Genomic DNA, 57,671 nt, shown 5'->3' with positions numbered 1-57,671 from the left:
GACGAACCGATAAATTTTCAATCATATCGGGGGCGAGCGTTGCTAACGACGACGGCTTTTTAACAGCGAATGGCACAAGTGCGGTGCGATTAACAAAGCCTTCATCCGAAAGTAGGATGAGCGTCGAATGAGCCATGCTGATCATCCAGCCTACTGCCCGCCTTCGTATCCCAGCGATCGACGATCAGCTGTACGATCAAGAATCCACCTATCTGTGTCTCTCATTACACCGGCAGGCGATTTACATGCCGCTACCCTCACGAACATATCGTCGTTGGGATTCAGGATCAGGTCCGAATATGGAGTAACTCTCGGACGCTTCCTGTCGCTGGATATACCCCAACTTACACGATATTCGGGCTGGGTTGCATGGTCTTATTCAGATGAGTTCGGCCTTGATGTGGCCAATCCCATTCCGCAAAAGGTAATCGATCACATTTTGGCGCTCGCGGCAGTCAAAGCCTAAACATAGATTTTGACTTGTCCGTAGGGTCAGGACCCATTGATCTGAGCGGCTTGATCTGATTCAGGCTCCGTGAGGAGACCGAGGATGAGCGACCTGTACTGGCTGACCGACGAGCAGATGGCGCGGCTCGAACCGTATTTTCCCAAGAGCCACGGCAAGCCACGGGTTGATGACCGGCGAGTGTTGAGCGGCATCGTTTTCGTCAACCGCAACGGGCTACGATGGTGCGATGCCCCTCGGGAGTATGGCCCACACAAGACGCTCTACAACCGGTGGAAGCGATGGGGCGAAAGGGGTGTCTTCCTCCGCATAATGGAAGGACTGGCGGCCGCGAGCGCCACGCCGAAGACGATCATGATCGACGCGACCTATCTGAAGGCGCACCGCACGGCGTCCAGCCTGCGGGTAAAAAAGGGGCCTTGGGCGGCTCATCGGTCGCACCAAAGGCGGTATGAATACGAAGCTGCACGCCGTCACCGATGCAGAAGGCAGACCGCTCAGCTTCTTCATGACCGCGGGCCAGGTCAGCGACTACACCGGCGCTGCCGCGCTGCTTGATGATCTACCCAAGGCGCAGTGGATGCTGGGCGACCGCGGCTATGACGCAGACTGGTACAGGGACGCCCTTCAGGCAAAGGGCATAACGCCCTGCATTCCGGGGCGAAAATCCCGGATCATCCCCGTCAAATATGACAAGCGCCGCTACCGAAGCCGGAGCCGTATCGAGATTATGTTCGGTCGTCTGAAGGACTGGCGCCGCGTCGCTACCCGCTACGATCGATGCCCGACCGTCTTCTTTTCCGCTATCGCGCTCGCCGCCACCGTCATCTTCTGGCTCTAATCAATGAGTCGTGACCCTAGCCAACGTCAATCGCGATGTTTCAGCTTGCGCGACCGAGCTGCTGGTCGCAGCGGTCCAAGCGACATAGGGCGCCATCTCGGGAATGGTACCGATTATCAGCATTGGTTCCTTGCCGCCGAACCGGAAGCGCCCGCGGCCGCGGGCTTCGACGTAGAGGGGGCGCTGCCGACCCCGCGTTCTTCTTACAGTGATGGTCAGCAATTTTTTACAATCCTGATACAGGTTTGCGCCGGCGTTGCGGCACGAGCTATGAAGCATTGCCATGCAGGGCATAGAGTGCATGACGGAGCGAAGCTTCGAAGCAGGACTGACCAGCAGCCGTAAGGCTGAAGGTAGCCGAGAGGACTGCCCGTACAATGAACGGCTCGCACCAAACTTGAGACGCGCGTGGTTTTACGGCTGGGTGTCCGGCAAGCAGGGTCGCCCCTTGCAGGCGAAAGCTAAGACTCAGTTGATGGTGCACGCGACGGAGAATCCCTTTGCCGCGAACAACGTCTCCCTGCCAGAACGACGTCGCAATTAAGGGTTTGTAGTCCACCGCTACCACATGGAATAGTACGGAATGACCAAAATCCAGCACTGTGCCTTTTCTACAATTTCCTTCAAGCTTAACCTATATTAACTGAGTTTGTTGGTGTTAAGCTATTGTGCCTCTCGTACGGCGACGCCTTTCAGATCAACTAATCGCTCTATGTAAGCCTGACGTTCATCGCAATTCCCGTACCTCCCATTCCTAAAGCTTGGAGTGTAACAGTATGGGCGATCTACCCAAGATGCCGAACCACGATCAATTGATGACAGTCGAACAAGAGATGATCGCATTACCCCCTCACGATGTAGTCCGGCCCGTCCATCTTGATCAAGCTAGCACTTGCGGAACAAATGTTAAGGCCTCCAGCGATCATACCCTGACGGCCAAAGGCCCCCAAAGTTCTCTACGTTCATGGGAACGGGTAGGCACTTTCGCCCATGCGAAACGCGCAGCGCTCGTATCGGCCCTCCAAGATTGCGATTACAATGTTGCAGCGACCGCGACGAGGCTGGAGATTGGCCGGAGCACTATTTACCGTTTATTTGAGGAGTACTGTATTAAGCCGTCCGTTATAAGAGCGTCGGTCGTACTCGAAGATGGCGGACCAATCTGTCGCGTTATTGTAGACCAGCCGCCCAACGTACGGTCGAGACTTTTATTCGAGGGTGGTAAGCTTAAACTCGTGGAACTTGCTGTTCGAAACTGAACTGGAAATGAGATCGCGGCGGGGGATACTTCCGACGCAAACGAGGGCTTTTGTGGTTCAGGGCAAGCCCCCCTTTAAGGTGAGTAATTCTCATGGCGGCCGTCGTCGGCTGTGGACCGGCACCGAAAGCCAGACCCCCGGCAGATTTCGGTTAAACCGTTGATACTGGCCAGCACTTTATAGGCCTGGGGCTTCCCATCGGCACTCATCGGGACCCCATCGCTATCCTCTTTTCCTCAGGTAGTTGGATCAGCAAGAGTCGGGGCTCTGTTCCTGAAGTCTACCTACATACCTCGGCGGCATCTCTCGCCATCTGCCAATCGTGTTTATCATCGTGAGGCGCTTCGTGGCGCCCTTAGGCGCAAAACCGCGAACTCAGCACCTTTGACATGCGGAACTCGCCCGATGATGTCGACAGTGGCTTGAGTGAGAAATCTTTATGAGGTGCGTAGGCACCCGCATGCATCGGCCGCGTGCCGGCCTTCGATTGCGCGCAATTCGTCGTCGACCATGCTCAAGGCTTCGACAAACCTTAACGCAATATCAGTATGGCCACCCTCGTCAGCCAGACGCATCGCTTCTTCCGCAAAGAACCTTATTGTCCGAAGTCGGCCTTCCTGTCGTGCGCGTTCCGGTATGAGCATAGGGCTACGTGCTCACGCTTCCGATCAATTACTATCCGGGAAAAACCCGGACCTGCCGATCGAACCGATCAAGATTATTTGATCATATTACAAAACTGGCGACGATGCACCGTCGGCAACTCGCCTTTGCCGTGGACGCCGACCGCGCATTCCCAAGAAAGATCCATAAAATCAGCGATGCCGATGACACTTTCGTCACCAAACCGACCTTTCGGGAAGATTTGCGAATTCAGCGGCGCACCGATGCAATGGCGGAAGAGATTTTGTTCGCAATCAAAGTCTGCTGGTTGGGATCAAAGAGCTTGTTTGCATCAGACCGGTTGGTGACATAACCGGTTTCCACAAGGATGGACGGGACACCCGGCGCCTTCAACAAAGCGAAATTTGCCGTCTTGATCGCCCTCAGGTTCCCCTCCTCTTGGCCAAGCGCAGTGCGGATTTTCGACGCCAATTCATATGCAAAGTTTATTGATCCGCGCTGACTTAGGTTTGCCAATATGTAAGCAGTGTCATCGTCGTGATCAACTGACCGGCCTGACCGGGTCAAGCGGCTAACCACGATAGCCTCGCCAGCATCGTTTAAGACATAAATCGAAGGACCACGCGCGGAACTGGGACCGCTGTCAGCATGAATGGAGATAACAAGGTCGGGTGAGCACGACGAGATAACTCGCCGACGTTGAACAAGGGAGAGGTTGCGATCTGTTGCCCTTTGTCATGATTACTGCTAACCCCCTCTGCAGGCTTAGCTGTTTCGCCAAGGCGGTTGCGATGCCAAGGGTCACATCCTTCTCATACCTTCGCGGCATGACTGCAGGCGCGCCCACGTCTCTGCCTCCGTGGCCCGCGTCCACAATCACCGTATAGCCCGGTGGCTTTCGCGCAGGCACGCACTGACCAACTGATATAGCGATCGCAGCAAGAAACAGCATTCACATTAGATACGTCAGTGTCATGCCGCAGGCTATACCAACGCCGGCTACTTGGCATTAAGTCGGACGTCGCGTCGGTACGGATACCGGTCTTTGGCACGTCGGCGGCTTCGTTGGTATTGTTGAAGCAGATCAAGGCCTTCCCCCAACTATCTTCTCAATCCGCTCCAACGTGCCCCGCGACCAAGGAAGCCTTAGCCATATTTGTGACCGAACAGAAACATCCAATTACAAATAACCGAGGCGGTATAAGCTTGTGTTAGCCGGTTATCCTCGTTTTAATCATTATACGTTGAGTTTGCGGACGCCGGATGGGTTGTCCGCCACGCGAAAAATAGGGGGGCTAGTAGAATGATGTCAGTAGCTTACCCCAGGAAGGGGCTACCGTGGACTGACGTCGACGACGACACCCTTCGACTATGGTCCGAAACTATGAATACTCGTGAGATTGCGGACTTACTGGGGCGCACGTCACATTCCGTGTACGAACGGAAAAAAGTCCTGGGCTTAAGCCAAAGTCGTTGACCTGCGACAAAGGGCTACGCGTCTCGAACGACAACCGCTACTTATTGCGAGGTAACTTAACAATGATCCCAGAGGTAAGTAACGGCGAAGGCGACACAGCCGAAGAACGTGGGGAAGTTCACTTCCTAGCCGCGATCGTCGACGAATTAATACGGCGCTTAGTGCATACCGGCGCAATGACACAGGGCGATGCGAACGCAATCGAGTCTGCAGTAGCGGACCGGTTAGGAACATCGCCTCGTGCGTGGTGATTGGTCGTTACTGGAAGCACTCCCCCTGCGGCCCAGGTGTCGCCGCAGCGCCCGGGGCCATACCTTGGTCGCCCCAATCTCGATCTACTACGAAATTCTAGCGGATCCCAAAATGCGCTTGTGCTAATATCACTCGACCTTACTATTGGTTAATTAATAAGGTTAATTGATCGAGAGCTGAAACGAAGTGGTTGCTATGAGTCGTTGGGTTGCGTCGTTGTCGGTCACAGGGCTGGGGCTACTGATCGGGTGTACGGCAAAGCCCGAGATCGCCGCGAAAGCCCCGCCGCCCGTTACGGCGCCCGTAGCAGCACCCATGATGCCAAAGGGCGCATCACGGAACATGGTCATTCCCGCGGCGCTCTCTGACGGCAGCTACCCCACCCCAAACCGAAACTTGTCATCTGCCGCCACGGTTTGGCATCTCCGCGCGGCGTTGAACGTAGCAGCGCTTGCTTGCCGTGGCCCTCAAGAACTGGTGATCGTTGCCGCCTATAATGCCTTGTTGTCGGCTCAGCAGCCAGCTTTAGCTAAGGCGCAATCAACATATGCGAGCGAATGGAAGTCAGGCGGTGGGGATTGGCAGGACCGTTATGACGACGCAATGACCCGACTGTACAATTTCTTCTCTCAGTCGCCTTCGAGAGAAGCATTTTGCACATCGGCGAACCGTGTCTTAGCCGACAGCAACGGAGTGTCTCCCGAAGGGCTGCCTGCATTCGCGGCTGAGCGTCTACCAGCTTTGGAGCAGCCGTTCACAGATTTCTATCGCGCGGTTGACGAATGGCGCGGGCGTGGGGGTGAGACCGTCTGCACCTCAACTTCGAACTTCGATGGCCGGACTGCCGTTCTCCTCGAGTCGGCCGGCGCAATCAATCACTCAATCGAGTCTTCAGCCGATCTCACAACCAGTCCCACCCGTACAGCAAATCACGTTGAAGATCGATCCGAGTGTCTTTCAATGATTATGCAGAGGGGCGGCCGCTTGCGAACCGGGATCTCCCGCTGACAATTTACACGATCTCACCCCCGATGCCGCAACTGGTTATAGGCGACCCGGCAATAGGGCCGCAGCCACTGATGCGGGACGAGTTGTATCGCGAGCTAACCGTGGATTGCGCTACCTTCGAATGCATAAGGAATGGCGCCGCGGCTGATGAGAGCAACCCTTATACCGGCGAACTTCATCCGGCCGAACACGCCTAACGCGGTCACTACTTTGGCCAAGGTTCCTTCGCAGATAACAACGGGTTCACCGCGGCGGCACGCGCCTCGACCCTTATCGAACGTCGATCGCCGCCCTGCTGCTGTGGCGCCGGCGTCCCATGCTGGTTTGCAAGCTGCTGCCAACGGACCGCACTCGCGGCGCTAACCGAACCGTACCACCGCCTGTCGACGCGACAGACCGCTCGCGATCGCCGCCACAACCCTGCCCCGAAGATCCACTGAATGCTCGCGCCATCCATGCCAGCCTCCTGCACCGGCAGGAATCCTGAATTAGAAAACCGCGGCGACGGAAATCCCTTATAATTCAGCACGGTGAGAAACCGCTCTAAAGTCACGCAGATGCCGTTGTCGTGGTGATGCTATAGAGGCGGTCGCCGAACACTGCGCGACCGTTTAGCGGGTATCGAGGAGGTCCGACAACGTCCCCCATCCGTTACTACTCTTCCGCACGTCCATAATGTGCAACAGAGCCACTGCGTTTCACGCAATAATGCGTAAGACAGTCTTTTCTGACAACGCTGGACGTACGCATGTCACGGAATGGGCTCTGACCACGCTGCATAAACCGACAAATTAATGAGAATGCTATTTGTAGAAAACAAATTGTGAACATTAGGTTATCGATGCTGGGCGGTGCCGCTGAGTTGACTCGCACTCAGGTATGCTCGTGTATCGGCGCCGAAAACGAGATGCCAGTAGATTTCATCAAGCCATTGAACTTATATTTACATAGCGACGAGCCCGGCTGGCACCCATCGCCCCCCTTATGACATGTACGTTTCAAATCATTACAGCCAGCTGTCTCCCCCAAAACGGGATTCCGCTTTCGGCGCTGATCCACATGCAAAGCGGTGCCACGCTGCAGCGGTTTCGGATATGCCGCCTAGCGATCATTCGAACGATGTAGCCGTATCTAGCTGTCCAACCGCTGCGTCTGCGACATTCCCTATGCGATACTGGCGCCAGTATCGATTCCACCTGATGGCGGCGCCGTCGGAAAGTATCGCACAGGAAAGCGACCGCCCGTCCGGCATCGTGCATTGTGCAACCACGCGCTGTAGCTCTTACCGGCTGCCTCACACTGCTGCGTTTCTGCAGTTCACTGCCCGCCTGCCACCGAGACTTATTACCGTCATCGCACCACGCTAACCGCCGCGTTAGGCAGACCAACTGGAGGGCAACATCGGATAATATCGAACCAATTTGAGCTTTCTTCAAACCATGAGGGTTGCGATAGAACTCTGCAGAACCTTAACCTGGTCTAGGTTAAATACCCAAAAAAAAGTACTTCCGAAAGCGATAATGCGAGAGTATCGTATGTATGTTCTCGATAACATCGGGAAAATCATTGAGCGTATCGATCTAGAATACCCAAATGATGCGGAGGCCGTGTCCGACGGAAAGATATACGCCCGAAAGAATGATGTAGAGATTTGGTGCGGTCAAAGAGTCGTTACCGTTCTGCATCCTCTAGCCTGATTGAGACCGACGAAGGACTTCCTTTGAAAACCCTAAAGGCGCAGAGTCATTCGCAGACGGAATGAAAGTCGTGTATGACCCTAGACTACCTTCTCGAATGACTCCATCGGGCGCTTGGTCATGCCATCGAACCAATAGGGAACCGCTTTTGCCCATCTCGAGGTCGTAGGGATGATCTCTCATTGCCCTCGAATCTACGCCTAGCTCAGCAGCGACACGAAAGCGCTGCTTTTCCATTTCGTCGTTTGTCATAATCTGTCTCAGCCCCGCCACAGGTTCAATACTGGCGCGACAAACCTTCAAAAGATGAAAATTGATCCGGTTTATTTGTTACCGACGCTAGTTCAGCGTCAAGCGTCCGGTCTTACCCCGACGAATGGAAACAACGCGGGGGGTGGTCGCCCTACAAGAAACCACGGGTTTTCAAGAGCGCTCCGCACATTCCCGAGCGCTTCGAAAACCATCGAGATTACGATATGGGCCTTGCGTATCGTAGAGTCCGCGCACTGTTCGGAACGATATTCATGTTGCAACGCCATGCGGTGCAATATTGGAACTCTGGACACGATCACGGCCACCCCACTGATTCACCGGGAGATTATTCGCCAGCCTAAGAATGGATCAAGCCCGTTACGGCGTTCCGTTCCTCGATTACGGTGTAATGCACTTAAGCGATTTTCTGATCAGTCTGCATCGTAGCCAGCAGCTGCGACGTAGTTCAAGCATTCCTGGGGCGAGTAGAGGTCGACGATGCGCCGATGGCATTCCAGAGGCCGTGAATGATCCGCTCGGCCGCCTTTCGCAGGTGTGCCGTCAGTTTTGAGAAGGCCATCTCGATAGGGTTAAAGTCCGGGCTGTAGAGCCTGCCCCGGTAAACGCCGGAGGCGGAAGGAACAGGAGCCGGCGCCTGCGGCTTCAATGGCCGCGCACTCAGCTGGCGCTTTATGGCTGGATAGGTTGTCCATGATGACGGCGTTGCGAGGTGACAGTTCAGGCACCAGCACGCGGGTCATGTAGGTGAAGGCATCACCGTTTATCGCCCGTTGAGGACCCAAGGTGCGATCCATGCCGGTGCGGCTTAGACCGGCGAAGAAGGTGATGGTTTTCCAGTGCCCGTACGGCACGCCTGCTCGCCGTCGTTCACCGTGTGGCGCGCTGCCATAGCGACGCGGCATGTTCGTCGATGCGCAGGTCACTCGATAAAGATGAGCTGTTCGGGATCGAGATCGAGCTGGCCGGCGAACCATTCCTCGTGCCGCTTCAGAATGTAGGGGGGCGATCCTGTTCGGTCGCGTGCACTGTTTTTTTGCGTGTGATCCCGCGGCGCGCGAAGAACCGCCATCTCGCGCCGAGTGCGACCTTGGTGCCGTGATCGACCAGAAGCGCCTGCAACTCGGCCAGGGTGATGTCGGGCGTTGCCTTGTAAGCGTCCAGGATCAATACGGCGTGCGCCCCCATCGTCAGCGAACGCCGATCTCCGCCCTGTCCCTGTGACGCCGGCGTCCCGTGCTGGCTTGCAAGCTGCTGCCACTGGACGGCGCTGGCCGCGCTGACACCAAACCGTACCGCGGCCTACCGACGTGACGGAACACCCGCGATCGCTGTCACAGCTCTATCCGAAGATCTACTGATAATGCTCGTGCCATCGATGCCAACCTCCTCCACTGGCAGGAATCCTAAATAAGAAAACCGCGACGACAGGAATCCCTTTATGACTCAGCCCTGTGAGAAACCGCTCTAGTGCTGTGACGAGTATTGTCACTGAAGATCGACCAGTAGCTTGGTCAGGTTCTGTTGTGCCGCCCGCCGCATGTCATGCGGTATACCGCAGAATCCAGCCTCTATACCGTAGAAGGCACCAATGCGTTCGAGTATCCCGGTTATCAGTGGCATTGCGACGAGTCATTTGAGTCTAACACCTTGCGCTGGATTTACCTCGATAGGCGACATCGGTAACACGGCTTAGATTGATGATTATCTCACCAGCAAAAATCTTGACTTGATCAATCGCCGCCCCGCTTCACCGAAGACTGCTCTAGATCGCACGAATGACCAACAGCAATTGTCCAAATATTGTCTCAATCTGCTCAACCGACGCAGTGCACAAACGGATGTGCCCAATTGCGGAATGAGGCGGTGCATCGGTAGATCGTGGCCGCAAAGAATACCGGCTTGCGGGTTCCGTAACTACCGACCCTTTTGGCTTGCCCCGGTCGCTGGTCTTTGGCATCAGATGTCCACCCCAATGGGGCGATTAGCTCAGTTGGTAGAGCGTCTCGTTTACACCGAGAATGTCGGCGGTTCGAGCCCGTCATCGCCCACCATATATGTTCGCTGTAGGCGCTGGATCGCCCACGCCTCTTTCGCTCTGTCCTGACGAGAAAACGGTGGAAAATCGGGAGCAGCGTAACGGCAACCTACTCGTCCGCGTACCCAGCCTTTTTTCCGATTCCAGTTCCTTGACCACCAGCGTCATGAGGTTGAAAGACTGGCGCGAGAAATGGACTGGAGAACGAGGAACGTTGCAGTATGGCCATTCTCGTTGCCGCTGGATGAAAGTCGGAGTTCTCCGCACGCAATCAGGTTAGGCCACGAGTTGCCCGCCTCACAACGGCGCGAGACCGGACTTCTGCTAGGCGTAATAGAACGACTGCCGGGCAGGTTTGCGGTCCTGTCACCAAAAAACCCAAAATAAAATGGTTGTCTGATAAAACAGCATTTATAGTTAATATTGTTGGAACTCAAACACCTCGCGCGCGTCCCTTACAAAAGCGGTCGAAGGCCACGAGGAGGATATTATGTCGAAAGATTGCAACCCAGGGCCTGATGCGCAAAATGACCTTAGTTCGCCTGACGCGATCCGCGCTTTGATACTTGGCGCAATTGCGGGTGGTATAGTTTGGGCGCTGCTTGGCTATACAGTAAAAGCCTTTATATAGGGCATTGCTAGATAGGATTAAATCTAGGCTGGAGAGAGATTATCTAAGCTAAGCTTTTGTTCTACATATTAACCGATTTTAACTGATAGGGCGGGCGCTGATCGCTGTACAAGTTAGCTGGCTTACCGGCGGTATCTTTCTCTAATATAACTAATATATTGTACTACGTAATACCCTTGTAAAAACTCTTACAACTCGGCAGTTAGGGGTTGAGCATCGCCATAGATTCCCTAGTAGAGCGCCAACTCGTAGACGAGATAATTATCCAAGCGCTCCTGAGGTTGAATGCACCTGATTGTCTATACAAGTTATGCTGTACATTCGTTTGGACAGGAGGAACTCGTAAAACTGCGGGCGTTCTCTGCGTCGGTGAACCGATTTAACGACATTACCGGTTTGCTCGTGTTCGATGGAAAACGGTTTATTCAAGCCCCTCGAGGGAGAGGCAAACACCGTGATCGCTACAATGAATCGAATATATAATGATCGTCGGCATACGAAGATCGTGATGATGGAAGATCGAAATATCGTATCCCGTCAGTTCGGTTCCTGGTCTACCGAGTACAGGGAGACATCCGGAACCTCGAATGACGCAGCCTTCGTAGACCGAGTAAAATCAAAGGTTGTCAATGTTGAGGATGATTCGACAAAAGCGGCGTTTATAGGCTTTTCAGCCTTGTCGATACGCCGATGGGCACGATCATCGATCTAGCCGTGCCATCCGTGTTTACCACACGACGGCAACAACAATAGATCCTTAAACATGCGGTCTTTTCTGACACGATGCTTGTAGTAGAAGCCGAAGCACCACTTCACTAAAGTGGGATACCCGAACGGGCTTTTCTAAAAATATATCAGCTCCGGCGTCTGCGGATCGCGTTTTGAACTCATATTCAGTTGCTGCAGTGATCGCAATTATAGGTACCAGAATGTTTTCCGGCGAGGCTCGCAGTGCGGAGATGATCTCGTATCCAGGCCTATCTGGCAATCGAATATCGACAATAATAAGGTCCGGCTTCGTTGCATTCGCGATAGCCAGACCGTCATTTCCAGTTAGCGCTGTCACGGAAGAAAGCCCTACTGCTCGGATGACTTCTGAGAAAAGCTTTGCATGAAGAGGTTGATCTTCGATAATTAAAACGAACGTCATCGCCCCCCCTCGCTTTTCGCGAGCTTCACTCAAGCCGTAGCGCATAACACCAAAAACAAAACGGTTTTGTTTATCTTCTAATGCTACTTTGTAAAAAAAGTAACGGTAATATTTTTAATGTCGGAAACAGAAAAGTCCTCCGCTATGATGACAGTACGTATGCACCACGTAGTATAAGTGAGCATTTATCAATATTATCCGCGGAATAAGACGCCATCCAAATTGCGCAGCTGGTAAACGCCGGGGGTTTAAAAATCGCTCGCCCGTTACGCACCTCTGAGCCAGAACGACGAGGTCGCGGGCGGTGCGCCGCGGCGTTAGCATAGCCCACATTGGAGAATCGTGCGGCGAACAGACTGCTATGCCTGATAGGTTCTAAGAGTCTGACTCGATTGATCACCGGTTTTTAGTCTTAAGCCCGATGGGCGGTATTTGATTACTCAGCAAGTATCAGCGCGACGTACCCGCAGATTTCAATCAATCTGAATAGTTTTCGTTAAAAAAGTACGCATACGCTATACGCATTGTCATAACTTAGCTAGTCGATCTATCTATTTGAACAATTGCTACAGCGGAAGGGAGATTGTCACTTAGCCACTCGTTTACTAATGGCCTCGCCAATAAAAGCGCTAATTCACCAAACGTACCATTTTCAAACAAAGGATTAGCTCTGTTATGACGAAGAAGCCTTCTTATTGACGATCGACACGCATTAATGGTTTCGCGCGATGCCATCGAACAGCAGCAGCTCGTGTTTATAGCATTAAAATAGTTTTCCTGCTTGCTATTTACCCCTTCATTATCACTTAGGCACAGATCATGCACTGCAACCGAGTTCTCTTTTATATCAGACTCATATTGGCAAGGCGTTGACGAAGGGACATCTAACACCGTTAGTATTTCCACATGTTTATCAGTCTCATTTATACTACTATCTGATAGTAATAGTTCCTGGACTTGAACGAGAATCTTACCAAGCTTGGTACCAATATTTTCGTGGCTCGCTACATTTCGCATCTGGTCCTCAAGTTTAAATCATGGTCGGTCAATATGATACCTCATACGATTTGATCCCAGGCACCTCGCATAGCCGACATCGACCGAAGTTTTTTACAAACATCGCATATGGAACGAACTTATCGATTGATAACTAATCTCAAATGTGGGTGTTTGACCTCCCTCTGTTTCTGCAAACGTTGCCAAAAAGTAGCAGGAAGGCAGCTTGTGTCACTAATATAATCCGCCAGTTCCTCGGCGATTAGAGCGGTTGCGAGATAACGCCGGCGACGTACTGGATCCTGGCATTTTTCCGCATGGGCTCGTTGGCTTGATGCTTTGCATCGTAGCGCTTGCGCGTGATCGTCCAAAACGTGTCCTTTATCCGTTTTAAATGACGGTTAACCATAATGAGTAGATAATGTGAATAAGATTTCAGCGCCTGACTCAAAACGTGGTTTTGCGAACATGCGGAGGCTGTGATTGTTGCGGTCGTGTTCGATACGTCCGGTCATGCGATGCATGACCGTATCGTAGTACCAGTCTGCAAGATAGGGAACTGAGCCGTTCACTCCCGTACTGTAGACGACAGCGACCCTTGCCGCTGCAGATTTAGTTTTCACTATTATGAATAAATTGATAGTGACAACGTATAGTCATTGCTTTTTAGTATAGGAAATATACTCTATACAATAAGCTATCTAATCAAACTATTCAATATCTTAGAGCCCGACGATGACGTGTGTCATCTAAATCTGATAATGGTCCGATATTTATTGTATTGCATTTATTTTATCTAACTTAGCCCGTAGAAAGCTTTGCTTTTGCTGTGCTTTTTGCAAGTCGGCCGCGTACGCGCCAAGTAATTCACGAGAAAGCTCATCGTTTAGTCCTTCGACGATTCGGCGTACTCGATTGCATTCCGTCTCTAGGCTCACATCAGTCGGCACGTTTCTCTCCGTTTCGGCGCGAGGGGGCGTCAAACCTGACAACAGCCTAAGAATGGTTAACGAGACGTTAAGATATTTAAGGCCGCGGATGGGCCGATTGGCTGGCGCGATGAGCGGATGCATTCGCGTTGAATTTACCTCCGATTTGGCACGTATCCGTAATGCGCGTCCGAACTAATGAATCCACCGCAGTCGCTGCTAGAGAGTGTGGCTAACTAATACGGGCCCGTCGCTCACAGTGCCAGCGCACGGATTAGCGCCGCTGCGCGCCAAAGCGGTAGGTTGACGATGGCGAATGATTTATGCCCATGCCATCGACAAAACCGGTCTGTTGCCGAGCGGAAGGCAATGACCGTGGTTACACGTTGTTGCCGGTCGCTTGAGCGCAGCAACCTGGCATCAGCCGTGACATTTTACGATTGATTGCATCCTGCACCTCCTGCGGATTTCGCAGTCATTCGCTAGGGCAAATACTCTGCCTGTCTTCAATGGTTTGCCGGCAGCTGGATGCAGCACAAGTTGCTCCGGCAAGCAGCATAAGTTTGAGCCTTCACGTAGATCGCGACGCTGACGATTGGACAAAAATAAACTCCCCTACTGCTGGATTAGCTCGTCAACGCCGAACCCAAGGTGAGCTGCTGCCGATTTCGTGGACACCAAGATAGGGTGTTTTCGGAGCCGGAAGGTGACAACGCAACGACGAAAGCTCAGCCGAGAGTTCAAGCTGGAGGCGGTGAGGTTGGTCCGCGACCGGGGCGGAACGGTTGCGCAAGCCGCGCGCGGTCTGGACCTGCACGAGAACGTGCTGCGCAAATGGGTCCGCGAAGCGGAAGCTGATCCGCCGTCGGCCTTTCCGGGCACCGGCCAGAGAGGCCTGAGCAGCAGGAGATTGAATGGCTGCGCCGCGCGTTGGCCCGGATGACGGCTGAACGTGACATCCTAAAGAAGCCACGGCATACTTTGCCAGGGCCTCCGGATTAAGTTCGGGTTCATCGCAAAGCATCGAGCAATTTGGCCGGTGTCGTGGCTTTGCGGGCGCTCGATGTCTCGCGCAGTGGTTTTTAAGCCTGGCTCGTGCGCGCGCTGAGCGCCCGGTCGCGCAGTGGCGAAGAGTATGCGGGGAAGATCCGTGCCAGCTTCATCTCCAGCTACCGAACCTGTGGCGCGCGTCGCGTCTGGCACGGTCTCTTGGCCAAAGGCCTTTCATGCGGCCTGCATCGTGTCGAGCGGCTGATGCGGTTGCACGGTCTGATGGCGCGGCCGGGGCGCCGCGGTCTGCCCAAGGATCATGGCGAACGCTCGGTCATCGCCGGCAACGTGCTCGATCGTCAGTTCAGCGCCGAGGCGCCGAACCAGAAGTGGGTGGCCGACTTCACTTACATCTGAACTGCCGAAGGATGGCTATACGCGGCCACGATGATCGACCTGTCCTCACGTCGGGTGGTGGGTTGGTCGATGAGTAACACGACGACGGCGCAACCCGTCACCGATGCGCTAGTCATGGCGATCTGGCGGCGCGGCACGTCCGATGCACTGCTGCATCACTCCGACTCGGGCAGCCAATATACCGGCGAGCAGTTCCAACGGCTGATGGCCAACAACGGCGTCACCTGCTCGATGAGCTGGTCCAGCAACGTCTGAGACAATACTGCGATGGAAAGCTTCTTCTCCTTGCTGAAAACCAAGCGGATCGCGCGCGAAACCTATCGCACGCGCACTCAGGCAAGGCAGGACGTGTTCGATTACATCGAACGCTTCTACAATCCCACGCGCAGGTACTCGACCTTGGGCTATCGGTCCATAGGCTTCGAGAAGCAGGCTCATGTAGCCTAACTTGGTGTCCATGGGGCCGGCAGCAGCTCACACGGGAGCCGTTGACCGTGCTCCCTCTTATTTATCTAACCGCTGATTATAGCCGCGCTATCGGAGCTTGGCCGACTGGTATCGGACGCGCTTCCGAGGTACTGACCTCATAACAAATTCATACCTATATTTTCGGTAGCGCTCAGCGCATAACATTCCGGGGCAACGATTAATGAACCAAGACGATCTGCGCCAAGCGATGCAGCGCCGATTCGAAGCTATAAGTTTGCGTGAGTGGTGCCGACTTACAGGTTGTAGGGCCAGCCACGTTACCGAGTTTATGTTAGGTAAACGTGGACCACCCTCTGACCTCTTGAACGCACTTAACCTTGAGATACGATATGTTCGCCGCTATCGTGCTAAAGGTACGACGCCTTAATAGATACTGCTGATCCTTTACCGGTCGTGTAAGGAATTAGTATGTTTTAGATCTAGAATATTTCGTCGATTAATCGAGATAGAGGCTGCCTGAAACCGAGCTATTTGTGTGCTTATTCTGACTTATGTAAATAGGTTTGCGGAACCTAGGCTATCTAGTCATTCTCCGGTATGAAATGCTGGTTGAGTTTAACCAAGATGACCTACAGCACCCATTCATGTGCCACCTCTATTTACACCCTTCAAGCTATCTTTCTTATCAAACGAATTAGGTGCTTGATGGTAAGTTCCTTCTTTTAAATGGAAGGAACCGTATGGAACAGGTACGTCATGGGCGCGCCTCAACCGGTCGCGCCGCCAGAAAAGCAACATAAGGCATCGCAGGCTTCGCGGTCGACGCCTGGTCACGAGAGGGGGATCAACACGAAGACGACGGCGAGATGGCACAAGCGGCAAACGGTTGAGGATCTCAATTCTTGGCCGAAGGCCCCTCAACCTGCAACCCTGAACAAAACCGTAACTGTAGCGGTCGTCGCATTCCGCCGTCACATATTGCTGCCGCTCGGTAATTATTTTTTTGCGTTGTACGAGCAGCTACGAATGCCTCTGGCTGACTTGAATGCGCACTATAGTCTTACCCGTCGACGCAAGTCGGTCATTGGGTTTAGATCTTTACGAATTTATCGCTGAAATATAGGCGTAGCTAGTTTGCATCAGACCATCGCTACCGAAGCATTTGCGCCCGTTTTGGTTTATTTACCTGTCGTTAGCTGCGATCTCCGATCAGTGGTTCACGTGCGACGATGCGCGGCATCCAAGGGGCGAGGGTTTGGATCAACTCGACTATCGGGCGTTCGGGGCCAGTGACGACATGCCTAGGCAACTTGTTGATGCAGCGTACCCTGATCAAGATGAACCAACGACTGTTATTGTTCGTCGGTCGCCGTCAAATGGTAGCCTAGACGAGTGTGATGAGGACGCTCGTTATGCCGTTGCTCTCAGTCCCCAGATCAGCTGGACCGCTGGGCCTGACGGTCGGGTCGAACGTGTAAGCCCCCGATGGCGTGAGATGACGGGGGGCGGATCCATCAGCAGCATTAGGGGATCGGTGGATCAGTAGGCTTCATGCCGACGATGCGACGAATGCAGCGAATGCCTGGAGAATGTCGATCGAAACAAAATTGCCGATCGACATTGAGTATCGCTTGCAGACGTGGACTGCAGGGTATCGGTGGGTACGTTCGCGTGCGGTGGCTCGGCTCGATAGTTCAGGTCAGGTCGTACGCTGGTACGGGACGCTCGAGGACGTGCATGATCGCAAGTTAGCGGAACATGCACTACGGGACAGCGAAGAGCGCTTCCGGCTGGCAGCGCAGGCGGCTGGCCTCGGCATATGGGACTACAATGCGTCCGACGACCGTCGCGAGTGGTCCGAAGAATTCAAGGCTATGTTGGGCCTGCCAATCGATGCCGCACCATCGATCGACACCGCGCTGTCCTGCGTCGTATCTGACGACCGGTCCAAGTTACTGGCTTTGATCGGCGCAGTTCGCGCGGGCCACAGCGGGCATCGGTTCGAAACAATGGTAAGAATCCAACGCGCCGACACAGGCGCTGAGCGGTGGATGAAGACCGCCGGGTGGCGGATTGAAGCACCACTGGGCAGGTTACACCGCGTTCTAGTAACAGTTCGCGACGTGACCGAAGAGCGGAACGTTGAAGACCGGATCAGATGGACGGCGGATCACGACGGAATGACGCGCATACCCAATCGCACGGCATTCGTGGGTCGGTTAGAGAGCGCCATTGCCACCGCTTCCAGGGAGCATACGTACGTTGCGTTGGTCTTGTTCGACGTAGACCATCTAAAAGAGACCAACGATACAATCGGTCACGACGCCGGGGACCTACTTCTGCAGACCTTGGCTAGCCGGCTTACAAAATTCTTCGGTGAGCATTGCACAATTGGTAGGCTTGGTGGTGACGAGTTCGCCGCCATCCTCGAACGGACGGACGATCACTCCCTCGTCGTCGAGGTCCAAGCTGCACTGGATGCACTACGCGAGCCCTTCACCTATGAAGGTCGGATCGTCGATTGCCAGGCGACAGCCGGCGGATCGGTATACCCGCAGCATGGTTCGAGCGCCGCAGAAATGCTGAAGGCTGCCGATATTGCGCTGTACGCTGGAAAGGAGCGCAACCGTGGTGGGTTTCTCCCCTTCCGGGCGACGATGCGCGCCGACCTTCAGCGACGGTCCTCGATGATCAGCGTTGCCCGCGATGCGGCGCGCGATAACCGTATCGTGCCATACTATCAGCCAAAAGTCTCTCTGCAGAATGGCGCAGTCTGTGGTTTTGAGGCGTTGCTGCGCTGGCGTCACCCGACGCTAGGTGTGCAAGCGCCTGGGACGATTGCTGCCGCATTCGAGGATCTGGATCTAGCTACGGGTATAAGCGAACGCATGCTCGCCCAGATCGTTGACGACATGAAGCGCTGGCTCGACAATGGCGTTGAGTTTGGGCGCATCGCGGTCAATCTTTCGCCTGCCGAGTTCCGCCATGAGTCCCTCGTATCTCGGATCTTAGAACGTCTGCACCGCTCTGGAATAGCAACCTCTCGTATCGAACTCGAGGTTACCGAAACCGTATTCCTTGGTCGCGGCGCGGACTCCGTCGCAGAGGCGCTAAACGTCTTCAGTCGCGAAGGTGTGAAAATCGCACTGGATGATTTCGGCACCGGGTACGCGTCGCTAACGCACCTGAAGGCCTTTCCGGTCGACGTTATCAAGATCGACCGTAGCTTCGTCAGTAATCTGGATACAGATCCCGACGATGCCGCGATCATCGATGCAGTGGTTGGGCTTGGTCATAGGCTAGGTATGGAGGTCGTGGCCGAGGGGATCGAGACCGGCGTTCAGGCTCGGTACCTGCTCGACCGCGGTTGTGACTACGGTCAGGGGTATTTGTTCGGTAGGGCCGGCCCAGCTGAAACGGTGCCTTCCATCATGGCCGGCAAACGTATCCGTGTCGGACGCAGTCCATCAATTGGCGCTAAACCTCTCGGCTAATCACCGGCTGATCGCATGAGGTTTCAGTCCGGTCAGCTACCACATGTGGGTCACATGCGTACATGCCTCCCCCTGCAGCTTGCACTCCGTCCGGGTCGGCACGGGGGATTAGGCATGTCGAGAACGTTCTACGTAGAGACTGATCGTTCAATTTGAAGGGCAGCGGACTTTCCCCATTTAGAGAAGTATTTTCCCCCTGCCCCCCATACTCTTTTTTAGTTTTTCCAGTGTCTTGGTCCTAATGTTAAATTATTTGGCATCATCGCGCCACATATGTTGGTCTGCCTCTTTCATTGTGAACCCTAACTCAATCGGTATCAGCGCCAGTTTCAAACTAAGATCCTTCGGCAGCAAGATTGCTGCGCTTGACGAAGGACGTCACATGACTTTCGGAAATTTCACCAACTCAGTTACCGTAGACGATACCGCAGAACCGTGCCGTTCCCGCGGGGGCCAGCCAACGGTTTCCAGCCGACGACCGTTCGAGTTCGACGATCTAGAGACACAGTTCGATCCCGAACAAAATACCCTGTGGACCTACATGCGACAGAGGAGCCGACCGAGCTTTAACCCTGAGCTGCTGGCGGAATTCGGGCAATGGCAGGATGACGTGGTGGACGCACGAGAGTCTGGCAAGATGCCGATACGGTACCTGGTTCTGGGCTCAAGGTTTCCGGGTATTTTCTCGCTGGGCGGCGACCTCGACTTGTTCGCAGCACACATCCGCGATGGGGATCGGGCCGCTCTTGTCCGCTACGGCCGCGCGTGCGTCCGAATCCTTCACCGCAACATGCGTAGCCTGGATCAGCCGATCGTCACGATCGGGTTGGTCGAGGGCGATGCGCTGGGGGGCGGCTTCGAGGCGTTGCTGTCGTTCAACGTTGTGGTCGCCGAACGGGGCACAAGCTTCGGGCTGCCGGAAACCAACTTCGGCCTATTCCCCGGAATGGGAGCGCACTGCTTCCTTTCCCGTCGCCTCGGAACCGCCCGCGCCGAACAGATGATCCTGAGCGGCCGAACTTACACCGCGGAGGAACTGTACGATCTCGGTATTGTCCACGCACTGGCTGCGCCGGGAAGAGGCCGAGCCGAGGTCGAGGGTTACATACGGCAGAACCGTCGCCGTCACAGCGGCCACTGCGCGATCTATGAAGCGTCGCGTTCCGTTAATCCGCTTCCCCTTACCGAACTGGAAACCGTCGTCGACCTTTGGGCGGATGCGGCATTGCGGCTGAGCGAAGCAGACCTGAAGCTGATGCGTCGTCTTGTCGGTGCCCAGACGCGCCTACTCGACAAAGCGGCGTAAAGACCTCCGCTTAGCGCAGTTTCACTGCTGACGGGGCAGCGTCGGCGAGCATGGTTGCGACCATGCTCGCCGACATGGGCCGTGCAAGAAGAAACCCCTGCACGGCATCGCATCTGGTTCGACGCAGTTGATCAAGCTGCGCCTGTGTTTCTATCCCTTCGGCGATAGTCCTCATGCCGAGCTTGGCCGCCATCTCAATCACGGTTTGCACGATCGCCACCGAGGCCGGGTTCAACTCCGAGTCCTGCACAAAAAGAGCGATCGATCTTAAGTTTCTGGAACGGAAACTTCGTCAGATAGCTCAGCGACGAATAGCCCGTTCCGAAGTCGTCGAGCGTTGTGCAAACCTGCAGGCGATTGATGGCCTCTAGCGCGGCGAGTGATGCCGTGATGTCCTCCAGCAGCACCGATTCCGTAACTTCGAGCTCGAGGCGTTCGGCGGCCAGCCCATTGGTAGCAAGGGCGCTTACGATCGTCATCGGTAGATCGGCCGAGCGCAACTGGATCGGCGAAAGGTTGACAGCGACCGTTACATTGCTCGGCCAAGTGCTGGCAACGCGACAAGCCTCGCGGATCACCCATCTGCCTATCTCAACGATCAGTCCGCTGTCCTCCGCTATAGGGATGAACTCGGCGGGCGAGATCGAGCCATGGCGGCGACTGGTCCAGCGTAAGAGGGCCTCGCACGATAAGACGTGCCCGCCGGCCAGATCGAAAATAGGTTGAAACATCAGACTGAATTCGTTCCGTGCAAGAGCACCTTCCATTTCCGCTGCCAGTTCCCGACTGCGTTCGACCTTCTGGTCCATCAGTCGTTCGTAGAAGCACATCATCCCGCGACCGCTGTCCTTCGCCCGGTACAACGCCAGATCCGCATTTTTCAAGAGAGTGTCCGCATCTCTGCCGTCGGCAGGCGCGATAGCAATGCCGAGCGAAGCTTTCACGCGCAGTACATACCCGTCAAAATGTAGCGGCCGTTCAACCAAGTCCAATATCGTCTCACCGATCGTGACCGCGTCGGTTCGGCTCTCAATTTCGCAGATTACAGCAAATTCGTCTCCGCCCAGTCGAGCGACGATGCCGTGAAGCCCAAAAACTTCGTTCAATCGGTGAGCCACGCCGGCCAGCACCGCATTGCCTGCTAGATGACCGAACGAGTCGTTTATCTCCTTGAAGCGATCCAGATCGAACCAATGAATAGCAAGGCAGCGGCCGCTAGCGTCCAAGGCATTCAGCCGTTCCTCAAACTGCTCGCGGAAAGCCGTTCGGTTGGCTACTCCCGTCAGATCATCCCGGCGGGCCACGGCAGCGTGGTAGTCCGCAAGCGCGATTTTCTCTCGAGAAACCGTCGTTGCTTTCAATATGACGCCGTATGTTTGCAACGTGATGTCCATCATTGCGACGACGAACAGGACGATAACGGCTGCAAGCGCCATTCTGAGTGGCTCCAGCGACGCTGCCAGTCCTGCAGCTAGCGGCAGCGAGGCCAGGGAGAGCTGTGAAAGCGCGATCCACGGACGACCGGCGTTGCGACCGGCAATCCCCGCGGCGTATCCGATCGTAGTCGTCACCGCGAGCATCTGCAGCGTGCCGCTATCGCTCTGAAGCAGAGTAAGTAGGCCGAACGTTCCAAGCAGCGCCGAATAGCAAAGTGCCCCGGACCGATAGAGAGCTTCCTGTCGTCTCGGCCGCTTTGCTAGCGACAGTTCGTCGGCGTTCGCGCGATGTGACGGAAGGAACGCATCGACGATACGGCCACCGGCAACGAGGGCAATCGCGAACCCACAAGCCAGTATTGCCGTGCTACCAATGGCCAGTGTGACGATCACCACGATTCCGGTGGTCGATAACGCTCCGATTACCAGGGACTGCGGGGACGCGTAGAGTGACTCCACCAACGTCTCGCGGACCGAGGCCGCGATTGCCTGGTCGGAATGTCGCAGCTGCCTTAATCGGGATATTAGACCGGTCATCCGCCCGGTAATGACGTGTAGAGGTGTAGAATACACGAAGAAACGTCCGTCAGGTAGGCGAACCGGGGCAGACCGAGTTGTCTCCCGTAAGGGGCAAGAGATCTGCTTTGGGAAATCATTGACCCAAAATGATTAACCAATGCCCTCCCCCTACTCGCGAAGTCGCGCGTTGAATCGGTCGGGAGTTTGAAACTATACATCACGACATGATGGCTATTATTAATGCTGACGGACGCGATCGAGTTGAGGATCTCCTGTTCGCTTAGATGCCGTCGACCTTAGTTTCATGCCCGGGTCACATAGCGACACACTTTACGGTCGATCCGCCACCTGGACTAACAGGTGTATCATGCCCTTCAGATGTAGGTAATGAGCTGCCTGACATGCTCGTCTTAATAACGACGATACGATTTATAGATGCGCAAAACGGCGATGTGCGAACCGAACGGCAATGCGCCAAACGTCATGTATAGACCAACGGATCAGCGATGAAAGCCTGACCGAAAATTGAGTTGAGCGATTTCAGTACCTTGTGATTCACTGGGATTGCGAAGACCACGAGGATCACATGGGCTGGACTGGAAACCGCTCGGCGCGAGCATGACAGAAGCGGGCTGCGCTATGCAAGCGACTGCACCGATGAGGAATGGGCTGTCATCCGGCCGCTATTGAGGCGAACCTCCAGGGTTGGACGCCCACGCAAACACAAGGCGCGGACCCTGTGGGATGCGATCCAGTATATCGCATCGACGGGGTGCCAATGGACGCAACTGCCCAAGGACTTCCCGCCCTTCACGACGGTGCAGTACCATTTCTACCGTATGCGCGACAACGGCCTGCTCGTTGTCATCAACGCGGTGTTGGTAGGATGGGTGCGAGTTTCGGAGGGTCGCACGCCGGCGCCGACCGCAGGCATCATCGATAGCCAGTCGGTGAAGACCACCGAGGCCGGTGAGTCTCGCGGATATGACGCCGGCAAGAAGATAAAGGGGCGCAAGCGGCACATCATGACGGACACGCTCGGCAATATGCTCGAAGGTGTGGTGCACGGCGCCGACATTCAGGACCTCGACGGGGCGCCCGGCCTGATCGAGCGATCGACGCGTATCCCACGCTCACCAGACTATTAGCCGATGGCGGCTATGCCGGGCAGAAGCTTGAAGCAGCGGTCGCGCACATTGATCGGCTGACGGTCGAAATCATCAGACGATCCGACCTGACGGGCTTTGTCGTTCTGCCCCGGCGCCGGGTCGTGGAACGCACCCTGGCGTGGCTCAGTCGATGCCGGCGTCTCGCCAAGGATTTGGAAGCCTCCATCGCATCGTCCGAAGCCTGGATGCTCGTTTCGTCCATAAGACGAATGACCCGCCGTATCGCTAAACTCGAATTATGAGTCGGGGTCTGAGGTGTCTTGTGGAATTTTTTCAGCATTACCGCGTTAATATGTGATGGGTCACTGCCATCATGGAGAACGCAAACTTCACCAGCGATAAACGGCGATGCCATCCGTGCCAGGACTGGGTTTGGCTGTAATCGGAGTCGAGTTCGGTCGTTTCGAAGATGCCGAGATTCCCAGCGGTGATCTAACAACGGCACTAGGCCTTGCATGTCCGGACCACACGATCGCTGGATAGCCGCGGATCGGGATGCTTCAGGGTTTTCCGTGTAATAGCACGAAGCCTCCCTCTTGCGCCGTATGGTGCACGACAGGCCGCAGCGTTTTCCTCGTAAAAGCACGAGGAACGCTGCCGGGCGACGTCGTTCTGCTAGAATCATCGTGCCTTTCCACAGGCCGCCAGTCTGTGTGCGCGAAGCAGCGATCCAGCCCTGATAATGTTCGTGCTATTACACGGAAAACCTCCTTTCCATTGGACAAGCATCCCCTGGAGACACAGGTTAAGGACTGGACAAGGCGAGTTTGGGATGATGGGCGATGTTTCGGTGTTCCAGGGCGATCTGTTTTCGCTCCACAGCCCGCTGTACGGCGATGTGCAGGGAGAACGCACGGTAGCTGAATTTCCGTTTTTCGCATTGTCGAAAAAAGCTCACATGACGCCGATGGTTTTTGAATCAGGTGAGGCCCGGATTGAAATCAATCCGAGCAAGACCGGGGTGGCCACAATTTATGACAAAGAAATATTGCTCTATATCGCTAGTCTGATGGCTGAGCGTGCCGAGAAAGGCGAAAAAGCCGACCGGATCATGACATTCACTGCCAATGATCTCTTCCGCGTAACCGGAACTAACTCATCCGCGCGGTCCTACACGTCACTCAAGGCCTCGTTAAATCGGCTGCAGGGTACGCAGATCGTTACTAACATTGAAACTGGCGGCGAGGGATCTGACAGTTCATTTTCTTGGTTGCTCAAAGCCGATATCAAATACATCAAGACCTTAGCCGGGGAACGCCGTGTCAAGTGGGTCGAAGTAATGGTATGTGATTGGCTGTATCGTGCAATCCTAACGGATCAGCGGATAGCAGCATATCACCATGACTTCTTTAAGCTTGGTCCAATTGAGCGACGTTTGTACGAGCTCGCGAAGTTCAACTGTAAGGACGATGATGGCTTCAAGCTTGACATTGGCGAGCTTGCTGCGCGTGTCGGGTGCGCTTCGGATCGGCGCGGCCTTGAATACTTCAAAAAACAACTCCGCGATGTGTCGGAACAAGATAGTCTACCTGAATATACACTCGACGTGGTTGAGACAAAAATTCCGTCGGGACGGGGCGGTCGGCCGCGGTTGCACACGATGATAGGCTTTCGGTCGAAAATCGATCCTACGATCCTCGCCAATGCCGTAGATGCATAACCTGTACGCGGGCTGCGAGGGGTTTTCCGTGTGATAGCACGAACATTTCCTGGGTTTTCCGTGCGAAAGCACGAGCCTTGCTGCTTTGTCTTGAACGCATAAACCGCAAGGATGGGTAACGGCATCCTTTGTTCGCCAGATTCGGTTCTTCGCTGATCTGTTGGATGAAGGATCGCCGTGACGATCATCGGCAGAGAAGACAGGTGTCGGCAATTCTGAGCGGCATCATACGCAGCGTCCACGCCAGCGCATGATACATGAACACTCAGATTGGCCCCTGCCCTATCTGCCAGTTGCAGCAGTAACGAAGGAATGGACGTGAGCAGATAGAAGGAAACCCGGCGCAGAGGCCGGGCATCCCGTAAGCACATACTAGGTTCGTGCCGGCAAGCACAAACGATCGTCTCAACAACGAAGCCTAGATATGCGCTTTTCAGATTAAATTCAAGGATGCGCGTTTCGTGCCACGGATAACTTTTGCCTGTTTCCGCCACCCTCACAAGGGAACGGACGATGGGGACTATTACGATAGGTGACGCCGCGCTGAAGGCGTTCGGCCTGCTGACGCGGCAGCGTTCGCCGGCGCTCTTGGGTGCGCCGCACCGGACAGGCGCACCTGTCCTGCGCGACAGCCTAGAAGCTGGCACTTTTGAGGAGGTGTTCTGGACGGCGCCTGCTAAAGGTGAGACCGACCGTTTGCTGCACGTAGCGCGCAGAACCCTTGATGCTGCACGACGGTTGCGTCGCGACGAGCGCTCGGGAGAACGGAAATTGACGGTAACCGAGCGAGGTATCGCTCAGCTTACTTCTAGCGCTGTGAGGGTCTTCGAAGAGATTCTCACGCTCGCGCGATTGAACCGGGGCCGTGTCTACCCCTCCTATGACTATCTTGCAGAGGCCACCGGTCTTGGCCGTGCAACGGTAGGGCGTGCGCTTAGTATTCTAGAAGCAATCGGGTTTCTTGTCCGCCAGCGACGCTTCAGACGTGTAAATGGCGGTGGCCCCGGGCCTCGATACGTCCAAACATCCAACGCCTACCGACCTCTGCTGCCTGACAGCGTGCAATCCTATCTCCCGCGCTGGATGCGTCCTGTACCATTACCCGATGACACTGTGCAGCATTACGCCGATCGTGCTGCAGAAACCGATGCGATGCTGAAGACGCTGTCATGCCGGGAGCTAGCGCAGATTACGATAAGTGGTTCGCTTGGTAAGATTCTTGCTAAGCTGGGCGAGGCAATTGATCGCACTGAGCGCGAAGCTCAAAACGATCCAGAAACACTAAATGATTCTATCATATATAGGATGAAGCGTTTTACTGAATGATGGGCCGAACCTCTAACACCCTGACTAGGGCCTAAACCTCCGGCCCGAACGAGTGAATAACACGCGGAAAACGGTGAACGCAGCGACACAGTCACTGCGAAGGATTCCTAGTGGCGCCAAGGGCTTCTAAAACTTTTGATCATTGAACTCCGATTGTACCGAAACGTTGAAGATCGAAAACGGTAGATACTGCTGCCTTATCAGTATGTTAGCTAGTTTTATAAAACGCCTTTATCCGTAACAAAAAGCTAATGGGGATCACCGGTCCGGTAATTTGAGATCAAAAACTAAGACGATTTACCGTCTTCGCGACATGAAGCTTGCGTATTGAAGCTGGTATGCCTAACCGAAGCGCCGTCGGGGAGTGGCGCAGGCTGGTAGCGCACCTGGTTTGGGACCAGGGGGTCGCAGGTTCGAATCCTGTCTCCCCGACCATGGAGGATAACGATTTTGTCGCGCTCGTTGTCGCGAATTCGCGCCATGAACTAGCGGGCTAATGGACAGGCCAAAGCCGGGTAAAGCCAACTGAGCACAATAAGCAAACCAGCCGGGAAGTTAGTCGATATCGCTCGGCACAATCGGCGTTGGGTTCGCGCGGACATAATTTCTATTGAAGGTACTGAGTAGCCCCCCACCGGGTAGTCCGGGTAGATAGTTAGTGCATTGTCGCCTCCGCCGCCATTGCCGGGCGTAGGTGGAGCGAACCGGAGCCGGAGGCCGGCAATGGCGGTGTCGCCGCGGCTGGCGCCGGAGGTTGATAGCCCAGACTGCTGTGTGGTCGGACGGTGTTGTAGTGACGCCGCCACGCCTCGATCATCAGCCTCGCCTCGGCGAGGCTGTAGAAGATCTCGCCGTTGAGCAGCTCGCCGCGAAGCGAACCGTTGAAGCTTTCGTTATAGCCGTTCTCCCATGGCGAGCCCGGTGCGATGTACCGCGTCTTCACGCCGACCTGGCCGAGCCATTTCTGGACCGCGGTAGCGATGAACTCGCTGCCATTGTCCGACCTGATATACGCTGGCGGACCCCGCGCGATGAACAACTCGGCAAGCGCCGCCAGCAGGTCTTCGTGTTTCAACTGACGTGCGACGGTCAGCGCAAGGCACTCCCTGCTGGCCTCGTCGATGATCGTGAGGATCCGGAACTTGCGCCCGTCGTGCGTTCGCGCTTCGACAAAATCGTACGCCCAGACATGCCCCGGATACTCCGGCCGCAGCGGGATGCACGAGCCGTCGTTTAACCACAGCCAGCCACGCTTGGGTTGCTTCTGTGGCACCTTCAGCCCCTCACGCCGCCAGATGCGTTCGACACGCTCATGATTCAGCGACCACCCCGCGGCATGCAGCAGTGCGGTCACCCGACGATAACCGTAGCGTCCATACTGCCCGGCCAGCGCAACGAGGTCCTCAGTCAGCGCATGTTCGTCATCTGCCCCACACGGCACCTTGCGCTGCGTCGACCGATGCTTCCCGAGCACGCGACACACCCGTCGCTCGGATACGTCCAGCACCTCTTTCACTTGGTCGATGCAGCGTCGACGCCGCGCGGGGCTCAGAAGTTTCCCCGTGCCGCCTCCTGCAGGATCAGCTTGTCCAGTGTCAGGTCGGAGATCGCACGCCGCAGCCGCAGGTTCTCCTTCTCCAGATCCTTCATCCGCCGCGCCTGATCCGTCTTCAGGCCACCATATTCCTTGCGCCAACGGTAGTAGGTTTGCTCGCTGACCGCGATCCGCCGACACGCCTCGGCGGTCGTTCCGCCTTGGCCCAGGACGATCTCAACTTCACGCAGCTTCCCGATGATCTCTTCGGGCTTGTGCTTTTTCGCAGGCATTCGTCGTCCCTTCCTTGATCCAGACTCTCATAGTCGATGGACCGCTCAGAACGGGGCAGCTCAGTTCGGACCAATATCGTTCTCAAAGTCGATCCGATGTGTCAGATGAACAACCGCGGGTTGCAAGCGACGTAACTGATACCCTTCGGCTCACTAGGGACAAGATTATTGGCGAACCGGTCGATTGATTCAGGCAATTAATTCACGACTCCGTCGCGACGCTCCACCGCGATGGCCATTGAGTCTAGGACGTCTACAACAGCGATGCCGCCCATCATCGCAAGTATTTCATCGCCTCGCCCACGCAGCAGTCGAGCGCGAAAGCGACACGCTCTTTTTCCCGCATTGTCGCCAAGTGGTCCCAATCCGTAGGAGCACCAACGGATATTACGCGGGTCTACAGCAACACGACCATCGTGACGCCGCTCTTGGCAACGTTCGCCGTCTCGCTGTAGCAGCCCCCATACCTTAATGACACTGTAGACGGGATTTAAAACACGCTTCGCCCGCCAAATCTTTATCTGAAACTCTCACAGAGCAGAACATAAATGCGCCGGTAGCCATACAGCATAAGGTCTACCACGGCCAAGACCGGGATCGCAGATCGGCGACAAGCCGCCGTTGTTGGCAACCAACTTGCTATCCGGCAAGCGATGGTCAACCGTGCGATCGGGACGTTGGGCAATAGTGTATTGCAGACAGGTATGGATAAGTAATGCCGATCGCCGCTGCGACTGCGCTCACCGTCCACTCCACGGCACCGAGTAGAGAGCAATGGCACTTTTAAACGTGCGGCTCGGAACTCAGCCTCGCGATGTAGCTCGTTCTCCATGGCATTCTTGCCGAGCAGCCCATGCGATCGAGGCATCTGCGCCAAGAGGGCACGTTGATCGGACGTCAGGACCGTTTCCTCGGTAGCTATCGAGGCGGGAAGTGGCCCAGACACGATCAACCCGAATCAGGCGAAATCTGATACCCACCGATGCCGTACCGGCGGACGGAAAGTGACACGCGAAACGCTGATCCCCGGTAGATGCGTCTCTTTGAGGAACCGGACTTTTCCACTGGTGCCCATCCTCGGTCGTTGAACACCGGAAAGAACCTCGCCATCGATGTGACGCCGGACCGTACCGTAACTCATATGCCCCACTCCCGTCCGAGAGCGGGTATCGTCGGATGATTATGGGTCAAGTCATTAGGGCTGACCTTAACGGATAGTTTCTACCGGTTTGATCGTGATCAGCCGCACTTGGCACCGCCAGCGTGATTAGACAGATCATACTCCGGTGTTTGTCAGTCCCCAATTGGACTTTCGCCGTGCTTGCGTAAGACATCGTTGAACGCTTCGGCCATCAGCGCCTGAAGGCTCCTTCCCTGGCGGCGGGCTAGCATATGCATAGCGAATGACATCTCGGGCGAGAAAAAACCTGCTATCTGCTTGCGACCCTGCCGGCTTGCGGGGCCCAACGTAGCCCCCTGCCCGCCCGTATGGTTTACCGTTTGTCCAGCAGGTGATGATCCCGTAGGCGGTACGACGGGTTCCGCCGAGCTACGATCACGCAAGTTAACGAAGGACGGCTTGCGGCTCATGCTATGACTTTCCCAGTATGTATGAGATGTCTGACGGAAGGATTCTTCGGTCTCTTGGTAGATATACCGAGTTGTAGACATGTCCACTTGTAGAATTTCCGGATGTCGTCGGCTGCCTTACCGTTGGCTTCAAATTCCATGACGGTGCGCCCTTCCGCGCTCGCATGGCGAAAAGCCGCACGATCAGCAATCTGTATCGGGCAAGCTGGTGTACCAAAGCCTTCGACGAGCTCGATCGCCTCCTGGTACATTCGTGGAGCATTGGGCGATCCGGCAGTAAACACTACGAAGGCAGGCTTACGCAGCAATTGGACGAGCTTAGCCGTCGTCTGGATCGCTGCCAGATCGAACGCGCTAGGACGGCATGGGATCAGGACGAGATCGGCTACCTCGACTGCAGCACGCGCCGCACTGTCAGCGTGCGGCGGAGTATCTATTACAATAAAATCAGCCCCCTGCCGTCTCGCTTGTTCTATCTTGGCAGAGAGTCGTGGTGGTGGGCTGTCGATCACCTCGGGGGGCGCGTCCTGACGCCATGCAGCCCATTGGCTCGCAGTGGCCTGGGGATCAGTATCGATGACGAGCGCTATGCGCCCAATTTCATGGGCGGCAGCAGCGAGGTGAAGCGCCAGCGTCGTCTTGCCGGCACCTCCCTTCTGGCTAATGATTGCTATAGTCGACATAACATTATCATACATGTCGACACTGCAACAATGCAACACCCCTACTTGAGCCGATCAAGTTTCTTTTCCATAGACGCAAGAGATTTCTATATATTTCAATCACTTATTAATCACCAGATTGGTTCGCTTAGAGGTTTGCATTTCTAGGATAACAATTGTGCAGCATGTCGACGTTTAAGTGCGTTTCAGCATCCACAGGCACAGATCTCTACATCACTAACTGTCGTCATGTCGTCATGTCGTCATGTCGACATGTACTGATGTTGTTGAACTAGTGTGTAAATGATGTGGTAGCACAGGTGTCGTATCTGACAGGCTCATTACGTGATCTGCGGGCCGGGATGCCCTGGATACCCTTGGCGTCCAAGGCATTCATGACCAGTCAGCATCATACCCGTCGTCGCCGGGCTACCACTGCGCCTTCGGCAGGTAATCGAGCAGGCTGCGGCGGTGCTCGTATCGTTACTTATCTGTCCAGCGGTAATCAAAAGATCAAGGAACGGTCGTTTGGGTCGCTGACGGCTGGCAGCGTGATATTAATGTCGTTTTGGGTAAGGCCGATAAGCCGACCAAGACCCCCCTTTATGGATGGCTCGCCCCTTAATTGAAACGTTGTCATATTACGACAGCAGGTCGTTTCAGGAAGGAGCGAGGGTCATGGACGGATCGGTTCTGGGAATTGATCTAGGCAAAAACAGCTGCAGCGTGGTTGGGCTGGATGCAACCGACAAGGTCGTCGTCCGCCGACGGATGCGCCGCGACACGGTCATCACATACGCCGCAGGTCTGCCGGCTTGCGGCGTGGCGATGGAGGCCTGCTGCGGAGCTCATCACATGGGACGGGCGCTGGCACGACAAGGCTATGCCGTTCGACTGATGTCGCCGGAATATGTCCGTCCATACGTCAAGGCGCAGAGGAACGACGACCGTGATGCTGAGGCAATCGCGGAACCGGCAACCCGATCGACTATGCGGTTCGTCGAGTTGAAGACTAAGGAACAACTCGACATGCAGACGCTGCATCGCATCTGCGACCGACTTGTGGGTGATCGCACCTCGCTAATGAACCAGATCAGGAGTCTACTCTTGGAGCGCGGTTACATCGTTCCGCAAGGGCGCGCAAAGCTTGCCGGCCGGCTGGGTGAGATGCTCGATGGTGACGAGCCAGTGCTGGGCTCCCGTATCCACCGGCTCGTCGGCGATATGCGTCTGCGCTGAATTGCCCTTGATGACCGGATCGCAGATCTCAATGCCGAGTTTACCGAGGCTGCCCGCTCGGATGAGCGAACGCAGCGCCTCCTGACTATTCCTGATATTGGCGCGCTGAACGTGACGGCGCTGGTAGCTGCAGTTGGCGACGCTCGGACATTCGGACGGGGCAGGGATTTTGCCGCCTGGCTTGGGCTTGTGCCGCGTCAAGCAACGACCGGGGGTAAACCGCGATTGCTCGGCATCACCAAGCGCGGAAGCCGCTATCTGCGGAAAAACCTGATCCAGGGTGCCTGGGCATCACTACCGACGATGAGCAAGAGCGACACACGACTTGGCGCCTGGCTGCGCGGCCTTTTGTCGCGTTCCCATCACAACACCGTCGTGGTTGCGCTAGCGGCCAAGATGGCGCGCATCGTCTGGGCGCTGCTGCGTCATGAGCGTACTTACGATCCAGCCGCACAAGCGGCGTGAATGAGATCTGCCGATGCACCTTGCACCGGCTGGATGATGTCTGCGGGAGGTAAGTAAAAGATGGCCTGACAGTCGACCGGTGACCTGGAACCCTATGGCTTAAAATGGCACTCGATGCCGACCCTTTATGAGGACCAAGACGCGCGGATCTCCATCTTGGCCAACGACCTCGCGTCGAAAGGCCGGATACGTTTTCGCAGACTGCTCAGAACATCAGACCCGCAGGCTGGACGCCGTGCGTTGCGCCTTCAGATAGGTCGCGTTGATCATGATCGTCTTCGGCGTGGCGCTCGCGGCCGCCAGTCCTTCCATTATGCGGAGGAAGACACCCCTTTAGCCCCATCGCTTCCACCGATTGTAGAGTCTTGTGTGGGCCATACCCCCGAGGGGCATCGCACCATCTCGTAGCCCGTTGCGGTTGACGAATACGATGCCGCTCAACACTCGCCGGTCATCAACCCGTAGCTTGCCGTTGCTCTTGGGAAAATACAGTTCGAGCCGCGCCATCTGCTCGTCGGTCAGCCAGTACAGGTCGCTCATCCTCGGTCTCGTCACAGAGCCTGAATCAGATCGAGCCGCTCAGATCAATGGTTTCTGACCTTACTACATTCACACTTGTTTCCATGTCGACATGTCGAACGAAAAGTCAGTATTGGTCATACGCTTTAGACATATCCATAACGCATGTTTCCAACGTCCGGAGGAGCCAATCGGCTGAATGACGAGGCGATATCCCCGGTATAACCGTGCAGAAACAGGTCCGCACGTAGACAAGCATACATGAAGACAAGTCCCGCCAACGACGTGTCTTCAATCCGACTTTGCCATTCAGTATTTTTGGCCGCTAAAGGAAAAATGCCAATCTACCCTACGACGCGTCATTCGCTGTTGGACGAGATAACCAATTACGCTTCGGATGACGCGATGGAGACTTCCCAGTCCTTGGCTAGGCGCCGGCATCGGTTGAGCCACGCCAGGGTACGTTCGACGACCCAGCGCCGTGGCAGAATAATGAAGCCCGTCAGGTTGGATCGTCTGATGATTTCGACCGTCAGCCGATCAATGTGCGCGACCCCATCCTACCAACACCGCGTTGATGACAACGAGCAGGCCGTTGTCGCGCATACGGTAGAAATGGTACTGCACCGTCGTGAAGGCACCGTCGTGAAGGGCGGGAAGTCCTTGGGCAGTTGCGCCCATTGGCACCCCGTCGATGCGATATACTGGATCGCATCCCACAGGGTCCGCGCCTTGTGTTTGCGTGGGCGTCCAACCCTGGAGGTTCGCCTCAATAGCGGCCGGATGACAGCCCATTCCTCATCGGTGCAGTCGCTTGCATAGCGCAGCCCGCTTCTGTCATGCTCGCGCCGGGCGGTTTCAGTCCAGCCCATGTGATCCTCGTGGTCTTCGCAACCCCAGTGAATCACAAGGTACTGAATTCGCTCAACTCAATTTTCGATCGGGCCCTTAGCCCCGAAGCCACGATACGATCAGTCTTTTTTTGCGCAATATCGGTTAATCGCGACCAGTGCGACGGCAGAAAAGATTAATTTGCACAGAATAGTTGCAATCCAGTGGTCTGTTGGGATCGGTGAAAGTAGCTAAGGTGGGCAACAAATCGGGAGAGTGATGTGCAGACGATCGGCGTGATTGGTGCAGGGCAGATGGGCGCGGGTATCGCGCAGGTATCGGCGCAGGCGGGGTATCGCGTCCTGTTGACAGACGTGTCACTAGAAGCTGCCGAGAAGGGTAAGGCCGGGATCGCCAAAGCGTTAGCGCGGTTGGTAGAGAAGGAAAAGATTGGCTCGCGCGAGCGCGATGAGACGCTTGCGGCGGTCGAGCCAGTCGCAAGCCTGTCAAACATGGGCGACTGTACAATCGTAGTTGAGGCAGCCACCGAGCGTGAGGGCGTCAAGCGCGCTATTTTTGCAGAGGTCGGTAAGGTACTGGGGCGCTACGCAATCCTAGCGTCGAACACGTCGTCAATACCAATAACCCGGCTGGCGCAGGCGGCTCCTGACCCGGCACGGTTCATGGGCGTGCATTTTTTTAACCCGGTCCCTGTGATGCGGCCGGTCGAGCTGATCCGGGGCCTCGCGACGTCAGATGCCACGGTTGAGGCGGTCGAGGCGTTTGCCGAAAAGCTTGGCAAACAGGTCGTACATGCGAACGACGCGCCGGGTTTCATTGTCAACCGCGTGCTAATGCCGATGATCAACGAAGCGTGTTTCGCGCTGGGTGAAGGTGTTGCGAGCGTGCGTGACATTGATTTGGCGTGCCAGTTGGGGTTGAACCACCCGATGGGGCCACTGACGCTGGCAGACTTTATTGGGCTCGATACTTGCCTCGAGATCACGCGCGTACTGTTCGACGGAACGGGCGATCCAAAATTTCGGCCTGCGCCAGTACTGGTGAAATATGTCGAGGCTGGATGGTTCGGGAGGAAGACCAAGCGCGGCTTCTACGATTATTCGGGCGCGGAACCAGTGCCGACCCGATAATCCGAAGGCATCTGTGTCAGCGCGGGAAGTCAGGCGATCTGACGCTGCATCCAAACCGTGATGCGGCTTGGACGTGTGACCGACGATCGACTTCGGTACGACTGACGTTCCCTCTGTTATGGATGACTCGCCCCTTGTCCGAAACGTTGTTGTGTCACAACTGCGGATCGTTTGGGGAAGAATGGCGGTCATGAACGTATCAGTTCGTGGGGATCGAGCTCGACAGGAAAAGCTGCGGTGTGGTCGGCCTAGATAGGATCGGTAAGGTCGTTGTGCGTCGGCTGAACCGGCGTGAGACCGTCATCGCTTATGCCTCCATGCTACTGGGCTCCGCCCATGGGACGGACATTGGCAGACAGGGGCACTCCATACGGTTGATATTACCGACCTATGTTCGTTCCTATTTCGAGGCGCAGAAGAACGACGACCGCAACGCCGCAGGGATTGCGGAAGCCGCGACCCGTCCAACTTTGCTGTTCGTTGAGTTGAAGACTGAGGAGCAACTCAAAAGGCAGACCCTGCACCGCATTCGCAACCAGCTCTTCGGAAGTTGGACCCTTTTGACGAGCCAGATTAGCATCGCCTTCCTCAATTGCGACTATCTCGTGCCGCTAAGCTGAACAAACGTAGCGGTCGGACTGTATGAATTGCTCTGCGGAGACGAGCTAGTGCTCGGCGCTCGCTTTCATGGGCTCGACAGCGATATTCAACGGACCCGACGCCATACGTCACAGACGCTCGGGTAGTCGGCAACTCGGCGAATGAAAGTCCCGTACAGATAAAGCGGGTCGCTGCCGTCCGGCAAAGTATGAGTGGCATCAGCAGCTAATATCCTCGTCGTTTTATTGAACGTCGCATCGTTGCTACTGAGCGTGATTGTTGTTGTGAACGGAATAGCTCGGTGCAGCCTGATGATTACGTAGTCATCGTCAAGAGTGTACACTCCAACTGCTTCAGGCGATGTACCGAGCCTTACCTCTCCTTGATCGAGAACATAAAATTCTCGGCTTGTCCGATCGAAAGACTGGTCTTCAACGAGGTAAAACCACTCGCCCTGGAGTGCCGCTTCGGTGATAGCCGCCATCTCGAATCCTCCCGGGGCGATCTATGAACTTTTAGCTGGAAACGGAAGGGGGTAGGTTACTGAACTGCCCCGGGTCTGCCGGAGGCCTTGGGTTGTGAGTCATGCTGCCATATCGATGTACTTGATAGACACGTATTGCGACCCACGGTCGCTATGATGGATCAGGCCACCCCGATGGGTCGGACGGCGATCATGGAGCGCCTGTTCGAGTGGATCCAGGACGAAGCTGGCATGCGCCGTCCTGCTGGCGCGCCAGCCTACGATCCGTCTGGCGTAGGTATCTATGACGAAGCCTGTCCTGAGCCTGTCGAAGGGGGCCGCGTAGACGAGCCCTACCCAAGTCGCGACATAGGTGAAGTCTGACACCCAAAGCCTGTTTGGCGCTGGCGCAAAAAACTGTCAATCGGCGTCCAAAAGAGACCCCCCTTCGTCGGGCAGCGTGACGGTAACGGACGCGCCGCGAAGCGTTCCTCTGTCGGGTTCCCGAGGGCTAGCTGCGGTGCTTGAAGCGCCAGCTGTCGTTGCCGGTTTCGACGATATCGCAGTGGTGCGTAATGCGGTCGAGCAGCGCGGTGGTCATCTTGGGGTCGCCGAAGAGAGTCGGCCATTCGCCAAAGGCAAGGTTCGTCGTGACGATGACCGAGGTTCGCTCGTAGAGCTTGCTGACCAGGTGGAAGAGCAGCTGGCCGCCCGAGCGGGCGAACGGCAGATAACCAAGCTCGTCGAGCACTACGACCTTGAGGCGTGACAGCTGGGCTGCAAGCGTGCCGGCCTTGCCGAGGCGGGTTTCCTCCTCGAGCCGGTTCACGAGGTCGACCGTATTGAAGTAGCGGCCGCGGGCGCCGTTTCGCACGACGTTGGCGGTGATGGCACTGGCGAGGTGCGTCTTGCCGGTGCCCGTACCACCGACGAGCACAATGTTGCGCTGGCCGGCCAGGAACGAGCCGTTGTGCAGCGAGCGCACCAGGCCTTCGTTGATGGGCGTACCGTCAAATACGAAGGCGTCGAGGTCCTTTGCCGCCGGCAGTTTGGCGGCTGACATCCGGTAGCGGACCGACGCCGCATGGCGATGGGTCGTCTCCGCACGCAACAGGTCCGTCAGGATTTCCATCATCGTACGTTTGCGCTGCAGGCCGGTGGTGACCGCCTCGTCGAAGGCGCCGGCCATGCCCTTGAGCCCCAACTCGGCCATGGCAGCCATCATCTCATGCCGCTGCATGGAAACCTCGCAGGCTGTCGTAGCGGCCGCAGTCGGCACGAGGCGGATGGCGCAGCGCCAGGTCCTCGGGTGTGACGATGGCCAACGGTCGTGGCAGCTCGCGCCGACGGGCGAGAATGAGAATGACGTCGTCGCTGGTGATAGGCGAGCATCGGAGCATCACGAACGATCAAGGGGCGTATGATCGTCGAAAATACCGGCTTCCTGATCGAGGTCCGCCATCCGTTGAAGGGCATTATGGCGAGCCATATCGGTAGACCCAGCTTGGATCAGCGTTGCCCAATCATCAGGAGGATTTCCCTTGTCGAGCATCCCCTTGAACACGGCATAGGCATCTGTTTTGGAGCCGTACGTTCGCAGCGTGGTGTCGTCATTCACCCAGGCGAAAATGATGACCTTGGAGCGGCTGTCATAGCGAAAGAACAGGCGGAAGCGCCCGTTGCCGAACTTTACCCGAAACCAGTGCTTTCGGGCGGCGCCCAGTGTGCCACCCTGCCGATACTCGGGTCGAGTAGGATCGCTGGGAACTGTCTCGAACATCAAGGATCGCACAGCCGCCAATACCTTGGCGTTAGCGGTCCGAGCCCAGCCATGCGAGTCTTTTGCCCTAGCCTTCTCGACGACTCTGGTCAGCTTTTCCAGCTGATCGAGCAGCAGCGGGTGCGCGTAAATGGTCCAACCGTTGACGACGATCATGAGTCAGAGCGCAACCGGTCCGTCGATTTCCTTATCTAGGTCGACCCGGACATGCTCGGCTAGCGTTGCCATGCGTTCGGCCAGAATGGGCGGGAAGGCGACGACGTTCTGTGGAGTGCGCAGCATGTCCTGTTCCAAGAAACCTAGGAACGCTCCGATCACCGGATCGGCTTCCTCGACCTCGACGCGCCGAACGCTGACGCCATGCTCATCAACTACAAAGGCGATCTCACCGCCATAGCTGACCCCAAGCGCCTGGCGCACAGCCTTCGGCACGGTTGTCTGTCCCTTGGCAGTGATCCTGCTGCGCTCTTGAACAATGGTAGCCATGACATCCTCCAAATAGGGAATGTAAGGAATAATCCTTACTTTTACAACAAGAGGTTTTAGCTTGTAGCTGAGGCCGTCGCGCCGTCGCGCCGTCACTCTGGATGCCTGGCAGCACTCATCGCATGTAGGGATATAACGATCGGCTGTCGTCGAGCATGCTGATCGGGGTGGGGGGTGATCCAGTCGCCTCCCAGCATGGGGTAGGGACCGTAAAACAGGTCGCCGAGCGCGCGCCTGTAATGCGCATTCATCCAGCGCCGGCGTCGATGTTCGGGACCGTCATGGATCATGTGGCATCGCTGGTAGAGCGCTGCCAGCTGGTGAAGCGCGCTGTTGCTGGAATCATGGTTGAGGTGAGCACAGGCCAGTACCACTGGCGTCCATCGTCCATGTAGTAGAATGTTCTCTATAGGTCGTCGTACGCGCCGGCCTCGGCCGTTGCGCCAGCATTGCCGGCTCCGATTCCACCACCGTCCGTCGCCGAGGTGGAAGACCTTCTGCATATGGGGACGCCCACAATGCTCGCAGCGCCCCCCTGCCCGCACGAAGCGTATCTGGTGCGAGAGCTGGACCCAGTCGAACGGGTACAAGAACACGTGCTCAGGGGGATAGGCATTAGGCGCCCTCTTCCGAAGCGTCAGGTTGCGGAGTGCTCGGCATTATGGGGTCAGCGCGCGGTAGAGCGTCGCATGGTGGCATTTGAGGAGCTTGGCAGCCTTTCGCACGAATGTGCCTTCAGTCACCAATCGTTCGCCTAGCGCAATCTGATCGGGAGTGAGCTTGGGCGGGCGCCCGAAGCGTACTCCCCTCGCCTTGGCCGCCACCCGCCCGCTGCTGGTGCGTTGGTGGATCAGCTCGCGCTCGAACTCGGCGATGGTGATCGATTTCCTTGGCGATGGTGAGCGATTTCCTCGGCTTTGCACTCATGGTGGGCAAGCCGCAGGCAATTCCGCTCCATCGGCGTCAGCGAGTTGTACAGCATCTGGTCCATCGCTTGCTCGCCATGCTCCATCAACATCTCTGCCGCCAGTCTCAGCGAAACGTACCTGTCGGGTGTATTAAGCTAGGTCTGCTGACGACAGGCCTACGACTTGGCCCCCTGGAGGTCCATATGAAGGGAGCGCATCATGGATTGGCACGGTAAGCGCCTGCCATGCTGAGTGAACTGGCGGTTGCGGGATTTTGCCTCGCATAGACGATTTTAGGCACGACCAACGCTATCTGGCTTACCGCTGACGATTGCCGACTCGCGTCGCCAAGATCGCTCGCCCCGATCACCGCACAAAAACAGCGATATTTCGGCTCTGAGAACGCTCGGACAGCGGTTTGTAATAAATGGCACGAATCAATTCGTAAATAGATGCAATGCCTAGAAAATATTATGGTATAACCCGATTCGGTTCAGTTATCGGCTTACCAGCTATCGCTCCCGGGGGAGTTTTTAGTCATGCCCTCTTTTGAAGACTCTGCACGACGAGAGCGCGAGTATATCGCAGCTCAACTCCATATTACCGTCTCCGAGTTAGTTCAATATCCCTATTACGCAGGGGTTGAAACCGTACGCGGCAAGATTGCACTAATGATACATTGGTTAGACGATACCCCCGATGGGGTTATACGCGACGGGAATATGCGAGGGTCTTTCATAACCGATATTGAAATGCCAACGTGATAGTAAAACCTCCACTGGGTCTTGAGTATAATGATTAGTTAATTGTTGCCACGCAGCCCGGGGAATTTCCATGCGCCTGAGCTACTATTGCCCAAGTGTATCGCTCCAGAACTTGGTATCGTTCTTTTATGTATTTGGAGCCGGGCCACTTGGCGCGACTAAGCGACTGGGCGCGTTGTTTGGGCAATTGCAGTTCCGGTTAACCGGCGACCTTCGGCTCACCACGGCCATTGGGGGAACAGAGCAAGCGTGCGCCGCGCCGACTATCCGCCCTTCTGGATCGTCTGCTGCCGGAACACGGACAAGCTTACGATAATGCCGCCTCGGCCATCACAATGCGAAAAATCAAAAGTTTTGCATCGTACAGCGGCTAATCGTCTGACGCTAAGATGCCTTACAACAACAACTGTTGTAGCGGTGCGTGCACATGTAGGCTATCGTCCGAAATTATTCAGTCCGTCGTTTGGGGAATCATCGATGCTTATGTTGTTATATCTGTCATTAGCATTGGTCCAACCGACTACGGAGAAATAAATGCTTCCTGACGGAGTAATAAGAGCCGATCTAGACGGGGACGGTTAAGTAGATAAGGCATCGGTAATTATAAATGAGACCTCGAAAAAAAGGTACTGTCATGCTCGAACTAGCTACAGGCCATTCTGTGGCACTTTATGCAGTTCCGGCCGAGGCCGGCGTTAAACTTTCTTTAAAGATACGCTATGGCGGTGATCCTCGCTGCCCCGATTGGAAGCCGCGTTCAGATCAGGAATGCGGCTACACATTCGATCTTTCTCGCGGACCCAGCCTTGTCGTTCGCGAACCCGGCCAGCGTGACCTGATCTTTACCTCGACCGGGGGGTAGACCTGCCGAGTTCATCTTAGAAAGCGGCTTCGATCGCGCTGACGTACGCCATCGTTCTAGACGATAAGAACGGTAGCGCTTAATCTGGGCACCCAGTCAGCGCCTTGTTTCGCGGGGTGCGCGCGCAAACCGGAACGTCCGCTAACCTCTCCATCTCAGACATTTCCCGAAACTCGATCCCTCGCGAGAATGCCGGCTGGGGCAAGAACGCCCAAAACCGCATATTCGAAAAGCCCGACCTGCTTCTCAGCTTTAGTCGTTAGTTCATTTTAATAAAAAACCGTGTTCGGTAAGCGCAACGACGTCGGTCTCGTGTCGCTTATCGAATTTTGAACGCAGACCCATACACTGTAAGGGCCGAAGCCAGCGGGCTGGGATCGGTCTTCCCACACACAATGTTCTCTCCGACAACGTTCCCGCGCTTCAGGCAATGACCTGGTTTTCAACGGCTCAGTATATGTATTAACTGACGCAGATCTCGGTTCGCCTGCCCATCAATCCGAAACCAGAAACACGTAAAGGGCCCGCAGCTGGCGAGCCCTTAATTGCGTCGGGCTTTAGAACCGAATAGTAGCGCCAACCGCGATGTTGCGACCGAGCGAGTCGTAGCGCGCGGGGATCGTGTTGCTCCGTGCGAGGCTGATGTCGTACGAATTCGCGAGGATCGGCGGGGTCTTGTCGAGCAGGTTGTTGGCAATAAACCGCAACGAAAAGTCCTTGGCGATCGCAAACGACAGCGCCAGATCGAAATAACTTGCTGGTGCGATGTGGTAGAAGGTCGTGCGTGCCCGATCCGGCGTGCCACCGATCGCTTCGTCGCCCGAATTGTCCGCGCTGGTCAACGAACCGACATAGCGCCAGTTGAACGACGTACTGAAGATGCCGTCGCCGGTAGTGTAGGTCGTACGCAGGCCGTGCGACCATTTCGGCAGCAACTGGCTACAGCCATTGCCGTAATAGCCGACGCAGTTGCGCTTGGGCTGAAGCGGTGAATCCTGGCTGCCGGCAAAGGTTGTCAGTGAGCCATTGAAGCTCCAGTCGACCTTGCCCGCACCGCCAAGGGGAGCGTATATTGTGCCTGAAAATCGATGCCGCGAGCGATCGACTTGTAATAGTTAGTCGTGCCCTGACGAATGAAGCCGCTGGTTGGGTTGCTGCTGGCCGGTGCGTAGAGGATGCCGGTACCGGGCTGGCGGACGATACCCGAGCAGAAGAAGGGATCGCCGTTCGAGCGCTGACAGCCATCAGTGTAGTAGGTATAATCGTTATACCCCAGCGAGTTGTCGATCTTGATCTGATACCGGTCGACCGAGAAGACCAGTCCGCGAATGAAGCTTGGCTTCACCACCAGGCCGTAGGTCAACGTGTAGGCGGTCTCCGGGTCCGCGGTGTATCCACCCGACTGGACGGTGCACTGGTTGCCGTCGCCCTGGTTACACAGTAGCGTGGGGCTACCGTACAGCGCGTCGGAAAGCCCGGTCGCACGGCAGACGTCGCGCGACGCAACGGGCGTGCCGTAGCTGATGGCGCCGGTGGTCGGATTGGTCGTGACGGTCGGTGCGCAGAAATCGTTCTGAGACCCGCCTTGCAGGCCATAGCTGATGTTCCGCGCCTGGCCGATCTCGATCACCGTCGGCGCGCGCTGCGCCTTGTTGTACGAGCCGCGGAATGTAAGGTCGCTGACCGGTGCGTAGATGCCTTCGATCTTCCAGGTATTGAAGGTCTTGGGATTGCTGCTGTATTTTGACACGCGGTAGCCGCCATTCGCCTGCAATAGATGCGCGAACGGGCGATCCTCAATCAACGGCGCCTGCACTTCGATGTTCGATTCCCAAACGCTCTGCGAAATATCCAGATCGGCACCACCGTTGAGATCGCGGTAGAAAGAATCCGCTGTCGATGTGTAGTTGTCGTGACGATATTCGGCACCCAGCGCGATCGCGACGCCCTGGTTGGCTAGTGGCGAGGTAACACCGTATTTGCCGAGATCGCCGGTCACAGAGAGCAGGCCGTCCCAGAGCGTACCCACGCCCTTGGTGCGGCCGCCTGGAGCTGTGAACAACCAGTCCGCGACTGGTTGGCCGGGCGTGTTGGCGGTGAAGGCGTTGAACGGCACGCAACCCGCGACGCCGCTGGCGCAGGTCGGCACGCCGTTGACGTTGACGACGTCAAGCGACTGGTTGACGCGGTCGTAGTCAGGCAGGTTGCCGTAGTTCACAACCTGCTGGTTGCGCGCGTAGACGCCGCCGACATCCCAAGTCCACGTATCGTCGACCTTGCCGCGGAAGCCGCCGGTGGCGCGGATGCCGCTGTTGATATAGGTATCGGGGATGTCAGCGAGATCGTTGAAACGATAGCGGAGTTCGATCGGTGCCTTGGTGTTGGTACCGGCTGCACCGCCGCAGATCGCGCTTGCCTGCGAACCCGATAGATACGGGTTGTTGCAGTTCACCTGGTACGGCTGATCGCCATAGACGGTGTAGCTGTAGATCCGCGCCGGATAGACGTTCACGGACTTGTCGCGGAACCAGATTCCCGATCCGTAAACTTCGATATCGGAGGTGAGATCGGCGCTGACGAAGCCGCCCGCGTTCCACCGCTCCGACCCGCGCTGATAGGAATAGCCGTCATACGGGTTCGCCGCATTGCCCGCGCCGACGCCGTAGGGGACGAAGGTGCGCGTGCCGTTCGGGTCGTTGACGTAAGTGGCGCCGTTGTTCGCACCCGAGCGTGGCGAGATGTAGCCGCTGCGCGAATAAGTCGACAGCGAGCATGAGAGCGGGCCATCCTTGCCGGTCTGGACAAGTTGGCATGCCGAGCTGGAGCGCGCGTCGTAATCGACCGCGTCGGTGTGGCGGTAGTTGACGAAGCCCGACAGGCGCAGCTTGCCGTCGAACAGCTTCTTGCCCGCGGTCACGGTAATGTCGGCCCGGCCGCCGTCGTTGGTCATGCCGCGCGGGCTGCCGAAACTGTTCGCGCGCGCCAGCGGTGATACGATCGTGTCGTTGTTGTCGTGATTGTAGAAATTGTAGTTGCCGTCGATCTGCAACCCCTCAAAATCCTTTTTCAGGATGAAGTTGACCACGCCAGCTACCGCGTCCGAACCATAGACCGACGAGGCACCGCCGGTCAGCACGTCGACACGCTCAAGCATTGACGGCGGGATGATGCCGACGTCCGCGCCGTTCTGTGTGCCGATACGCTTGCCGTCGATCAGCGTCAGCGTACGCTCGAAGCCGAGGCTGCGCAGCTTGATGCGCTGGCGGCCGTCCGAATCCTGGTAGTTCTGCTGCGCGTCCGGCGCGATCTGCGGGAGACGGTTCAGCACGTCCTCGATGTTGGTCGGCGCTTGCGCGCGAATGTCCTGCGCGGTGACCGAGGTGATCGGTGCGGCCGACGTCATGTTCGGACGCTGAATGCGGGATCCGGTCACAACGACCGTGTCATCCGATGAGGACGCAGGATTGGGTGCGGCAAGCGCGGTCGCGGCATCCGCCTCAACCTTAGCCTGTGCCGGTGTCTGAGCGGGACCCGTTGCAACATCCTGATTTTGCGCCATTGCCGGGACAGCGCAGAACAAAAGCGACCCTGCAAGAGCGATACGCGACACAGTTTGGTCGAAGATCATATACTTACCCCTTATCCAGCTGCGCCCTGACGCTTTGACCGGTTCGAACGACAGATTTCGTTAATTTGTCATATTCGTCAATACCCAAACAATACCTATTAAATACTTTTATGCTGAATTGTTGCGTAATAGCATCCTCCATTCGTATGGCGGACACGCACGATGCTCGCTGATCGATACGGTAGAGGCGGAAGTCCAGTTATGTTCTCTCAACGCCAAAACGGACAGGCGGGTGACCACAAGGGGCTGGCCAATCAGCCTCTTGCTGCCCCTCGCTGAAGGAACGGCAGCTTACCCGCTGATCGTCACCCGTAGCCGGACAGGCCGCGATCCTCCCCAACTCGGACATTCCCGAAAATTGACCCCTGCAACACTAGGGCGGCGGTTGAACGCTAAATTGCAGATATCCGCATTTTCAGGGACAGTGCCGAGATGCAACCTCGCGCCCTACATACTCTTCGAGCGATAGCGACTGCCCTTTGCCAGCGTGGCTTTAGCCGCATGCAATCCTAGGCAAAACAAGTGTGAGAACAAAGACCAGAACTGGACGCATCGTCTTGAGCAGTCAGTATCCGTGTCACATGTGCTCCTCGTAACGCAAGCAGGCATTTTGCTGTGGAATGGTAGTGCTATCAGTCCCCAAGACCTATCAAGTCGGCTTGCACTGAAGAGCGAAATGAATGTTATGCCGAAAACTCTTCTCCGGCATGAACGGGGTGTAGACTGTGCCGAACTTTTAGCTATAAAAAATCAGATTGAGAAATCGATGGACTGTGCCTCCGGCAAGTGTGCGGAGGGACGCGAATGGAAATCAATCCCCTGATAACGGCTTCGACGGCTTCAGTGGAGGACAATAAGAACGCTCGATTAAGCAAAATCGTGTGGACGAGAAAAAGCTAGACGCCTCAAGCGCTCCTTCATTTCGGCCACCAAGGCATCGCGCCACGGATCGCCCGCTTTGGCTTTGGTCGCTAAAAAGGCAGTTCGAACCGCTCTGTCGGACATCGCACTAATACGTTCTCGATACTCCAAAACGTGCTGGTCCTGCCCGCGTTTTTGTTCTTCCATCACAGCCTGTTCCGAATTCGTCGCCCGCCTGAGACTTAGACTTATTACCGTCATCGCGCCGCGCTAATCGCCGAATTCGTCCGACGAAATCGCGAGTAACATTAGATAACATCGGACCAGTAAGAGGCTTCTTCGACCCATAGCGGTTGCGATAGAACTTTACGAAGCTCTAACATCGTTTAAAGTTAATACCCCAGTATGAGTCCGGGATCGCCATGATGCTAGAGTATCGTATGTATGTTCTCGATAAAGTCGGAAAGATTGTCGAACGTATCGATCTAGAATGTCAAAATGATGCGGACGCAGTGTCGGGCGGAAAGACTTACGCACGAAAAAACGATGTAGAGATTTGGTGTGGCCAGCGGGTTGTTACCGTTCTTCACACGTTAACCTGATTGAGACCGTAGAGCCTCATTTTCGATGGACTCTTCCGGCGCGGTGGCATTCGCAGGGCGAATACGCGTCGTGTACGAGCCTGGCTTACCTTCTCGAATTATGCCATCGGGCGCTTGGTCATGCCAGCGAACCAATAGCGAACCATTTTCTTCGAATTCGAGATCGTATGGATGGTTTCTCATTGCCTTCCAATCAATGCCTAACTCTTTGGCGACAAAAGTACGCTGCTTTTCCAATTCGCTTTTCAGCATAAAATATCTCGGCATCCTGACTAAGGATCGATACTGGCGCGACAAACCCTCCAAGGACAGTGATTGATCCTGTTTAATTTTTACTGTGGTTACATTAGCGTCGAATGGTTGGGCTTACTCGACCGAACGAGGACGACGCGAGTGCTGTCGTCCTTCCAGCATCCTCAAGGTTTCAGGATCGCTGGGATTCATCGTGCCATACGGCAGCTTTAAACCAAGCTACTTGGATCGGGTCCCACCGGCTGCGGCAGTGCGTTGCCGAAAATGGGGTATCGATGGGGTACAACGTAATATATTTGGCCCAAGAACGGCCTATTTTATGCGTGGCGTGGACCGTTGCGGCGGAGGGGTTATCTGCCGCACCTTCAAGAGGCGTAGGATTATGTCGGTTGCTTACCTAACAAGGGGCTGCCGTGGACTGACGTCGGAGACGAAAACCTTCGCCTCTGGTCGGAAACTAAGGGTACTCGCGAGATTGTGGACTTGCTTGGGCGTACGCCAAACTCCGTTTACGAACGGCAAAAAGCCCTTGGCTTGAGGCAAAGCCATTGACCCTGCGACGGAGGGGATATCCACCGCACCATCGTAAAACATGACCCATTCGGGCAACAGGATGACTCCAAATGACGCGCCTTGTCGTCGAAAAGAACCAGTATTTTGTCCCATGGGCGGAACTTGCGACTTTGTGGCGTCGAAAAGGTAGGAAGATCGGTCCAGGTAGCGAGGAAATGCTCGCAGTCGCGACGCTGCGCGAAATCGTTTGTATCGCGGCTTCATTGGGTTTGCCGGCGCGAAACCGGCTTCGAATCGTTCTCCCGAACCGAAACTGCTGGCCCTATGGGTATTACGGCAAGCAGCAGCTCGCACGACTAATCAAGCTTTCAACTCTCTAGTGCCTGGGGCGTTAAGGGAGCGGCGCTGGAAAGAAGTGCGGCGGTGAGGTCTCCGCCGTATGAGGAGGAATAAGCGTGGATGAGATGGATGTAACGGCCGTCGCAAAGGGCATGGAGGCGCACTTTAAAGCTGCGCTCGCTCCGTTCGATGCAAACTCCGTGTCGCTATCGCGGGAGGGAGGCGGTGCTTACCCTCGGGCTAATATCGGCGCTGGTCGACCTCTTGGAACGTCACGATCCGGCCAAATCATAAAATGCTGCGGCGGATAAGGTATCCACCGCATTGTGCGAGGTGAGGACGGGAATGGCTACTTCTACGAACCCAGCTGACGACCTTGCACAGCGCAAGAATGCGGTGAACAGTAGGCAGGCTTGGACGAACGATGACGACACCAGGCTTCTTTTGATGGCTGGCTCGAAAAGCCAACGCGAAATCGATGTTGAGTTAGGCCGCTCGGTATCGGCCGTTGAAACTCGCATTCGAAGTTTGAGGATGAAGTAGAGTCAAACCGCACGAAGTCGACCAGTGTTGTAATGCACAACCGTGATGCATTTTGGGGGGCAATGGGCGTTCCTGACGTTGCCAAAGGGATCCCTTTGTGGCTCGGCCCGTGCGAGCTTTGATTCTCGAAATAGGATCGTTTTTTGAGAAGCCGGATCCCGTTATCTGTGGCGATCAGTTTTCCGGAAAAGGTGAATGGCAGGCCTCGTTTGGACAGGTTAAGGGCTGCGATATGATCCGCGCCACACTCTTGAAGCTTAAAGCTTGGTTATCCCCCCGAAGTTGCGAGCAGCGGTGCGAAGGCCAAAGGGCACAGTAGTGTGGCTAGCGCCCAACTTGCAGAGTCCGCGAAGAAGACCAAGCGGCGGGCGCAGAGGCAAGCGAGAGCGCGAAACCGTTAAAGCCGGTGGATACCGAAACGGTCCTCCTGGTAGATCGGCCGTGTTATTGCTTTGCCATGACAATCATCGAACGAGCATTCGAGATCGCGCGGAGCGGCAAAGCGCGCTCGATAACGGACATCCGCACTCAGTTGAGGCGGGAGGGTTTTGATCACGTGCAATCGCATTTGGGCAGCGCGGCGCTGCAAAAGCAGCTGAAAGGGCTGATCAAACCTCCAAGTTAAGGGATGCGACCACACTAGCGTTCTTCCTTTGTTCCGCTATGATCTGGGTATGGAACACGCACCCGAGTCGATGCGCGACGGCGCACAGCCCCTCAGTCAGACCCACACTCTAATTGCCGAAATCCTGCCAGAGCTTCGGCCTTGCGAGATGCAGAACATCTTTTTCCAATGCTTCGAAGACGGTCCTGAAACCCTCCTGGCGCCGATTGAGGCAGAGTTCGCGCGGCGTGGGCTGTCACCCTACGGCAAGTTCTCGACCGATTGCTTCTGATGGCTAGCGTGATTTCCCCGGAGCGGATTGCGGCCATTATCGAAGACGCGCCTGCATGGGCTTTGATCGGGCTTACAGCGCCGCGCGAGGGATTGAGAGCAGACGCACGCTTGGAGGTGGCAAGGCATGTCTACAGGACTCTATATCAGCCTGTAGACGCTGAAACGGCGCAGATGGCTTTGCCCTGGTGATCCTGTGGGCAACACGCGGTTTAGGACGCTGGGCGATTTCACGAAGCACGAAGCTAATGTGGGCTGCGTATGCTCCAAATGCGGGCGCAAGGGTGTCGTGCACCGCCTGGTTTTAGTGAGGTGGTGTTACCTCAAACGCAAGAACATGTCGGTCGAATGCCTCCTCGGATATCTGCGGTGTTCGGCTTGCGGCAGTAGGCCAAACAGGATCGCACCGACGCCGCTACCGCCGTCCTTTCCCAGTTACGGTCGGGACGAACGCCAATGGAAGCGCTTCGAGCAGAAGCTGAGAGTGTAAGGTGGCGTTCTTGTAAAGGCGGACGTCATCACCGACTATGTCGTTGATAATGCCGTCGATGCCGGGTCGACCGTCCAGATAGGCTAGCATCACAGACGAGCGCCGGGAACACACTACAAGCTAGGCAGTTTCTAAATACGCTAGAAGCGTCCTGCCCTTTCGGGGGAACGGCGGTGAAAGCTCGCAATGCCCTGTCGGTCTTCAGATCGGCAGGGCATTTTCGTAACTATGTGCGGAACCGACGCCGGCCTGTACTGTTGATATCATAACCGGTCGGGCACTTCCCCCCCTTGGTCCCGCTGGTTCTAAAGCGCCCCGCTGCCCCCCGCAGCGGGGCATTTTATTGTCTGGGTCCTTTTGGACAACGGGCCAATCGAGATTCTACATCCGCAATGATTGCTTGAGATGTCAAAGCTAGGGATACAACGGAGCCGTTTTCGCACGTGGCTGGTTAGTGCGGCATATCCCTATCGACAGTTCCCTATGCGCTTGCCGTTAACGATGACCCGTTCATCCTCATGGATGTCACAGCCATTCTCGAAGATGCGGGTTCCGCATCTATGAAGCGGATCACAGCGATGCTGCGATCGCGATGCTCCCTGAATACGTGCACACAATCACCCTGCTCTTCTCAGACGTCGATATACCGGGCGATACTAACGGGTTCGCGCTCGCCCACCACCTCGCGGAGAATTACCCCTGGATCGAGATCGTTATCGGCAGCGGCCACCTCCGGCCGAAGGCGGATGACTTGCCCGAAAAGGCCACATTCGTATCCAAGCCGTTCAATGCGCAGATGATCTATGGTGATCGCGCGGTCATGGCGCTGCTTTATCGCTGATGGTCGTGCGCACCGGCTTGCCGCGGATTACCCCCGCCAAGCCCATCTCGCGCATCAGCCGTTCCACGGTACAGCGCGCGACCGCAAAGCCCTCCCGCATCATCTGCCGCCATACCTTCCGCACGCCGTAGACCGCAAAGTTCGCCGCGAAGACACGAGCGATTTCGGGCTTGAGGATCAGATCCTCACGCGCCCGTGCCGACAGACGCGATGGATCCTGTCGTTGCACGACGTGCTCGTAGTAGGTGGATGGGGCTATCGGCAGGACACGGCAGATCGGCTCGACCCCATAGGCATCACGGTAATCGTCAATGAAAGCGATCATCTCCGGAACGGGCGGTCGAGCTCCGCCTGCGCAAAATATGCCGACGCCCCCTTCGGCAGGCTCAGGACAGGCTTGCGCAGGATCTCGTTGGCTTGCCGCAGTTCGCGGACCTCGCGCTCCAGCGCCTTCACCTTGTCGGCCACATCGGTCGGGACACCGCCACGTTTGCCGCTGTCGACTTCGGCCTTCTTCACCCGTTCATGCAGCGTCTGCGGAACGCAGCCGATCTTCTCGGCAATCGATACCACGGTCGCCCATCTGGACGGGTAATCCCGCTCGTGATCGAAAACCATCCGTACCGCCCGCTCGCGGACTTCGGGCGCAAACTTGTTCGCCGTCTTGCTCGTCATGGCTCCACCGTCTCAGGAGTTGAAGCCTCCAACAAACCCGGGGCGGTTCATTTAATCCGCTTTTCGAAAATATAGAATTCGCTGGTTAAAGGGGTTTATACCTAATGTTAATGAGTTAATCGCCTTTCTAATGCGCTTGAATGCCCTGTCTTCCTTGAGTTAGCTCGATAACGCGGTTCCAGATGTGTCTTCGTTCTGTTCCTAGAGTGTCGAGGAAAAAGTTCCCGAAAGGTCGACTTTGCGTTCCTAAAGGAGCGAACCTTGTTCCTAGAGTGTCGAAGGCTGGCTCGATTGCGTAATTTTCTCGAGTAATTGCATCAGATTGCTAAGGTTCGTCCTAAGGGATGTTCAATTGCGACAGATACCCAAGCGTAAAGAAGGAGGGGCGTTTACAAACACGACACTTCGGGAACGGTTGAACTAGGCTATAGGGATTTTGGAGTACGCGGCCCCTATGCCCCTCTCAAGGCGAAGGCGGTTCGTAAGGCCAAGCAGTGCTAACGCCCAAGTTCGTGACGGTGCTTTTCATGGTAGCGCCGTACAAAGCCGATGAACGCCGCCTGATAACTCACCGGCGTGTGCGTACTGTCCGCCTCAACCCAGGCGCGAAACTGATCGTGTAATGTCTGGTAATCCCATCCCGGGCATTCCCTGCACAGCGTTGCCATTGTCGCGTCGGTGATTTCGCCGGCGGTGGCGCGTGTCGCCAGACTGGTCCGCGACCGTCGCAGCAGCGCTGTTACGTCAATCGTCTCATCCGCATCGTTGGCTGTGGCAGTGGGGTTGGTTGACGTTGACCTTGCTGGGGCTTTAGCGCCCCCCTGCCCCATGTGCCACCACGGTTTTCATCGGGCGCTCGACGTCGCTGCGACGTTGCATCCGCAGCAGTGGTTCGCGCTTTCCAGCTGGCGTCTCCAAGGCTAGCGCATAGCCCGGCAGCCCGTTGCGCTCGACGATCTTCGCGATCTCGAACTTGAAGCGGCGATATTGCCCTTTGGCGCCCGACTTCTCGAACAGCGTCGGCATGGCGATCGCGAAGCCGACTTCCCCTGCCCCTCCAGCATGTTTGCGCGCGACGCGGTATAGCCAGCGCTCACGCCCGCCCGTCAGGTCAAAATAGGCAGGGTCGATCGACAGCACCCCGCCCTGCATCATTACGCCTTCCCAGAACCAGTTCGACACCTCGATCGTCATCCCACGCGACCGCTCGGTCTTTTCGTCGACCAGCTGTGTCCACCCATCGAGTCAACTGAACGTGGCCTCTCGGCGATTCTCGGCGAAAGTTGGTCTTGATCGTGCTTGACACCAGCCGGTCGAGCGCTTGGCCGAGCAGTTCATACGCTCGACCGGTCGTGGGCCGCCCAATTGCGCGGACTAGGTCATAGGGCATAAGGTAGAGCTTGCACGGAACGTCGTTGATCCCGCGCCGGGCCATATCCGCAAGCACGCTCGCGCAATAGATTAATATGTCCGCATCCCAAATCGTCGCCATCCCGTAATCAGGGTTGCCTGAGACGTGCACCCACAGCTTGCCGTCGGGGCTGCGATAATCGATCGGCTTGACTCGCTTGGGCTTGGCGAGGCTGAAGAACGGACGCTCCATCATCTCGCGCTGGTCGCGCAGCGGCAGGTCGGCGAGATAGGGGAGGAGCAGGTCGAACGCTCAGACACCCTCTGACGATCGGCGCGTGTCATGCCGTCACGACCTGAGTGTTTCCCAAAGGAAAACATCATCGGGGCGGTAGCGGCAATCGTCCGCGTTGGTATGGAACGGAGCATGTTTCCCCGGGGAAACACACTCACCGCTGCAGTCCGCGGCCTTCGGCCTCCAAATGCACGAGCGCCTGCCGCAGCGCGTTGACCAGCTCGTCGTTCCCGGCGCCCGACCCGGCATGGAGTCGGATTGTTACGCCCTGTCGGTTGCTCGACTGGATGCTGAGCCCAGGGCGTCCAGACGGCGTGGTCCATGTGAACGGGGGCGCAGCGTCGGTGGGATCGTTCGACGCCTCGAGCAACCGCCGCAGCACGTCGCCAGCAGGGTAGGGGGGGCGCACCCCGATCGCGCCGCGCAGCCTGCTCACGCGCAAGATCTCGAGCAGCACCTTGAATAGCCTTAGCGGCAACTTTGTCGTTGAGCGCCTGCGCCAATGCATAAGCAGGCTTGAGTTGGACGTCGGAGGGGGAGGCGAACGCGGTAATCACCGCGTCTGGGATCTGTGCGACCTTGACCATCTTTGACAGCCAACCCTTTGACACTTTGAGCCGGTCCGCCATCCGCGTCAGGTGGTTGCCGTAATGGGCCTTGAGCGCCTCGGCATAATTACGGGCACGCTCGAGATCTGACACATCTTTCCGCGCGCGGTTCTCTAGATCGGCAAGCCGGAATGCGGCTTCGTCGTCGAGGTTGGCAACCTGCGCTACGAACTGCATCTCAGGATAGGAATGCGCACGTAGCCAGCTGATCGACCAGTGGCGTCGAGTACCCGCAATCACCTCGAAGTCATGTGTAGGATCGCCGTTGACACGGCGTACCACGGCAGGAACCTTTTGTCCGCCCTCGGCGATTATGGAATCGATTAGCTCGCGGCAGCCTTCTTCGGTCAGATGCTGGTAGCTGCGCGCATTACCCGGCCAGATCCGCACGCGCACTGGATCGAGTAGCAGCTGCGTCACTTGTCGCACTTCCCCGCTAGTCACTCGCGCTAGTGCAGTCTCGCGGTTGAGCAGTGTCGTCCCACGCGTCCGTTCGGACGTGGGCGGGGCAGGGGGCGCGTCGGTGTCGATTTCCGCTGATTCGTCGGCCAGCAAGGCTGCGAGATAGTCAGATTGCTTACGCGCCATGCTGCACCTCCCGCACTGGACTTATTGGGAACGCTGCCGCGCAGGACAGTACCAATTCGGGTTCACGCGACACGGAGTAGATCCTCCTCGCGTGCGGGCTCGACACGGCCCCAGCCTTGTCGGACGAGTTGCTCGATCTGCCCCATCGCCTCGTCAAGATTGGCACGGCAGCGCTTGTGCGTCTTGGGAGTACCGATTGGGCGTTCAAGTTCGTAGATCGTCATCATCCGCATCGCGGCATGGCTGATCTCGGCGGATTCGAGGATTGGCACCGGGAGTAAGGCTGGACCGAAGCTCTGTTCCATAATCGTGCGAACCATTGCGTGGCTGGGATCGTTACTGTCAAACTTCGAACATATAAGCCGAAGGAAGCTATATTCGACCTCGATTCCGGCATGCGCGAGCTGCTGCAGGACCTGGTTCATCATCGACAGAAACTGGACGGTCGAGCAAAAATCGGGCGTCGTAGCGGCGAGCGGGACGAGCAGCGCATTTGCCGCCTGCATCACCGCGAGGCTGATCGTCCCGAGAGCAGGTGGAGGATCGAGCAGTACCACGTCGTAATTGCGCGCAAGATCGGCCAGCCCCTGTTTGAGCTTGCGGAAGCGCGCGGCGAGCACCGACTGCCCGTCCGATCCCGCAGCGGCAAGTTCATATTCGACGTCGAACAATTCGAGGTTCGATGGGATAAGGTCGACATTGGGCCACGGTGTCGATTTGACCGCATAGAGCAGGTCGGCCTGGGTCGGATCGATCGACAGATAGGGGTAGAGCGTCTCTTCTCGCGCGATATTGAAATGGGGGTTAAACCCGAACAGCGTCGTCGTCGTCGCCTGGCTATCGCAGTCGACAACCAGCACACGGTACCCCTGCACCGCGAAATAATGCGCGAGGTGGCACGTGACCGTCGACTTGCCCACCCCGCCTTTGAAATTCTGCACTGCGATGATCGCGGGGATATCAAACAGTGCGCGTGCAGGAGAGGCGCCAAGTACCTCGCGCATCTGCAGTAGTTCCTCGACCGAATAACCAAGTCTCCGCCCATTTTCACCCGCCGGGGCAGGGGGAGGCGACCGTCATCCTCCGCCATGCGGATCCGGTTGGTCGAACAGTCGAGTAATTGCGCTGCCTCGGCAATCCCGAAGCGGACATTGAGACCCTTGCGGCTTTCGGGCAGGAATGCCTTGCGCCGTAAGCGTTCAATCATCCGCTCGCCCGCGTCCGCCAGTTCTCCGATATGATTGACAATGGCATTCATGCACTGGTCCGATCGCTCGTCTGAAGCTTCTGGGCAATTTTATACGCGTATTAAACTCAATGCGTAAGGGTATGGTATAAAAAAGGTCTACGGTGAGGCGATCTTCGCTATTAGTGTACTGGGTGTTTAATCCCACGGTTTGATGGTGTGATCCGTCGTTAGAATGGAAGAAGCCGTATGGGACAGGTACGTCATGGGAGCGCCACGACCACGCACGCCGTCAGAGCAGCAATACAGCGATCGCAAGCTTCGCTCTCGACGCTGATGCGACGCATGGCGGTATCAGCGATGGTCTCGAGCTGGTTGCCCAGTTGGACAGCCTGGGCGACAGCGAGGTCGCGCAGACGAACATGCTCGGTAAGCCTGATGGCTTCGGGGTTGTGGACATGGGGCGTGAGCTTGGCATGCAGCGCAGCAAGGCAGCGTGCGATCACCGCAGCATCGAGTGAATCGGTCTTGGCCAGCTGTGCTCGGCACGGGCGAAGCTGCGCACCCGTGCCGGATCTATAAAATAGGCGGCAAGTGCCAGCCGATCGAGCAGGATGATAAGCTTGCGCTCGTAACCGCCCGACGCCTCGAAGCCGATCCGCAAACGGGCCGTGCCGGCAAGCCGGGTCAGCTTGCGGCCGAGCATGGCAAGTTCGGTCTTGCTGTTGGCGACGCGACACAGCATGCCGGTCGGATGAAAGTGAATAGCGAGTTCGTCGTTGGCAACATCGATGCCGACAAAGGTCGGGCTATGACATGATCCGGTCTCCCAGGCTCGTCGTGCGGGTCCGTTAACGGTCCCAAGCAACTGTTCGGGGTTTGGGAAAGACGGATGCGGCCCTGCTCAGGAACGGTCTTTGACGACCAGCCTGTCGAACGGCCTCACATCCACCGCCTGAGCGGGGTGGCCATCCCGCTCAGGAACCTCGTGAATACACCATTTTCCACAGACAAGCTCGTCGAAGGGCTCTGCCTGTTCGTCGGCATCGACCGCACTAGCAAGTTTGCGGTCACCCAGCTCGTCGATAAGGCTGACAGGCGGACGGCTTGGGAGTTCCTCGAACATCTGTTGAAAGCCGTGCCCTACCGCATTCACACGATCCTGACCGACAATGGCATCCAGTTCGCCGAGCAACCGCGCAACCGCAACACCGCCTCGTCGCGCCAAATGCGCTTTGACATGATCTGCGAAGCCAATGACATTGAGCATCGGCTTACCAAGCTTAACCACCCTTGGACCAACGGGCAGGTCGAGCGGCGGATGAACCGCACGATTAAGGAAGCGACCGTCAAACGCTTTCACTACGAGAGCCACGAGCAGTTGTAGTTGCACTTCGCCGACTTCATGACGGCCTACAATTTCACCCGCCGGCTCAAGACGCTCAGTGGCCTCACGCCTTACGAATACATCGCCAAATCTGGACGTCAGAGCCGGACAGGTTCATCGTCGATCCGATCCACCAGATGCCGGGATTAAACACCTAGCACTCAATTCGTGGGAATGCGGCAATATCTGTTTATCTGAGCCGCTGTAGTTGACTGGTTGCCACTGCTAGCCGTAGGCTGAACCCGTAATCGAAACGCGCGACGTTTAATGACGCCTTGAACGTTCCATCAACCGATCGATATCAGCCATGCTTGCATCAAGGTCGGCCGTGGCAAGGGCCAGCGGCCCGTCGTCCAGGATAGCGGGTTGCTCGACCAAAAGCTCACGTTGCGTCGGATGAATACGACCGCCTGCTGCGAGGGTAACGAGACCGGCACGGGCGAGCGCATGCGCCTGGATATCGGCCCCGGCTCGAGACAGACCTAGCGCCCGTGCAAGCTGGGTCCGCCGCAGCGGGCCGACCGCAACGATGAGCGCCCACGCGTCGCGCGTGCGTGCGTTGCGGGAGAGGCCGGTAAGCGCTTCAATACCGCGAACGCAGCGGCGGTTGCTCTGTTCAAGGCGGTCAAAGCAACCGCGAGCGATATGTTCACAATGCTGGACAAGTGCCTCGGCGCGCTCCTGAGTCGTCAAATTAAGACGAAAGACGGTCCGCGGAAGCTGCCCCGCAAGTCCAGGCCTGACGCCCGTGTTGTGGCCCAACAACGCTAGGTTGAGCGCCCAACACCCTGAAGGTGGTGCTGCGACATAGCGATGCAGCGGTCCATCCGGCAGTTCCAGCATGGCGTCATGGCTGTCCTGCTGGGCGAAATCGGGATCGTCGAGCAGCACATCGATAGCGCCAACGGCCGGCGCGATCTGCTGCAAAGGGTGATCGGCAGCAAGCCCAGCGAGTCCGAGAGCTATAGCAAGCGAGCCGGTTGTCTGCACTGCGAGCAAAGCGGCTTGTGCTGCGTCGAGGAGCGCTAACTGATCAGGCCCAAAATGCCGGGACGCATCGACCGTGCGTGCCAGCATGGCGGCGGGCGCTGCGATCGCGGGCACAGCATGATTAGCAAGCCATAAGAGTACAGCGTCACGACGGAGGTCGTCGGTGAGGAGAAGCGTGTCGGCGTCGATGCTCTCCTGATGGGCAAGACCGACATCGCCGACGCCGGCATCGCGCCGGTACGCGCGCCATGCCTCAGCAACAGTCGCAAGACCGCTGATCCGGTTGCATTCGGCAGTGGCAAACCGTGTTGCGCCGGTCAGGCACCCCAATGCGTGAGCCAACGGGGCAAAATCATTACGCACCATAAATTTAGAGATAACCTAGCGGATCAAAGATTACTAGGCAGCGCTATTTTTCTTTCTTTTTTTAACTTACCATAATCGGACATTATGGTAACTACAGCGATGTGATATGACGGCGAAATGCAGGGTAAAACGGACCAGCGGGCAGGTGCGGTATGAGCGAGATCGTTGTGCATTGCACCGACGGGGAGGGGTTGCCGGTCCGCGCGCGGCGTGGGTTGGTCGAGCCGATCGATGCTCGCGTGACGCGGTTGCTGGGCCTCGCGCTGCCCGCTGACATTGGCCCTGTCAGCGAGATCGGCTTCGCCGCGCAGCTTGGCGCTATGGCCGCGGCGAGCAAGGCGGCACTGGCTTCAGATCTCGCCTGCTATCTGCGCTGGTGTGAGGACACTCGTATCGTGCCGCTGCCCGCCGAGCCCGAGAATCTGGTCCGCTACATCTCCATGCTAGAAACGCGGGGCGCCAAGCCCGCAACGGTGGCCCGGCGGGTTGCCAGTCTCGCCACCGCACACGCCCTGTCAGGCCTGCAGGAGAGGGGGCATGCACCGACGAGCCACGTCATGGTCCGTGCGGCACTCAAAGGCCTGCGCCGGCGTCGTGGCGCTGCTCAACGCCAAGCGGCGCCGTTGCGCTTCGGGGCCTCGCTAGATCCCCATACCAAGGGGTTCACGCTGACCGCGCTGCTCGGCGCCTGTGGCGGCGATCTGCAGGGGCTGCGTGATGCCGCGCTGCTA

General features: G+C 56.5%; 35 protein-coding genes, 2 tRNA genes, 17 pseudogenes and 1 other annotated feature (1 of these 55 only partly in view). Of the genes and pseudogenes, 24 read left to right on the top strand and 30 right to left on the bottom strand.

The genetic code is table 11. The features are described from left to right. Positions 1-127 precede the first annotated feature (127 nt). From NHF48_RS26330 to NHF48_RS22860, 4 genes are all read left to right on the top strand, one after another. The gene (locus NHF48_RS26330; RefSeq protein ID WP_082452912.1) at positions 128-466 is read left to right on the top strand and encodes a PilZ domain-containing protein; all 339 of its coding nucleotides are present in this window, start codon (positions 128-130) and stop codon (positions 464-466) included. Positions 467-550: 84 nt separating this feature from the next. After that, positions 551-1,307 (top strand): IS5 family transposase gene (locus NHF48_RS22865; protein WP_253070063.1). Its coding sequence is split into 2 segments (ribosomal slippage): positions 551-882 and positions 881-1,307, totalling 759 coding nucleotides; the frame shifts between segments, so codons are not numbered across the junction. Positions 1,308-2,083: 776 nt separating this feature from the next. Then, positions 2,084-2,566, top strand: a complete 483-nt coding sequence (locus NHF48_RS26325; protein WP_446741233.1) for a helix-turn-helix domain-containing protein — start codon at positions 2,084-2,086, stop codon at positions 2,564-2,566. Between the two features lie 652 nt (positions 2,567-3,218). Continuing rightward, positions 3,219-3,542 (top strand): hypothetical protein, encoded by a 324-nt coding sequence (locus NHF48_RS22860; RefSeq protein ID WP_253072560.1) that lies wholly within the window; start codon positions 3,219-3,221, stop codon positions 3,540-3,542. On the opposite strand, the pseudogene NHF48_RS26320 reads toward NHF48_RS22860, so the two are convergent. From NHF48_RS26320 to NHF48_RS22850, 3 pseudogenes are all read right to left on the bottom strand, one after another. Continuing rightward, positions 3,440-4,019: pseudogene (locus tag NHF48_RS26320) on the bottom strand (N-acetylmuramoyl-L-alanine amidase family protein). The gene NHF48_RS22860 and the pseudogene NHF48_RS26320 overlap by 103 nt on opposite strands. A gap of 2,152 nt (positions 4,020-6,171) precedes the next feature. Further along, positions 6,172-6,409 (bottom strand): annotated as a pseudogene (locus NHF48_RS25575) (hypothetical protein); the annotation flags it as partial. A gap of 1,898 nt (positions 6,410-8,307) precedes the next feature. After that, positions 8,308-9,270, bottom strand: a pseudogene (locus NHF48_RS22850) (IS630 family transposase). Positions 9,271-9,872: 602 nt separating this feature from the next. Here NHF48_RS22850 and NHF48_RS22845 point away from each other — a divergent pair. The 3 genes from NHF48_RS22845 (at position 9,873) to NHF48_RS26310 (ending at position 11,275) form a co-directional block, all read left to right on the top strand. Then, positions 9,873-9,948 (top strand) — tRNA-Val (locus NHF48_RS22845). Positions 9,949-10,848: 900 nt separating this feature from the next. Further along, positions 10,849-11,046: a BLUF domain-containing protein gene (locus NHF48_RS26315; protein ID WP_446741232.1), complete on the top strand. Its 198-nt coding sequence runs from the start codon at positions 10,849-10,851 to the stop codon at positions 11,044-11,046. After that, complete coding sequence (locus tag NHF48_RS26310) at positions 10,973-11,275, top strand: BLUF domain-containing protein (RefSeq protein ID WP_446741231.1); 303 nt, start codon at positions 10,973-10,975, stop codon at positions 11,273-11,275. The genes NHF48_RS26315 and NHF48_RS26310 overlap by 74 nt, the downstream gene beginning before the upstream one ends. Before the next feature lie 45 nt (positions 11,276-11,320). Here NHF48_RS26310 and NHF48_RS22840 read toward each other — a convergent pair whose 3' ends face one another. Beyond that, a complete protein-coding gene (locus tag NHF48_RS22840) occupies positions 11,321-11,758 on the bottom strand; it encodes a response regulator (protein ID WP_263817091.1) in 438 nt (145 codons plus the stop codon). A 2,586-nt stretch (positions 11,759-14,344) separates the two neighbouring features. Between NHF48_RS22840 and NHF48_RS22835 the strand changes: the two are divergent. The 4 genes and pseudogenes from NHF48_RS22835 (at position 14,345) to NHF48_RS22820 (ending at position 20,274) form a co-directional block, all read left to right on the top strand. Continuing rightward, positions 14,345-15,492 (top strand): annotated as a pseudogene (locus NHF48_RS22835) (IS3 family transposase). 1,502 nt (positions 15,493-16,994) lie between these two features. Further along, a pseudogene (locus tag NHF48_RS22830) lies at positions 16,995-18,095 on the top strand (diguanylate cyclase domain-containing protein); the annotation flags it as partial. A 36-nt stretch (positions 18,096-18,131) separates the two neighbouring features. After that, complete coding sequence (locus NHF48_RS22825; protein ID WP_342454785.1) at positions 18,132-18,968, top strand: putative bifunctional diguanylate cyclase/phosphodiesterase; 837 nt, start codon at positions 18,132-18,134, stop codon at positions 18,966-18,968. 382 nt (positions 18,969-19,350) lie between these two features. Further along, positions 19,351-20,274 (top strand): crotonase/enoyl-CoA hydratase family protein, encoded by a 924-nt coding sequence (locus NHF48_RS22820; RefSeq protein ID WP_263817090.1) that lies wholly within the window; start codon positions 19,351-19,353, stop codon positions 20,272-20,274. Between the two features lie 10 nt (positions 20,275-20,284). Here NHF48_RS22820 and NHF48_RS22815 read toward each other — a convergent pair whose 3' ends face one another. Both NHF48_RS22815 and NHF48_RS22810 read right to left on the bottom strand, forming a co-directional pair. Beyond that, positions 20,285-20,467 carry an EAL domain-containing protein gene (locus tag NHF48_RS22815; RefSeq protein WP_263817089.1) on the bottom strand — a complete coding sequence of 61 codons (183 nt, stop codon included), beginning with the start codon at positions 20,465-20,467 and terminating at the stop codon, positions 20,285-20,287. A 1-nt stretch (position 20,468) separates the two neighbouring features. Next, complete coding sequence (locus NHF48_RS22810; RefSeq protein ID WP_253072556.1) at positions 20,469-22,103, bottom strand: putative bifunctional diguanylate cyclase/phosphodiesterase; 1,635 nt, start codon at positions 22,101-22,103, stop codon at positions 20,469-20,471. A 707-nt stretch (positions 22,104-22,810) separates the two neighbouring features. Between NHF48_RS22810 and NHF48_RS22805 the strand changes: the two are divergent. The 4 genes and pseudogenes from NHF48_RS22805 (at position 22,811) to NHF48_RS22790 (ending at position 26,819) form a co-directional block, all read left to right on the top strand. Continuing rightward, positions 22,811-23,640, top strand: a pseudogene (locus tag NHF48_RS22805) (IS5 family transposase). A gap of 530 nt (positions 23,641-24,170) precedes the next feature. Beyond that, positions 24,171-25,058 carry a replication initiator protein A gene (locus tag NHF48_RS22800; protein WP_253072555.1) on the top strand — a complete coding sequence of 296 codons (888 nt, stop codon included), beginning with the start codon at positions 24,171-24,173 and terminating at the stop codon, positions 25,056-25,058. 513 nt (positions 25,059-25,571) lie between these two features. Further along, positions 25,572-26,384, top strand: a complete 813-nt coding sequence (locus NHF48_RS22795; protein WP_253072554.1) for a helix-turn-helix domain-containing protein — start codon at positions 25,572-25,574, stop codon at positions 26,382-26,384. A 358-nt stretch (positions 26,385-26,742) separates the two neighbouring features. Continuing rightward, positions 26,743-26,819: transfer RNA gene (locus tag NHF48_RS22790), tRNA-Pro, on the top strand. Positions 26,820-27,039: 220 nt separating this feature from the next. Here NHF48_RS22790 and NHF48_RS22785 read toward each other — a convergent pair. From NHF48_RS22785 to parA, 3 genes are all read right to left on the bottom strand, one after another. Further along, positions 27,040-28,211 (bottom strand): IS3 family transposase gene (locus tag NHF48_RS22785; RefSeq protein WP_253072553.1). Its coding sequence is split into 2 segments (ribosomal slippage): positions 27,040-27,947 and positions 27,947-28,211, totalling 1,173 coding nucleotides; the frame shifts between segments, so codons are not numbered across the junction. 1,293 nt (positions 28,212-29,504) lie between these two features. After that, entirely contained in the window at positions 29,505-29,801 is a 297-nt protein-coding gene (locus NHF48_RS22780) for a ribbon-helix-helix domain-containing protein (RefSeq protein WP_253072552.1), read from the bottom strand. Continuing rightward, positions 29,798-30,484 (bottom strand): ParA family partition ATPase, encoded by a 687-nt coding sequence (gene parA / locus NHF48_RS22775; RefSeq protein WP_253072709.1) that lies wholly within the window; start codon positions 30,482-30,484, stop codon positions 29,798-29,800. Before parA ends, NHF48_RS22780 begins: the two co-directional genes overlap by 4 nt. A 657-nt stretch (positions 30,485-31,141) precedes the next feature. Here parA and NHF48_RS22770 point away from each other — a divergent pair. After that, positions 31,142-32,167 (top strand): annotated as a pseudogene (locus NHF48_RS22770) (IS110 family transposase). Positions 32,168-32,500: 333 nt separating this feature from the next. Here NHF48_RS22770 and NHF48_RS25570 read toward each other — a convergent pair. From NHF48_RS25570 to NHF48_RS26295, 4 genes and pseudogenes are all read right to left on the bottom strand, one after another. Continuing rightward, positions 32,501-32,707, bottom strand: a complete 207-nt coding sequence (locus NHF48_RS25570; RefSeq protein WP_342454781.1) for a transposase — start codon at positions 32,705-32,707, stop codon at positions 32,501-32,503. Positions 32,708-33,072: 365 nt separating this feature from the next. Beyond that, a pseudogene (locus tag NHF48_RS26305) lies at positions 33,073-33,219 on the bottom strand (transposase); the annotation flags it as partial. A 7-nt stretch (positions 33,220-33,226) separates the two neighbouring features. Then, on the bottom strand, positions 33,227-33,367 hold the full coding sequence (locus NHF48_RS26300; RefSeq protein ID WP_446741241.1) for a hypothetical protein: 141 nt from the start codon (positions 33,365-33,367) through the stop codon (positions 33,227-33,229). An 8-nt stretch (positions 33,368-33,375) separates the two neighbouring features. After that, a pseudogene (locus tag NHF48_RS26295) lies at positions 33,376-33,558 on the bottom strand (transposase); the annotation flags it as partial. A gap of 240 nt (positions 33,559-33,798) precedes the next feature. Between NHF48_RS26295 and NHF48_RS22755 the strand changes: the two are divergent. Beyond that, positions 33,799-34,668: a 3-hydroxyacyl-CoA dehydrogenase NAD-binding domain-containing protein gene (locus tag NHF48_RS22755; protein WP_253072551.1), complete on the top strand. Its 870-nt coding sequence runs from the start codon at positions 33,799-33,801 to the stop codon at positions 34,666-34,668. Positions 34,669-34,874: 206 nt separating this feature from the next. Then, positions 34,875-35,288, top strand: a complete 414-nt coding sequence (locus NHF48_RS22750) for a hypothetical protein (protein ID WP_253072550.1) — start codon at positions 34,875-34,877, stop codon at positions 35,286-35,288. An 86-nt stretch (positions 35,289-35,374) separates the two neighbouring features. Here NHF48_RS22750 and NHF48_RS22745 read toward each other — a convergent pair whose 3' ends face one another. The 10 genes and pseudogenes from NHF48_RS22745 to NHF48_RS22700 all read right to left on the bottom strand — a co-directional run bounded on the left by NHF48_RS22745 (position 35,375) and on the right by NHF48_RS22700 (position 45,874). After that, positions 35,375-35,752 carry a hypothetical protein gene (locus NHF48_RS22745; RefSeq protein ID WP_253072549.1) on the bottom strand — a complete coding sequence of 126 codons (378 nt, stop codon included), beginning with the start codon at positions 35,750-35,752 and terminating at the stop codon, positions 35,375-35,377. 102 nt (positions 35,753-35,854) lie between these two features. Then, a pseudogene (locus NHF48_RS22740) lies at positions 35,855-36,151 on the bottom strand (DDE-type integrase/transposase/recombinase); the annotation flags it as partial. A gap of 91 nt (positions 36,152-36,242) precedes the next feature. Then, positions 36,243-36,971, bottom strand: coding sequence for an IS21-like element helper ATPase IstB (gene istB / locus NHF48_RS22735; protein ID WP_253072548.1), 729 nt, complete (start codon positions 36,969-36,971; stop codon positions 36,243-36,245). A 159-nt stretch (positions 36,972-37,130) separates the two neighbouring features. Next, positions 37,131-37,667: a type II toxin-antitoxin system YhaV family toxin gene (locus NHF48_RS22730; protein WP_253072547.1), complete on the bottom strand. Its 537-nt coding sequence runs from the start codon at positions 37,665-37,667 to the stop codon at positions 37,131-37,133. A gap of 3 nt (positions 37,668-37,670) precedes the next feature. Beyond that, a complete protein-coding gene (locus NHF48_RS22725) occupies positions 37,671-38,093 on the bottom strand; it encodes a type II toxin-antitoxin system PrlF family antitoxin (protein ID WP_253072546.1) in 423 nt (140 codons plus the stop codon). A 563-nt stretch (positions 38,094-38,656) separates the two neighbouring features. Continuing rightward, on the bottom strand, positions 38,657-38,821 hold the full coding sequence (locus NHF48_RS22720) for a helix-turn-helix domain-containing protein (RefSeq protein WP_446741240.1): 165 nt from the start codon (positions 38,819-38,821) through the stop codon (positions 38,657-38,659). A 2,267-nt stretch (positions 38,822-41,088) separates the two neighbouring features. Further along, positions 41,089-41,466 carry a hypothetical protein gene (locus NHF48_RS22715; RefSeq protein WP_342454780.1) on the bottom strand — a complete coding sequence of 126 codons (378 nt, stop codon included), beginning with the start codon at positions 41,464-41,466 and terminating at the stop codon, positions 41,089-41,091. Between the two features lie 80 nt (positions 41,467-41,546). After that, entirely contained in the window at positions 41,547-43,964 is a 2,418-nt protein-coding gene (locus NHF48_RS22710) for a TonB-dependent receptor plug domain-containing protein (protein WP_253072545.1), read from the bottom strand. A 1,062-nt stretch (positions 43,965-45,026) separates the two neighbouring features. After that, positions 45,027-45,227, bottom strand: coding sequence for a hypothetical protein (locus NHF48_RS22705; RefSeq protein ID WP_253072544.1), 201 nt, complete (start codon positions 45,225-45,227; stop codon positions 45,027-45,029). A 386-nt stretch (positions 45,228-45,613) separates the two neighbouring features. Next, the gene (locus NHF48_RS22700) at positions 45,614-45,874 is read right to left on the bottom strand and encodes a hypothetical protein (protein ID WP_253072543.1); all 261 of its coding nucleotides are present in this window, start codon (positions 45,872-45,874) and stop codon (positions 45,614-45,616) included. A gap of 1,852 nt (positions 45,875-47,726) precedes the next feature. Here NHF48_RS22700 and NHF48_RS22695 point away from each other — a divergent pair. The 4 genes from NHF48_RS22695 to NHF48_RS22685 all read left to right on the top strand — a co-directional run bounded on the left by NHF48_RS22695 (position 47,727) and on the right by NHF48_RS22685 (position 49,495). Continuing rightward, entirely contained in the window at positions 47,727-47,894 is a 168-nt protein-coding gene (locus NHF48_RS22695) for a hypothetical protein (RefSeq protein WP_253072542.1), read from the top strand. A gap of 49 nt (positions 47,895-47,943) precedes the next feature. Next, on the top strand, positions 47,944-48,165 hold the full coding sequence (locus tag NHF48_RS22690) for a hypothetical protein (RefSeq protein ID WP_253072541.1): 222 nt from the start codon (positions 47,944-47,946) through the stop codon (positions 48,163-48,165). Beyond that, positions 48,165-48,356: a DUF6771 family protein gene (locus NHF48_RS26290; RefSeq protein ID WP_446741230.1), complete on the top strand. Its 192-nt coding sequence runs from the start codon at positions 48,165-48,167 to the stop codon at positions 48,354-48,356. Before NHF48_RS22690 ends, NHF48_RS26290 begins: the two co-directional genes overlap by 1 nt. A gap of 905 nt (positions 48,357-49,261) precedes the next feature. After that, positions 49,262-49,495, top strand: a complete 234-nt coding sequence (locus tag NHF48_RS22685; protein ID WP_253072540.1) for a hypothetical protein — start codon at positions 49,262-49,264, stop codon at positions 49,493-49,495. Here the strand turns inward: NHF48_RS22685 and NHF48_RS22680 are convergent. The 6 genes and pseudogenes from NHF48_RS22680 to NHF48_RS22655 all read right to left on the bottom strand — a co-directional run. Beyond that, positions 49,476-50,170: pseudogene (locus tag NHF48_RS22680) on the bottom strand (IS3 family transposase); the annotation flags it as partial. The gene NHF48_RS22685 and the pseudogene NHF48_RS22680 sit on opposite strands and share 20 nt — an antisense overlap. Next, positions 49,746-49,862 (bottom strand) — a sequence feature (AL1L pseudoknot). Its footprint overlaps the pseudogene before it by 117 nt. Before the next feature lie 810 nt (positions 50,171-50,980). Continuing rightward, positions 50,981-51,773: pseudogene (locus tag NHF48_RS22675) on the bottom strand (replication initiator protein A). A gap of 196 nt (positions 51,774-51,969) precedes the next feature. Next, positions 51,970-53,011 (bottom strand): annotated as a pseudogene (locus NHF48_RS22670) (ParB/RepB/Spo0J family partition protein). 62 nt (positions 53,012-53,073) lie between these two features. Continuing rightward, positions 53,074-54,269, bottom strand: a pseudogene (locus NHF48_RS22665) (AAA family ATPase). A gap of 341 nt (positions 54,270-54,610) precedes the next feature. Continuing rightward, a pseudogene (locus NHF48_RS25565) lies at positions 54,611-54,703 on the bottom strand (hypothetical protein); the annotation flags it as partial. Then, on the bottom strand, positions 54,700-55,065 hold the full coding sequence (locus NHF48_RS22655; RefSeq protein WP_253072716.1) for a hypothetical protein: 366 nt from the start codon (positions 55,063-55,065) through the stop codon (positions 54,700-54,702). The pseudogene NHF48_RS25565 and the gene NHF48_RS22655, both read right to left, overlap by 4 nt. Before the next feature lie 159 nt (positions 55,066-55,224). On the opposite strand from NHF48_RS22655, the pseudogene NHF48_RS22650 reads away from it, so the two are divergent. Beyond that, a pseudogene (locus tag NHF48_RS22650) lies at positions 55,225-55,742 on the top strand (integrase core domain-containing protein); the annotation flags it as partial. Positions 55,743-55,848: 106 nt separating this feature from the next. Here NHF48_RS22650 and NHF48_RS22645 read toward each other — a convergent pair. Next, positions 55,849-56,940 (bottom strand): hypothetical protein, encoded by a 1,092-nt coding sequence (locus tag NHF48_RS22645; protein WP_263817085.1) that lies wholly within the window; start codon positions 56,938-56,940, stop codon positions 55,849-55,851. Between the two features lie 152 nt (positions 56,941-57,092). Between NHF48_RS22645 and NHF48_RS22640 the strand changes: the two are divergent. Then, positions 57,093-57,671 (top strand): annotated as a pseudogene (locus NHF48_RS22640) (integrase) (it continues 658 nt past the right edge of the window).

The organism is Sphingomonas sp. H160509 (assembly GCF_024124765.2).
In the GTDB taxonomy this organism is placed as follows: domain Bacteria; phylum Pseudomonadota; class Alphaproteobacteria; order Sphingomonadales; family Sphingomonadaceae; genus Sphingomonas.
This window is presented reverse-complemented; position numbering and strand designations above follow the sequence as displayed.

Coding starts and splice junctions, on each gene's coding strand:
- NHF48_RS22840 (WP_263817091.1), bottom strand. CDS start 11,758: ATGCGCTACGGCTTGAGTGAAGCTCGCGAAAAGCGAGGGGGGGCGATG.
- NHF48_RS22730 (WP_253072547.1), bottom strand. CDS start 37,667: ATGATCGTCGTCAACGGTTGGACCATTTACGCGCACCCGCTGCTGCTC.
- NHF48_RS22645 (WP_263817085.1), bottom strand. CDS start 56,940: ATGGTGCGTAATGATTTTGCCCCGTTGGCTCACGCATTGGGGTGCCTG.
- NHF48_RS22700 (WP_253072543.1), bottom strand. CDS start 45,874: ATGCTGAAAAGCGAATTGGAAAAGCAGCGTACTTTTGTCGCCAAAGAG.
- NHF48_RS26300 (WP_446741241.1), bottom strand. CDS start 33,367: ATGGGCGCAACTGCCCAAGGACTTCCCGCCCTTCACGACGGTGCCTTC.
- NHF48_RS22695 (WP_253072542.1), top strand. CDS start 47,727: ATGACAATCATCGAACGAGCATTCGAGATCGCGCGGAGCGGCAAAGCG.
- NHF48_RS26290 (WP_446741230.1), top strand. CDS start 48,165: ATGGCTAGCGTGATTTCCCCGGAGCGGATTGCGGCCATTATCGAAGAC.
- NHF48_RS25570 (WP_342454781.1), bottom strand. CDS start 32,707: ATGAGCGACCTGTACTGGCTGACCGACGAGCAGATGGCGCGGCTCGAA.
- NHF48_RS22815 (WP_263817089.1), bottom strand. CDS start 20,467: ATGGCGGCCAAGCTCGGCATGAGGACTATCGCCGAAGGGATAGAAACA.
- NHF48_RS22800 (WP_253072555.1), top strand. CDS start 24,171: ATGATGGGCGATGTTTCGGTGTTCCAGGGCGATCTGTTTTCGCTCCAC.
- NHF48_RS22825 (WP_342454785.1), top strand. CDS start 18,132: ATGCGCGCCGACCTTCAGCGACGGTCCTCGATGATCAGCGTTGCCCGC.
- NHF48_RS26310 (WP_446741231.1), top strand. CDS start 10,973: ATGGAAAACGGTTTATTCAAGCCCCTCGAGGGAGAGGCAAACACCGTG.
- NHF48_RS22690 (WP_253072541.1), top strand. CDS start 47,944: ATGGAACACGCACCCGAGTCGATGCGCGACGGCGCACAGCCCCTCAGT.
- NHF48_RS26315 (WP_446741232.1), top strand. CDS start 10,849: ATGCACCTGATTGTCTATACAAGTTATGCTGTACATTCGTTTGGACAG.
- NHF48_RS22820 (WP_263817090.1), top strand. CDS start 19,351: ATGACTTTCGGAAATTTCACCAACTCAGTTACCGTAGACGATACCGCA.
- NHF48_RS26325 (WP_446741233.1), top strand. CDS start 2,084: ATGGGCGATCTACCCAAGATGCCGAACCACGATCAATTGATGACAGTC.
- parA (WP_253072709.1), bottom strand. CDS start 30,484: ATGTCGACTATAGCAATCATTAGCCAGAAGGGAGGTGCCGGCAAGACG.
- NHF48_RS22705 (WP_253072544.1), bottom strand. CDS start 45,227: ATGGAAGAACAAAAACGCGGGCAGGACCAGCACGTTTTGGAGTATCGA.
- NHF48_RS22780 (WP_253072552.1), bottom strand. CDS start 29,801: ATGAGCCGCAAGCCGTCCTTCGTTAACTTGCGTGATCGTAGCTCGGCG.
- NHF48_RS26330 (WP_082452912.1), top strand. CDS start 128: ATGAGCCATGCTGATCATCCAGCCTACTGCCCGCCTTCGTATCCCAGC.
- NHF48_RS22745 (WP_253072549.1), bottom strand. CDS start 35,752: ATGGCGGCTATCACCGAAGCGGCACTCCAGGGCGAGTGGTTTTACCTC.
- istB (WP_253072548.1), bottom strand. CDS start 36,971: ATGCAGCGGCATGAGATGATGGCTGCCATGGCCGAGTTGGGGCTCAAG.
- NHF48_RS22795 (WP_253072554.1), top strand. CDS start 25,572: ATGGGGACTATTACGATAGGTGACGCCGCGCTGAAGGCGTTCGGCCTG.